Here is a 57671-nt window from a genome sequence, read left to right on the forward strand (position 1 = left end):
ATTTAGTTGATATTTGGCACTTTTCTTCTTCAATCCAGTTTCTATAATGAATCCAAACGAAACTTGTTTCGACTGGGATATACGCAATTCGATAGCGTGTTTTTGATTTGACTATCATTTTCATTTCTTATTAATTCAACATGCTAAAAAAGATTAACATCCAGCAATTGCGGCAGGGAATGTTTGTGCATGAATTTTGTGGTTCGTGGATTGATCACCCGTTTTGGAAAAAATCGTTCTTGATCGAAAATCAAGACACATTTAACTCAATCGTTTCCAGCAACATTGCTGAACTCATTATCAATACGGCCAAAGGATTGGATGTATTGGTTGACGAAGCAAAAGTACCTGAACCTGAGCCAGCGCCAGAACCCGTGGTTGTGGTCGCGCCCATCAAAGAAGAGCCTAAACCGGTTGTGGTGGCAGAAACACCGGTGTCGATGGATCAAGAGTTGGATCGCGCCAGTAAAGTAGTGGCCAACAGCAAGCGCGCCGTGATGTCGATGTTCAAAGAAGCGCGCATGGGCAATGCGGTCAAGCTCGAAAGTATGCAACCGTTGGTTGAGGAAATATCCGCTTCGATGGCGCGCAATGCGGGTGCTTTAATTGGATTGGCTCGCTTAAAAACCAAAGATGATTACACCTACATGCACTCGGTTGCGGTATGCGCCTTGATGATCGCACTCGCCAAACAGTTAAAGCTTAGCGAAGAAGAAGTCAAAGAAGCGGGTATGGCAGGACTGCTGCACGACATCGGCAAAATGATGATTCCGGTCGATGTGCTCAATAAGCCCGGCAAATTAACTGACGCAGAATTCGATACCGTTAAGCGGCATCCAATGGATGGCTACGAAATGCTAATCAAAACCGAATCAATGAGTCCCGTCGTGCTAGATGTTTGCCTGCACCATCACGAAAAAATTGACGGCAGCGGATATCCGAAGCGGCTCGATGGCGACAAGATTAGCTTGATGGCAAAAATGGGCGCGGTGTGCGATGTCTACGATGCCATCACGTCCAACCGCCCCTACAAACAAGGCTGGTGCCCGGCTGAATCGATCAAGAAAATGGCCGAGTGGAGCAACAAGCATTTCGACGACAAGGTATTTCAAGCATTTGTGCGCAGCATTGGTATTTATCCAGCTGGCTCGTTAGTTATGTTGAAATCGGGGCGCATGGGCGTCGTGGTCGAGCAAACGGAAAGTTCATTATTGCAGCCGATAGTTCGCGTGTTCTATTCCAGCAAATCCATGAGCCCGATTCCGCCGGTGCTAATTGATTTGTCCAAAGAAGGTGAGCAAGACAAAATTGTGTCCCGAGAAATGGCCAGCAAATGGGGCTTTAAAAATATTGATGTGTATTGGTTGGGTGACGCTGCTAAGCACGTCAATTAATCCGAACTGCCACGATTCATTTCTTCGCTTTAATAATATCGTGGCAATGCAATTGAAATGGTCTTGGCTTGTCGGCGTTGAGGTCCGCGAACAAAAATCTTAACGTGTGTGTGATTGTTGGGAAAGCAATGTCATCCCAAGGAATGCTGGCTTCATCAAACAATTCGACCGCCAAACTTTCAACTCCGGCAGCGTAATTCAAATTTTTCAGCGTGGCGCGATAAAAAAGGTGGACTTGATCGACATGCGCTACATTGAGCATACTAAAAAGCTCGTGCAACTCAACGCTTGCGCCAGCTTCTTCCTCCGTCTCGCGCAACGCTGCTTCGCTAGTAGTCTCGCCATTCTCCATAAAACCTGCTGGTAAGGTCCAATAGCCATAACGCGGTTCAATGGCGCGCTTGCATAACAGAACGCTGATTTTTCCATCCTTTTCCCAAACGGGAATGCTGCCAACCACTAATTTGGGATTTTCATAATGAATCGTATTGCAATGATCGCAAACGTAGCGCAGACGGTTATCGTCGGCGGGGATTTTCAGTGAAACTGGATGCGCGCATTCAGAGCAAAATTTCATCATGATCTATTCATAGTTGGAAAAAATGGCGAATAGCTATTTTAGGTGGATTTCGATTATCCGTGGCTAAAATAAATGTAGATCAGGCATGGATTTTGCTAATTTTTTCGAGAAATATGCGCTAAAAGGAAGAAATACCTTGCCTCTAAGGCGTCATTCGATTATAGTGTGACCTCTCAGACGCGGGGTGGAGCAGTCTGGCAGCTCGTCGGGCTCATAACCCGAAGGTCATAGGTTCAAATCCTGTCCCCGCAACCAAATTCGTAGTAAGTAGTAAACAAGATTTAAACGACGCCTAGCGTAGTTTCAATTACAGACGCGGGGTGGAGCAGTCTGGCAGCTCGTCGGGCTCATAACCCGAAGGTCATAGGTTCAAATCCTGTCCCCGCAACCAATCAAAAGGCCACGAGATTCGTGGCCTTTTTGTTAAAGTTTAATTTTTCATGCTTTTCGTCATTTGAATTCGCTTGTGATCTTAAAATAATCGTTTACAATTTCACCTGAAATGTACGAGCCAAACTAACGTTTTTAGGTTATCTGCGTACGTAATCTGTACAGTCCCCAACCTAGTTAATTCTTACTAGGTTTCGGGTGAAATTCGGTGAATCCGGATTTGGGTTGAGCAAAGTACACGCCCCCAATAAACACGCTTCCCTTCATTTAGCTGCTAAAGAGTTGCACATGAATACTGCTGAGGCCAAAATAGTCCTCGAAACTGCTCTGCTATGCGCGCATGAGCCGCTTACTTTGCATTCCATGAAAAAGCTTTTTGTGGATGAATCATCGTCCGATGATGTCATTGGAAACGATGCGCTCAAATTAATGTTGGGAATGCTGCGCACCGATTGGCAGGAGCGTGGAATTGAATTGGTGAGCCTGTCAACCGGTTGGCGTTTTCAAAGCAAGCCGTTAATGCGTAAATATTTGGATCGAATGAATCCAGAAAAGCCGCCTAAATATTCACGTGCTGCGCTAGAAACGCTGGCAATCATTATTTATAAGCAGCCAGTCACGCGCGGCGATATTGAAGAAATTCGCGGCGTCACAGTCAATGCGCAAACAATTCGTATGTTGGAAGACCGCGGTTGGATTGAAACTGTTGGGCATCGCGATGTTCCTGGGCGTCCAGCGTTGTTTGCCTCGACAAAACAGTTTCTCGATGATCTAGGCCTTGAATCATTAGAGCAATTGCCGCCATTGCAGGCCGTTTCGCAAGAAATGATGAAAGATAGCGATGCGGCGCATTTGGCAATCCTTGAAGAACATTTACAGGAAAATTTGTCTCAAGCCACGATGAATTTTACCGAAGAAGAAGTTGCTCCCGTCTCAGGGGATGCAATTCAAGAAAACGAAGCTGCGCCAATTAGCGCAGTAAATACGGAAGATGCTAGTTTGGTTGAAACGCAAGATGTTTCCCAAATTGCTGTCTTAATATCCGATGACCAAACGCCAGAACTTCATACTAAAGAAGATTCTAGCGAACCCAACCAAGAATGAAAACGATGTCAACTAAAACGACAGAAGACGCAATGCCGAACGATAATGTTGAGTCGGGAATAACGACAAAATCCGACAAGCCGCGCGAGAAAAAACACGGCGTGCGCGGGCCAAGAATGATGCGTCGGGCTCGTAGCGAGCGCACTGAAACTAGCGCGCCAAGTAACTCAACTCAATTTTCTGCCGCCGATTCCGCTTCGTTGGGCACAAGCTCGGACGCGCAACAAGGCGAAGCGAAAGCGCCACGCCGCCATCCGAATGCGGCGAGTAAAAATGGCCCACGTAATGCTAAACATGGTGATTCCCCGAGAGCAAAAGCCGGTTCTCGCCAACATGCAAAATCAGCTTCTGCAAAATCCTCGAATTCCCCTGATGATATTTTTTCTTTCGTCACTTCAGATGCCTACGACCAAGCACATGATGCCAAATCTAACGGTCGCTCTGGTCCGGCTAAATCAGCGCGCCGCGACTTAACTTCCGATGACGATGCACCTAAATTACATAAGGTTTTAGCCGAAGCCGGTTTGGGTTCACGGCGCGATATGGAAGAATTAATTGTCGCTGGTCGCGTGTCAGTCAATGGTGAGCCAGCGCACATCGGACAGCGCATTTTGCCTACCGACATGGTTCGTATTAACGGCAAAGTGATTCAACGCAAAATCAATAAAAAACCGCCGCGTGTTTTGGTGTATCACAAGCCTGCAGGGCAAATTGTGAGTACTAACGATCCAGAGGGACGCGAATCTGTTTTCTCTAGTTTGCCAACGATGAAAACCGGCAAATGGCTGGCTGTTGGCCGCTTGGATTTCAATACGGAAGGTTTGTTGTTATTCACGACTTCAGGCGATTTGGCGAATCGATTAATGCATCCTCGTTACGGTATTGAGCGCGAATACGCGGTTCGTACCTTGGGGACGCTTGAAGAGGGTATGCGTCAAAAATTATTAAGCGGCGTTGAGTTGGAAGACGGTTTAGCGCAATTCTCGAAAGTCAGCGATGGCGGCGGCGACGGGGTCAACAAATGGTATCGCGTTGTCATCGGTGAGGGGCGTAATCGCGAAGTACGCCGGATGTTTGAGGCCATCGGTTTAACCGTTTCTCGCCTGATTCGTACTCGTTACGGCGTGATGACGTTGCCACCAAATTTGAAGCGTGGCCGCTGGGAAGAATTAGAAGAAAATGCAGCGCGTGAATTGTTAAAACTGTGTGGACTGGAAAAAGAAGCGAAGGCAGGGCGCGAAGAGCGCACTGGTCCGGGTCGCGCGCCCAAAGCCAGTCCGAATGGCCGCTTTGGTGGACAAGGATATGGTTCTGCTAATGGCAATTCGGCAGGCAGCGAGCGGGCCCCACGCTTTGCAAAATCACAAGATTCGGTTGGTGGCGGCAAAGCCAAGCCTCAACGCAGTCGCCAGCCCGATCCGTTGCAAACTGCTTTGGGCTTCCCCGCGGCGCCGCAGCGCAGGTCGCGCAGCGCAGGTTCGGCGGCTCCTGCCAATAACTATCAAGGAATTCCGCGCAAGCGTGCGCGAGGCTGATGAAATTGTTGCACTATGATGAGTTATCCCTACTTTTGCATTGTCAGGTAATAAGTTTTCGTTTATAATCTGATAGTTACTGAGTTTTCTGGCTTGAATCTAAGTCGAAAACCACAAAAAAAGAAGATGGGCTCATGCCCATTTTTTTTTTGCAATTCACTATGTGGTTGCAATAAGTTGAAATTGTTATCGGAGAATTGTTTTGTATTTGCATGCCTTGATTGAAAAAACTGTCGCGGGACTTGGCTACGAACTCGTTGAGTTTGAGATGGCAGCCAAGGGTTTGCTGCGTGTGTACATTGATTTTTCTTTTGAGCAGGCAGATCGCGGCCAAATCACGGTGGAGGATTGTGCCACCGTTAGCCATCAATTGAGTCATGTATTAACGGTTGAAAATGCAAATTATGAGCGTCTTGAAGTGTCCTCTCCAGGGCTTGATAGACCGCTCAATAAATTGTCCGATTACATTCGATTTGCGGACCAAGAAGCAATTATAAAATTACGTGTGCCATTGGCTGGCACATCGAATCGTAAAACCTACGAAGGTGTGATTCGTATGCCAGTTGGGGAAACCTTGATGTTGGAATTTGAAAATAAAGATGGGGCGGCTATGCTTGAATTTGCGTTAGCCGATGTGGAAAAGGCGCGTTTGGTGCCACAAGTCGATTTTAGGAGTCGCAAAGCATGAGTCGCGAAGTTTTATTGTTGGTTGATGCCTTAGCGCGTGAAAAAAACGTAGATAAGGAAATTGTATTCGGCGCCCTGGAGCATGCGTTAGCGCAGGCAACCAAGAAACGTTACGAAGGTGATGTCGATATTCGCGTCACGATCGACCGTGAGGGTGGTCAGTTTGAATCTTTCCGACGTTGGCATGTGGTTCCTGATGACGCTGGTTTGCAATTGCCCGATCAAGAGATTTTGCATTTCGAAGCGCTGGAACAGTATCCAGATATCGAAGTGGATGAATACATCGAAGAAGCGATTGAATCGGTTGATTTTGGCCGCCGTTTCGCGCAAGACGCTAAGCAAGTTATGTTGCAACGCGTTCGTGATGCTGAGCGTGAGCAAATTTTGGCTGACTTCTTGGAACGCGGTGATTCATTAGTAACCGGCACGATCAAGCGCATGGAACGCGGTGAAGCCGTGGTGGAATCAGGCAAAATCGAAGCCCGTTTGCCACGCGACCAAATGATCCCAAAAGAAAACTTGCGTATCGGCGACCGAGTACGTGCTTACATTTTGCGTATTGATCGTAATGCTCGCGGCCCACAAGTTATTTTGTCCCGTACTGCACCAGAATTCATTATGAAATTGTTTGAACTCGAAGTGCCAGAGATCGAGCAGGGTTCATTAGAAGTGAAATCGGCCGCACGTGATCCAGGTGTGCGTGCAAAAATCGCGGTGTACACCAACGATCAACGTATTGACCCAATCGGTACTTGCGTAGGTATGCGCGGTTCACGTGTTCAGGCTGTGACTGGTGAATTGGGCGGCGAGCGTGTTGATATCGTATTGTGGTCCGAAGATCCAGCGCAATTTGTGATTGGCGCGTTAGCTCCCGCAAACGTTTCTTCCATCGTTGTTGATGAAGAAAAACATGCGATGGACGTGGTGGTTGATGATGAAAACTTGGCGATTGCGATTGGCCGCAGCGGTCAAAACGTGCGCTTGGCAGCAGAATTAACTGGCTGGCAAATCAATATCATGACGGCCGAGCAATCCGCGAGTAAATCCGAGCAAGAAACTGCCGGAATCCGCGCTTTGTTTATGCAAAAACTCGATGTTGATCAAGAAGTTGCTGACATTTTGGTGGACGAAGGTTTCTCCAGTTTAGAAGAAATCGCTTACGTGCCAATTAGCGAAATGTTAGAGATCGAAGCGTTGGACGAAGACACCGTCAATGAATTGCGCAATCGTGCTCGCGATGCCATCGTTTCTGAAGCAATCGCTTCGGAAGAAGGCGTTGACGGCGTTGAAGATGCATTGATCAATTTGCCTGGCATGGATCGTGTAACTGCCGGTAAATTAGGTTTGGCGGATGTCAAAACGTTGGCCGCATTTGCTGCGTTAGCTTATGACGAATTCGGCGCGATTTTAGCCTTATCGACAGAACGCGCACGCCAACTGATCAAGAACGAGTTTGAAGATGTAACCGATGATGAAATGAAACTCATCGACGCTAAGTATGATGACCACGCGAAAGCCATTTTGGCCAAAGCTTGGAGTATCACGGAAACTAAATAGGGACTTGTGTAGAATTGTTCATTCGGTGTTGGCTGGTACTTAGGCTAATTGAAACACCGATTGAACAATACTGATAAATCCTATGAGTAATGGTTGACTACCGTGAAAAACTTGAGTCATCCACCGCGCCACATAGAAAAAGAGGACTGAATGGCGAGTAATAATGTAGCCCAATTTGCCACCGAGCTTAAGATGTCAGCCGATGTGCTGCTAACCCAACTGCGTTCAGCAGGCGTAGTCAAGGGTTCAACCTCTGACGCTTTGTCGAAAGAAGACAAAGAACGTTTACTTGACCATTTGCGTCGTACCCACGGTGTTGAAGCCGATGGCGATACTAAAAAAATCACGTTGACTCGTAAAGAAACAACTGAAATCAAACAAGCTGATGCGACCGGTAAGTCTCGCACCATCCAAGTTGAAGTCCGTAAAAAACGCACGTTTGTCAAACGTGACGAAACTATTCCTGAAATTGAAAAGCCAGTCGCACCGGCCATCGATCCAGCTGAACTCGCAAAACAAGCTGAAGAAGATCGTTTGGCGGATGAGTTGCGCGCGAAGCAAGAAGCTGCGCTGATTGAAAAGCAGCAGCACTTGGCTCGTTTAGAAGCTGAAAAAGAAATCCAAACTAAAGCCATGCAAGAAGCTGAATTGGCTGCGGCCAAAGAGGCGGAGTTGGCTGCTCAATCGGCGGCTAAACGCGCTGCTGCGCAAGAAGATGCTGCCAAATTGCAAGCTGCCCAAGTTAAGCGCAAGCCAGCAGCTAAAGCCGCTAAGGCCGTCGATGCAGTAGACGCAGCCAAACCAGTTGATGCGGTTGCAGCTCCGGTGGTTGCTGATACTAAGATCGTTGCAGGCGAAGTGACTAAGCGTTTGGCCGAAGAAGCCGAAGCCGATGAAGCCAAGAAAGCCGCCGCTGGTGTAGTTGCCGCCAAAGAAGCGACCAAAATCGCGACCGAAAAAGCCGCAGCAACCGAGATGGCGCGTAAAGTGGTCGCGGACGAAGTGGCTCAGATCAAAGCCATGATGAGTACCCAGCGCAAGCCAGTCAAAGCACCAGCTCCAGCTCCGGTTGAAGCACCAAAACCTGCGAAGACATCCGAAGGTACATTACACAAACCAACTGATAAAAAACCAGTTGAGAAAAAAGAAGAGAAAAAAGTCGTCGTAGTCGATAAAAAATCGATTAAATCGGCCAACGTTTCTTCGACTTGGCAAGAAGATTCAGCCAAGAAAAAAGGCTTAAAAACACGCGGCAATACCACAGCAGCTCCAGGTGGTCGTGAAGGCTGGCGCGCCGGCGGTAAAAATTCTCGTCGCGGCTCGCACGTAGAAGAACGCGAGACAAACTTCCAAGCACCGGTTGAAGCGGTGGTCAAAGATGTCTACGTTCCAGAGACAATTACGGTCGCAGAGTTAGCGCACAAGATGTCGGTCAAAGCGTCTGAAGTCATTAAGCAATTAATGAAATTAGGCCAGATGGTCACCATTAACCAAGTATTGGATCAGGAAACTGCGCTGATTTTGGTTGAAGAAATGGGCCACAAAGCGTTTGCCGCCAAGCTTGATGATCCTGAAGCAATGTTGGTTGACGGCGGTGTGCAGACCGAATATCAAGTATTCCCACGCGCTCCTGTTGTGACCGTCATGGGTCACGTTGATCACGGTAAAACAAGTTTGCTTGATTACATTCGTCGCGCCAAAGTGGCTTCCGGCGAAGCGGGTGGAATTACTCAGCATATCGGCGCATACCACGTTGAAACACCGCGCGGCATGATCACTTTCTTAGATACACCGGGCCACGAAGCGTTTACCGCGATGCGTGCGCGTGGTGCTAAGGCAACCGATATCGTTATTTTGGTGGTGGCAGCTGACGATGGCGTGATGCCGCAAACCAAAGAAGCGATTGCTCACGCAAGAGCTGCTGGTGTTCCGTTAGTGGTTGCGATCAATAAGATTGATAAGCCGGGCGGAAACCTCGACCGCGTTAAGCAAGAATTGATTGCAGAAAACGTCTTGCCAGAAGAATACGGTGGCGATTCCCCATTCGTGTCTGTCTCTGCTAAAACAGGTCAAGGTATCGACGAATTGCTTGAAAACGTCTTGCTGCAAGCCGAAGTTTTAGAGTTAAAAGCTGCTAAAGATGCACCTGCACGTGGCTTGGTTGTTGAGGCTCGTTTGGATAAAGGTCGCGGTCCGGTTGCAACGATTTTGGTTCAATCTGGAACCTTGAAGCGCGGTGACGTTGTGTTGGCTGGTTCGTCCTATGGCCGTGTTCGTGCGATGTTGGATGAAAACGGTTTGTCGATTTCAGAAGCCGGTCCTTCGATCCCTGTTGAGATTCAAGGTTTGACTGAAGTGCCAAATGCTGGTGAAGAAGTCATGGTCATGGCCGACGAGCGTAAAGCTCGTGAAATTGGTCAGTTCCGTCAGGGTAAATACCGTGACGTTAAGCTGGCTAAACAGCAAGCGGCTAAGCTGGAAAATATGTTTGAAAACATGGGCGAAGGCGAAGTCAAAACCTTGGCGATGATTATCAAAACAGACGTTCAAGGTTCGCAAGAAGCGTTGGTGCATTCGTTGCAAAAATTATCGACTTCCGAAGTGCGCGTTCAAGTTGTGCACGCAGCTGTCGGTGGTATTTCCGAGTCCGACGTCAACTTGGCAGTAGCTTCCAAAGCGGTCTTGATTGGCTTTAATACTCGCGCTGATGCGTCCGCTCGTAAGTTGGCCGAAGCAAACGGCATCGATATTCGTTACTACAACATTATTTACGATGCCGTGGATGATGTGAAAGCAGCGATGTCGGGCATGTTAGCTCCAGAAAAACGCGAACAGGCATTGGGCTTGGTCGAGATTCGCCAAGTGATTACGATCAGCAAAGTCGGTGCGATTGCCGGTTGTTATGTACTCGAAGGCGTAGTAAAACGTGGTTCTTCTACTCGTCTGTTACGCAACAACGTGGTCATTTGGACTGGTGAGTTGGATTCGTTAAAACGCTTTAAAGATGACGTTAAAGAAGTCAAGTCCGGCTTTGAGTGCGGTTTATCGTTGAAGAATTTCAATGATATTCAAGTCGGCGATCAACTCGAAGTATTTGAAGTTCAAGAGGTTGCTCGTACCCTGTAATGATTCCGGCATTATTTCGGTCACGAAATAATGCCGCTTCAACACAGCGTTTAGTGCAAATAAAATGGCAAAAAATAGTAAATCAATACCCGGTCGCGGATTGCGTGTAGCCGATCAAATCCAACGTGATTTATCGCTTATCATCAGCGCCGAACTTAAAGACCCGCGCGTCGGCATGATTACGCTGACCGAAGTGCAAGTTACTCCCGATTATGCGCATGCAAAAGTGTATTTCACCTCCTTGCGCGACACACCCGAACAAATCAAAACGACGCTGACCTGTTTAAACAATGCGGCTGGTTTTTTGCGTATGCACTTAGGTAAGCGTTTGCACATTCATACCTTGCCGCAATTGCACTTTGTGCACGACATGTCGACGATGAACGGAATTGCGATGTCGAAATTGATCGATGAAGCAATTGCGACCAACGCCGATCACCCAAAATCCGAAGCAGACGATGTTAGTTCTGAATCGGACAGCAAAGAGTAAGTCGTTCACCAATCTCCCATGAATCAAGCCAAACCAACTAAGCGCATCCGCGATGCGCTCAATGGCGTGTTGTTGCTCGATAAGCCCGTTGGTTTGTCGAGTAACGACGCATTGATTCAGGCTAAGCGATTGTTGAATGCAAAAAAGGCCGGCCACACTGGAACGCTTGATCCGTTTGCGACCGGTTTGCTGCCGCTGTGTTTTGGCGAGGCAACCAAGTTTTCGCACGATTTACTGGATGCCGATAAGACTTACGAGACTGTTGTGCATTTAGGGATTACAACCGAGACTGGCGACACCGAGGGTGCAGTGGTTGAGGCGCTTCCAGTGTCAGTGACCGACGCACAAATTGAAGCGGTATTGGCACAATTCCGCGGCCCGATTGCCCAAGTGCCGCCGATGTATTCGGCATTAAAACGCGATGGTAAGCCGCTGTATGAATACGCGCGTGCTGGCATTACGCTGGAGCGCGAAGCGCGTAATGTGGTGATTCACGAATTGACTCTGCTGAGCTACGAAGCGCCATTTTTGCGCTTGCGAGTGAGTTGTTCGAAAGGCACCTATATTCGTGTTTTAGGCGAAGATATAGGCCGCGTTTTAGGCTGTGGGGCGCATTTGAATGCACTGCGACGCACGCAAGTGGGCAGTTTGCTGATCGACGGTTCGGTCACGTTAGAATCATTGCAATCAAAGTCGGTGGACGAGCGTTTAGGTTTGCTCAAGCCAATTGATACATTGCTATCGGATTTTGATGCCATTGACCTCTCCGACGAGCTAGCTGTGCGATTTTTGCACGGGCAGCGCATTTCGCTGCAAAAAGAAGGAATATCCCTATCCGCAAACTTAGGCCGACTGCGGGTGTATCGACGTAGCGATAATAAATTGCTAGGTTCAGGTCTGTTGCAAGAATATCAGGTGCTCGCGCCTGAACGTTTAATATCCACTTCTGGCTAAACCCATCCAATTGCCTATACTAAATAATTGAGTATGTCTAAAATTGTTGCAAAGTTTTTGCAATGCAACATGCTATAATGCCGAGTTACCAGAATTCACCATTCACCTCTATCGCTATCATGTCAAACACAAAACGCGCAATACGCAACATCGCGATCATCGCCCACGTTGATCACGGTAAAACAACTCTAGTTGATCAGTTACTCCGTCAATCAGGCACATTCCGAGACAACCAACAGGTTGACGCTCGTGTGATGGATTCCAATGATATTGAAAAAGAACGTGGTATCACGATTCTGTCCAAAAACTGCGCCGTTGAATACAAAGGCACGCACATCAATATCGTTGATACCCCAGGCCACGCCGACTTTGGTGGTGAAGTTGAGCGCGTATTGTCGATGGTAGACAGTGTTTTGTTATTGGTTGATGCGCAAGAAGGCCCGATGCCGCAAACGCGTTTTGTGACGCGCAAAGCCTTGGCACTAGGTTTGAAGCCTATCGTGGTGGTGAATAAAGTCGATCGTGAAAATGCCGATCCACAAAAAGCAGTTAACGCAACCTTTGAATTGTTCGACAAACTCGGCGCGACCGATGAGCAATTAGATTTCCCTATCGTGTATGCATCCGGCTTTAAAGGCTATGCAGGTTTGGAAGACACTGTGCGTGAAGGTACGATGGAGCCGCTGTTCGACGCGATCCTGAAACACGTTCCAGCACGTGAAGACGATCCAGACGGTCCTTTGCAATTACAAATCACTTCGCTCGAATATTCGTCTTACGTCGGTAAGATTGGCGTTGGCCGTATTCTGCGTGGTCGCGTAAAAGCGTTGCAAGACGTGGTGTGGATGAACGGTCCAGAAGACAAGCCAACAAAAGCGCGTATCAACCAAGTGTTAACCTTTAAAGGTTTGGATCGCGTATTGGCCGATGAAGCGTTAGCCGGTGACATCGTGTTGATTAACGGTATCGAAGAAATCAGTATCGGTTCGACCATTTGCGCGCCAGATACACCAGATGCCTTGCCAATGTTGAAGATCGATGAACCAACATTGACGATGAACTTCATGGTCAACAACTCACCCTTGGCTGGTCGTGAAGGTAAGTTTGTAACGACTCGTCAAATTCGTGATCGTTTAGATCGTGAATTGAAATCGAATATGGCGTTGCGCGTTGTGCAAGCTGAGAACGACGATTCGACTTATGAAGTTTCCGGTCGCGGCGAATTGCATTTGACGATCTTGATCGAAAACATGCGTCGTGAAGGTTTTGAATTGGCCGTTTCGCGTCCACGCGTTGTGTTCAAAATGGTCGATGGCGTGCGTCATGAGCCATATGAAATGTTGACCGTTGACGTAGAAGAAACTAACCAAGGCGGCGTGATGGAAGAACTCGGTCGTCGTCGCGGTGACCTGCAAAACATGGAACCAGACGGCAAAGGTCGCGTGCGTTTGGAATACCGCATCCCAGCTCGTGGCTTGATCGGTTTCCAAGGCGAATTCATGACATTAACCCGCGGTACTGGTTTGATGAGCCACGTGTTTGATGAATATGCGCCAGTGGATAATTCCAAAGGTGAAATGGCTGGTCGTCGCAACGGTGTATTGATTTCCCAAGACGATGGCGCAGCAGTGGCTTACGCGATCTGGAAACTACAAGATCGCGGCCGTATGTTCGTGGTGCATAACGACCCAGTGTACGAAGGCATGATCATCGGTATCCACTCACGCGATAACGATTTGGTTGTGAACCCAATTAAAGGTAAGCAATTAACGAACGTGCGTTCTTCCGGTACTGATGAAGCGGTGCGCTTGGTTCCGCCAATTCAAATGAGCTTGGAATACGCTGTTGAGTTTATTGAAGACGATGAATTGGTTGAAGTAACACCGAAGAGTATTCGTTTGCGTAAGCGTTATTTGAAAGAACATGAACGTAAAAAAGCTTCTCGCGAAGCGTAATTGCTAAAAATTAGTAATTAGCGCAATAAGCTTGCGCAATAAAAACCCGCCCGACTTGTTCTGGCGGGTTTTTTACTTTTGGCGTTTTAATACAACAAATTGTAAATTTGATTAATTTTTTGGCAATTTAAGTATTGCATCATTATAAAATCGCGACTCCGATCGTTGTGAATTTTATAAGGAAATGCTTATGGCAAAAAATAGTTTCAAGCTGGCACTGCGGCTCGCAGTGATCGTCGCTTGTTGGACGAATCAGGAAGGCAGAGCCCAATCGTCTATTCACCTGTATGGCACCGTTGATCTTGGAGTTCGCTACAGTACCAATCAGACGCTTAGTGGCTCGAACTTAGTCGAACTCACGCCCGGTGCTTCGGCAACCAGTAAATTGGGCATCAATGGCCGGGAAGATTTGGGTAAGGGGACGGCGGCAATCTTCACGCTTGAATCCGCACTAAATCCGGATACCGGTGAGCTCGAGGATGCAAGCGTTCTATTCTCAAAGCAATCCTGGCTGGGCATTGAAGGTCCTTTTGGGCAAGTAACAGTGGGGCGGCAATATACCCCGTTGTATAACGCGGAATGGGCAATTGAGCCATTTGGTTTGGTTAATCCTTACGAGTCTTCCTTCATCTACGGCAATTATGGTGGTGGCACAAACTGGGATAACTCGCTGATGTATTCGGCTACGGCGGGTGGTTTTACCGGGGTTTTGATGACGGCATTGGGCGAGAAAGCGGGTGATACTCAGGCCGGTCGCAGTTGGGGCGCGAGTCTGGCGTATGCCGATGAATTGCTGACGTTTAACACCGCGTATCAGCGCGCCCATAATGACCAGCGGTATGTTGCGAGCGAGGCGTGGAATATCGGCGGCAGCGTTTATCTGAAGCCAATCCGACTCTTTTTGGGTTATCTGCACCACCAAAGTGAATTAACGTCGCAAAAGAACGAGGTCTATCACACTGGATTTATTTACGATATTGAGCCGAATTTGGAATTAATTGGCGGCTATTACCACGATAAACAGCGCGCTGTGGACGGTAAAAAGCAAACGGTTTCGGCCATGTTGACTTACCGGTTTTCAGAACGCACAGCAGTTTATGTGCAGACCGATTACAGCAAAATCGACGCGGGTTATTCGCTTAATATTTTTGATTCGATGAAATTTCCCGCAAGTCAAAACAGTGATGGCGAAATATCCACCTTTGCACCGAGTCGCACCAGTTTTATGATGGGAATCCGACATAACTTTTAACCTTTACCGTTACTTTTATGGACTCTGATAGTTGTTGTAAAAACCGCCAAATTGCAGGCCAATTTGGCGGTTTCTTTATATGCGAAGCAATATTTATCAAAGTTCGGTTGTCTTTTAGTAACAAAAGTACTGTTTAACAATAAAAAAATAGTGAAAAGCATTTAGCATGACGACTAGTTGGCCGCTGTCAGCGCAACTCGACGCCAAGCGAGATTGTGAAATTGGCTGTGTTTGCGGCAATTGCAGCAATTGCGACAATGACCTATTCCAATCGATAGATAAATGAGACCCGCTTATGACAACTCTATACCAAGCAATCATTGAAAACGTTAGTAAGCAAGTCCGCTATGTTTTGCTGTTTGCGCTATTGCTGACGCTGTCCGTTACTGCCGAAGCACAAAGTAATCTGTCCTTTTACGGGCAACTCGATGCCGGTTTGCGTTACCGCTCGAATCAAAACATCGAAGGCGATAGCCTAACCACGATAGGCCAAGGAACAATGGGTTCAAGTCGTTGGGGAATTACCGGAAATGAAAATTTAGGCGACGGACTTGCAAGCAGTTTTAAATTGGAAAGCGGCTTTAATCCCACAACGGGCACGTTGGGGCAAGGCGGCACATTGTTTGGCCGCCAAGCTTGGATTGGTCTTTCTTCTGAATACGGATCGCTCACCATCGGACGCCAAAATAATCCGCTCTACAATTCAGAAGTCGCCGTGGAGCCATTTGGTGCGTATAACGTGGATCAACCTTCTTTTATCTACGACAACTATGGCGGCGGCGATAATCGTTGGTCGAATTCAGTGAATTACGCTAAGCGGGTAGGGGATTTCACCGGCGTATTAATGCTCGGTTTTGGTCAGCAGGCCGGCAATGCTAAAGCAGATCGTAATTTTGGTGCGAGTTTGGCTTATGCGGCTGGCGCTTTTACCGCAAACACTGCTTACCAACAATTGCGCGATTCGGATGGTGTGATCGATGAGCGGATATGGAATATTGGCGGCACAGTTAATTTGCGCCCAGTGAAATTATTCTTGGGCTATCTCAATCATCGCAGTGGGTTAAATGATCAAACTAATGCGGTAATTGATACCGGTTTTATTTACTCGATGACGCCCAATGTGGATTGGGTGGCGGCCTACTACCACGATCAACAACGCAATTTATCTGGCGTTAGAAATACCGTGTCACTGATGAGTGCTTATAAATTTTCAAAATTTACTAGTGTTTATATTCAAGCCGATTACAGCAAAATCGATCAGGGCTACCTCAGCAATATGTACGACACGCATGAATTCCCGAGAACTTACGACGCGCAAGGAAATGTGCTCGCGTATATTTCTAATGTAACGGGAGTTACGATTGGACTTCGACACGCGTTCTAATTGGCCTGATGGCGTTTGGCCCACAAAAAAGCCCTGACTTGCTTCAAGCAACAAGTCAGGGCTTTTTACTGCTGATGCGACTAGCACCGCTACCGCAACGACAACTAAGCTCTGATTAGGTGCGGATTAAATGATCAAACGCCGATAACGCCGCTTTTGCACCTTCACCAACCGCGATCACGATTTGTTTGAATGGAACCGTGGTCACATCGCCCGCTGCAAAAATACCTGGCAATGAAGTTTGTCCGCGTGCATCGACAATGATCTCGCCGTGACGTGATAACTCTAACGTACCTTTGAGCCATTCGGTATTGGGCACTAATCCGATTTGAACGAAGACGCCTTCCAACTCAACGTGTTTGGCTTCGCCAGAAGTTAAGTCTTTAAAGGCAATTCCATTGACACGTTTGCCGTCGCCAGTAATTTCAGTGGTTTGGGCGCTGGTATGCACCGTCACGTTGTTTAAGCTGCGTAACTTACGCTGCAACACCGCGTCAGCACGCAATTCAGCACCGAATTCCAACAAGGTTACGTGGGCCACGATTCCCGCCAAATCAATTGCTGCCTCGACGCCAGAATTACCGCCGCCTATCACGGCAACGCGCTTACCTTTAAATAACGGGCCATCGCAATGCGGGCAATACGCCACGCCTTGATTGCGGTATTTCTGTTCGCCCGGCACATTCACTTCGCGCCAGCGTGCGCCGGTTGCCAGGATGATTGTCTTTGCCTTCAACGTCGCGCCGCTCGCTAATTTGACTTCGGTCAACGGATTGTCGACGGTTGCTGGAATTAGCTTTTCAGCGCGTTGCAAATTGATGATGTCAACATCGTAGGTTTTGACGTGCTGCTCCAACGCTGCAGCAAATTTTGGTCCTTCGGTTTCTTTAACTGAGACGAAGTTTTCAATCGACATCGTATCCAACGTCTGGCCGCCAAAACGATCTGCTACCACACCGGTGCGTATTCCTTTGCGCGCAGAATAAATCGCTGCTGCTGCACCTGCTGGACCACCGCCAACAACCAATAAATCAAACGGTTCTTTGGCATCTAATTTTTCGGCTGTGCGTTTCTCTAAGCCGCTATCCAATTTAGCTAAAATTTCTTCAATGCTGATGCGACCTTGGTCAAATACTTTGCCGTTTAAAAAGATCGTTGGCACCGCCATGATTTCGCGCTCTTCCACTTCTTTTTGGAACAGTGCGCCGTCGATCACTACGGAACGTACCCGCGGATTTAAGACCGCCATCAGGTTCAGCGACTGAACCACTTCGGGGCAGTTTTGGCAGGTCAATGAAATATATGTTTCGAACAGAAAGTCGCCATCCAATTGTTGGATTTGCTCAATCACTGCGGCGTCAACTTTCGGCGGATGTCCACCTGTTTGCAAGAGTGCTAAAACAAGTGAGGTAAATTCGTGGCCCATCGGAATGCCGGCAAACTGGATGCCGACTTCGCCTTTGTCTTTGTTCTGGCGATTGATGCTAAAAGATGGCGTGCGCATGGCAGCATCGGTACTCATCTTTAAGCTGATTTGTGGCGACAAACTCACGATGTCGTCCAACAAGGAACGCATATCACGTGATACGTCGCTGTCGTCCAGGGATGCCACCAGTTCGATAGGCTGGGTTACTTTTTGCAAGTAAGCCTGTAATTGCGTTTTGAGGTTGCTATCTAACATAATGTGCTCCATTTGCTTCGGGGTTGAATGGGCATGCAACAATGCATGCCCACTGCGTTTTAAATGCTACAACGACTTTTAAAACGACTTATTGTTACTGCCTATTAGATCTTGCCGATCAAATCCAACGATGGTGTCAATGTGTGCGCACCTGGTGTCCATTTCGCTGGGCACACTTCATTTGGATGTGCTGCAACGTATTGAGCAGCTTGCACTTTGCGCAGCAATTCTTTGGCGTCACGACCGATGCCGTTGTCGTGTACTTCGATAACTTTGATTTTGCCTTCTGGATTGATTACGAAAGTACCGCGCAATGCCAGACCTTCTTCTTCGATCAATACTTCAAAGTTACGGGACAACGCTAATGTTGGATCTGCCAACATTGGGTAGGTGATTTTGCTGATGGTGTCGGATGTGTCGTGCCAAGCTTTGTGCGCGAAATGAGTATCTGTTGAAACGCTGTAGATTTCTACGCCCAATTTTTGGAATTCTGGGTATTGCTCAGCCAAATCGCCTAACTCAGTTGGGCAGACGAAAGTGAAGTCAGCTGGATAAAAAACAAATACAGACCATTTGCCTTTTAATGTTTCGTTGCTAACAGGAACAAATTTACCGTTGTGGTAAGCAGTTGCATTGAAAGGTTTAATTTCGGTATTGATTAATGACATGATGAATTCCTTAATAAGTTGTAGTGAGGAGACTGCATGGTAGGGCATTCCAGTACATTAGTAAAATTGATTAATTGAATTAACTTAATTAATTTTAACTATCGTAAAGTGAATTCTGAGATAAATTTGCAAAAAACATGAAAACTGTTAATTAGTTGTCGCGAAGAAAATCAAATGGCGTATCATGTGACGACATTTCATAATCTTTACTTAACTGAGCCTGTTGTTGCCCAGTTATACTTTGCCTGACGGCAAGCACGCTTGGAATCAAGTGGCTGCAAGATAATAAAACATTTTTTCATGTGACATTTACCCCGCTAATTTATATGGCGAGGTGGCAGTGAAAAACAAGAGGGAAGATCAATGTTCGCGAATCTAGACATGCGCACAATTTATTTGGTTTTTGCCGTGCTGAGTATTACTCAAGCCTTGTTGATGTTTTACGTCCGTCAAGTGCATTACAACTCCTCCTTCGTCGCAGCATGGGCGCGCGGCAATGGCTTGGTCGCTGCCGGGCTGTGTCTCGTTTTGCTGAGTAATTTCATTTCGCCCGGTTTGCTGTTAACGCTGTCTTACATGCTCATCGTTTGGGGCAATATGCACATCGCGTTTGGCGTGGCAATGATTAGTGGCAAGCAACCAAAACTGCGCTTGGGAACAGTGCTTTGCGCCGCTGTGATGATTATTTATGCCATTGGTTATTTATCTGGAATGGAAGAACGCGGTCGCATTGTTTTGTTCGTGCTTGCTTCGAGCATTTATTCCGGTTACTTGATTTACTGCTGCGTTGGTGCCAAGCGCGACGAGTTGCGCGGCGGCTTGTTGTTAGTCGCCCTCATGGGGTGCGCTTATTTGGCGAGCTTATTTATTCACCTAATAGGCGTGTATGTTTCTAATTTAAATAACCCGCTAGAAAATTCGATCTGGCATAGCGGCTCAATGATCGTCACGATGATTTTGAGCTTCGCCCAGTCGATCATGTTGATCGTCATTACAGGTCATCGTTTGCAGTTGGAATTACAGCGTCAAGCCACGCACGATCCGCTGACTAATTTATTAAATCGCAGAGCACTCGCCACCCTTGCTGAGCGCGATATTGCTCGTAGTAATCGACGTGGTAATTTAATTAGCGTCTTGATGATCGATGCGGATTTCTTTAAAAATATTAATGACTCTTTTGGTCATCCGACCGGCGACGCTGTATTAAAAGCGATTGCCAATAAGATTCAGTCTGGCTTGCGGATTGAAGACGTGTTAGCGCGCTATGGTGGCGAAGAATTTTTAGTCATGTTGCCTGATACTGGATTGAAACATGCGTGCGAAGTCGCTGAGCGGATTCGCAACGGGATTGCCAATATTGCACTGCCAGAATTGCCAGAAGGACGACGCTTTACCGTCAGCATCGGGGTTGCTGAGCGCGAAGGCGTGCATCAGAGCTTTGATGAGTTAGTCAACAAGGCGGATCAAGCACTCTACTTAGCTAAGAAAAATGGCCGCAATCGCGTCGTAGCGAATACGCCTTTTGAAGCAGATGCCATTACCGAACCTATGCACAACGTTCATCGCCCCAAAGCAGCGCTGGCCTAAATTTGGCCATGCTAACTATCCCTTTTAGCTAGTCGGTATTTCCTCTTAATTCAGACCAATAACTTGCCCATCCCGGCAAAGCTTCCCTTTCTTTGACTTGGCGTAACACAATGCATCTGCTAAAGTTCGCCCCATGAAAAAAATCTCCTCATTATCCTTAGATCGTATTTTGCAGTCGCAGGGCTTTGGCACGCGCAAATGGTGCCGCAGCTTGATCGAAGATGGCGAAGTGCGCATCAATGGTGTTGTGGTCACTGATTATCGCGCCACGTTTGCTACCGAAGGCTTAGAGTTCGAATTATTTGACGAAGTCTGGCCGTATCGCGAGCACGTCTACATTGCGTTAAATAAGCCCGCCAATTTCGAATGTTCGCGCAAGCCTAGCCACCATCCCGGCGTGCTAACGCTGTTGTCCGAACAATGCGAATGGCGCGATGTGCAACCGGTCGGGCGGCTAGATCACGACACCACTGGATTGCTATTAATGTCGGATGATGGCGCATTTATTCATGCCCAATCGTCGCCCAAGCGTCATGTGCCCAAAGTCTATTTAGCCACCACCCAAGATGCTGTGACCGACGAATTAATTGCCCAAATGTTGGCGGGCGTGCAATTGCACGATGAGCCAGCACCGCTAGCGGCGTTGGTTTGTAAAAAGATTAGCGACAATCAATGTGAAATCGTCTTGGAGCAGGGAAAATACCATCAAGTAAAACGCATGTTGGCGGCAGCAGGTAATCATTGTGCGGCGTTACAGCGAATCGCCGTTGGTCAGCTAACGCTAGCGCAGCTTGGGTTGGAAGAGGGCGAGTGGTGTTATTTAGAAGAACATCACTTAGCCTTGTTAGCACCCAGTTCAGAGTAAATTTACGTTGGCTGTCGCGGTGAAGCCAGCATTCCACAAAAAGACACTTAGACACGTAAACCAGCAAGTTGCCTACCAATAAAGTGAGCCATGACTACTGAGATTAAGCCGCGTTGGACGCGTCGCAAAGATTCTAGACCGCAAGAACTGCTCTCGGCGGCGCTAGATTTATTTGTTGAACACGGCTACGCGGCGACCAAATTAAGCGAAGTGGCTCAGGTAGCGGGAGTATCAAAGGGAACGCTGTATTTGTATTTTGAAAACAAAGAAGAGTTGTTTAAAGCGGTCGTGCGCGAAACGATCGTCCCTAATATCGCCGAGGCCGAGCAATTAATTGTCGAATTTGAAGGCCCGACCCGTGAATTGTTTAAGCGCTTAATCCGCACCTGGTTTGAAAATATCAACACCAACAAGTTGTCAGGCATCGCCAAGCTGATGTTCGCCGAATCGAGTAATTTCCCCGAACTTGCCGAGTTTTATCGGGTTGAAGTGATCGATCGAAACGAACTGATGCTGATTCAATTGTTAAATCGAGGCATGTTAAGTGGTGAATTTAAACAGCTTGATTTGGCCGTTGTCCCCAAAATTATCACCGCACCCATCATTATGATGATGCTATGGAACACCTCGTTTAAATCCTGCGCGATTGAGCCGATCTTGACCGAAAACTACATCGAATCCTATGTCGACATCATGTTGGCCGGTTTGCTCAAGAGTAATTAGTTGACGAATTAAGCCAATCCACCTGCCACCAACCGACGGCGTTTGCTAAAATACCGTTTTTGCCTTCTTGCGAGACTTTCAATGAACATAGAACAAGCCCGTTTTAATATGATTGAGCAACAAATTCGCCCTTGGAATGTATTAGACACGGGCGTGTTAGAGCTGCTAACCATCGTAAAACGCGAAAAATTCCTGCCTGCTAATCAACAATCGCTTGCATTTATGGACACCCAGTTGCCCTTGGCCGATGGCAGTTTGATGCTCAGCCCCAAGTTAGAAGCGCGCATTGTGCAGGATGTTGCTGTTAAAAAGCATGAAAATATTTTGCAAATCGGTGTTGGCACAGGCTACTTGTCTGCCTTGTTAGCATTTCACGCACGCAGTGTTATTTGTGTTGAAAGTTCCAAGCCAGTATTTGATGCCGCTGAACAAACACTGCATCGTGAAGGCGTTACCAATGTCACCGTGGCTTTGGGCGATGCCACCAAAGGTTGGTGCGCTGAAGATAAATACGATGTGATCGTTGTGGCAGGCTCCTTACAAGTTTTGTCGGAAGAATTGAAGCAGCAATTAAAAGTCGGTGGTCGCTTATTCGTCATTTTGGGTTCTGCGCCAATCATGACCGCATTTTTGTACACTCGCACTAGCGAAGCTAATTTTGAAGTCAAAGCATTGTTTGATACAAGTGTCGCTTCTGTTCCTAACTCCGAGCAACTTCCAGTTTTCTCCTTCTAATTATTGCGATATATCACAATGGAACAAATTACCGCTCCCGAATTAGCGCAATGGTTAAACGATAAGAATCGCCCTCAGCCTTTTTTATTAGATGTTCGGGAACTTTCCGAAGTCCAACTTTGTCAGATCCCCGAAAGTTTCCATATGGCAATGCAAACGGTGCCGATGCGATTGAATGAATTAGATCAACAGGCACAAATCGTTTGTATTTGCCACCACGGTGGACGCAGCATGCAGGTAGCCCGATTTTTAGAACAACATGATTTTGACCATGTGATTAATCTCGCTGGTGGCGTTCATGCGTGGGCCTTGCAAGTTGATCCAACCATGGCGACGTACTAAGGGCCTGTCCAACGACTCGATTTATTCTTGGTCACGTGCTTGGTATCGCACGTGGTATTGAGTTGGTTTGTTCTGTATTTTTAGCATTTCACCCCCCAAATAATGCAATTGGTCGCATTTTGATAGCGGCTCGAAGCGAATTTCAATACAGTTGCACCAACGAAAAAAGCTCCTTGGAGCTTTTTTTATACCGTTTTACATCTTGTTTTAAACCTGTGTGCTGTAGAAGCAAACCAAGCTAACTAAGAATAATTTATGCGGAGCCTTGTAATGACGAAGCCATCAACAAAAAAGATCAAACTGCCCTCAGTTGCACTGTCCTCAGTCGTATTTGCAGCGCTAGTTTCAAGCGGTTTATTGTCGACCTCCGCGTGGGCAACGGACTTGCTCCAGACTTACCAAGACGCATTGCAAAATGATCCGCAGTTTGCCAGCGCGCGGGCTTCACTTACCGCCGGACAAGAAAAATCTGTTCAAGGCCGCGCAGGTTTGCTACCAAGACTGAATTTGACTGGCAATAACACCATGAACCGAACCAAAGATACGGTAGGTGACACGGAATTGAACTTAGGGCGCGGCTATAGCAGCAATTACGCGCTGCAATTGACCCAGCCCTTAGTTCACTGGGAAAACTGGCAGCAATATGAGCAAAGTAAATTGGTGGTATTAACCAGCGAAGCGCAGTTTAGCCAAGCCAAACTTGATTTAATGGTGCGCGTATCGCAAGCCTATTTTGACGTGTTGTACGCTCAAGATACCTTGGATGCGCAGCGCGCCAATAAGACCGCAATCTCCGAGCAACTGGCCATTGCCAAGCGTAACTTTGAAGTCGGAACCACTACTATCACCGATCAACACGAAGCACAATCGCGTTTTGATTTGGCCGTCGCGCAAGAAATCGCCGCCGAAAATGATCTCGAAATTAAACGCACCGCCTTGCAACAAATCATTGGGCATGTGCCAAACAGCTTAACGCCGTTAAACAAAAAAGTGCAATTGTCCGCACCGCAGCCGTCGAGCATGACGGACTGGGTTAGCGCGGCAGAGATCAATAACTACAGTGTGGTTGAAGCACAAGTAAATCAAGAAATTGCTAAACGCACGATTTCAATTAATCGCGCTGGGCACTTGCCTACGGTAGATTTAGTCGCCAATGTGAATCGCTCCAGCAGCTCAGCCTCGCCGGTATTTAATCAGCCTGCGTTTTTGCAGAATCAAAATTCGATCGGGATTCAGATAAATGTGCCGCTTTTTTCCGGCTTTTCGGTCACTAGCAAAGTACGCGAAGCGATTGCTTTGGAAGATAAGGCTGGTAACGATTATGAAGCCGCCAAACGCAGCGCCGCCTTTTCAGCGCGTCAGGCTTTTGTTGGCGTCAACAGTGGCTTAGCGCAAGTGAAAGCCTATGAAGCGGCAGAGATTTCTTCCCAATCTGCCTTGGATTCCAATGTGCTCGGATATCAAGTTGGTGTGCGGATTAACATCGACGTACTCAATGCGCAGCAACAGCTCTACACCACGCAACAAAATCTGGCCAAAGCGCGTTACGACACCATCATGAACGGCTTGCGTTTAAAGGCAGCGGCGGCCTCGTTATCGGAAGAAGATTTGGCGAAAGTTAATGCGTTGCTGTACTAATTACGGCGCTTGTGAAATCGCTTCAGGGCATCCCAGGAGGATGCCCTGCGCTGATGAATTAAAGATGCCCGCGAAGGGTGGTTCGACACAATCTCGGTTTTAATTCAATTAAAACCCGCACTCACTCAATCCCGGATGATCGTCTGGGCGTCGGCCTAGTGGCCAAAAATATTTGCGCTCTTGTTCTGAAATCGCTACATCATTGATGCTCGCAATCCGCAATTGCATCAATCCATGGGCATCAAATTCCCAATTCTCGTTACCATAACTGCGGAACCAATTACCCGCTGCATCGTGCCATTCGTAGGCAAAGCGCACGGCGATATGGTTGTCGGTATAGGCCCAGAGTTCTTTGATGAGGCGGTAATCCAATTCCTTTTCCCATTTGCGGGTTAGGAAGGCCGCGATTTGTTCGCGCCCTTGAAGGAATTCGGAGCGATTGCGCCAGCGGCTGTCCGGCGTGTAGGCTAAGGCAACCTTGGCTGGATCGCGGCCATTCCAGCCGTCTTCGGCCATGCGAACTTTTTGTTTGGCGGTTTCTAACGTGAATGGCGGGAAGGGCGGGCGTTGTTCGGGTGCGGCGGTCATGATCACTTTCCTCTCAATGAGATGTAAAAGGCGAATCAACAAAACGAAGCTTACTTAATCCAATCAGCCAGCAGCGCCATGGTTCGAGCGGTAGCGCCGCGATGTTGTTCTGCAAAAGCGAGCGCTGCTTTGCCAATCGCTAATCGACGTTCCTGATCCTCGATTAATTGTGCGCTAACCGCCATCAACTCATGCGCATCAGCGATACGCAAGGCACCACCGGCGTCGATGGCATCGGTGCTGACCGCATCAAAATTAAAAGTGTGTGGTCCGATCAACACGGGCTTTTCTAACGCGCAGGCTTCAATCAGATTTTGACCACCTAGCGGCATCAAACTACCGCCAATAAATGCAACATCGCAGCTCGCATAATAGCGCGGCATTTCACCCATACTATCGCCGAGAAAGACATTGATTTCAGGTCCCACTGTGCTGCTTGAATCGAGTGTGCTGCGGCGTTGCACTAATAAGCCATGTTGCTTAATGAGTTGTTCGACCGCATCGAAACGCTGGGGATGGCGTGGGACGATGACGAGCAAGACTTTGGGTAATTTCGCTTGGATAAACGCATCCAAAATCAATTCTTCCTCGCCCTCGCGCGTCGATGCGCAAAGTAAGACTGGACGAGTTCCTAGTTGCGTGCGCAATGCCAATCCAGCAGCAATTTGTTCTGGTTGAGGATTGACGTCAAATTTGTTATTTCCGGTGACCACCACATTCGGTGTGCCGAGTTGACCGATACGCTCGGCATCCGCTTTGGTTTGAGCCGCCACACAACTAATGGCGGCGCTGGCAGGAAGAATTAAACGTGACAAGCGCAGCGCTTTTTTCAGTGATTTAGGTGACAAGCGCGCGTTGACTAAGGCAACGGGCAGGGCGTTTTTTTTGCAGGTGTAGATTAAGTTGGGCCAGACTTCGGTTTCCATCAAAATACAAATCTTGGGTTGGAAATGATGGACCAAGCGTTGCACTAAAAAAGGAATGTCATACGGCAGAAAACATTGCTCGACTTCGCCATGTGGGAACAACAGCGCGCCGGTTGCACGACCGGTTGGCGTCATATGGCTGAGCAGAATACGGTGCTTGGGATAGGCTACATTTAATTGCCGAATTAATGGCTCAGCCGCCCGAGTTTCGCCAACTGAGACCGCGTGCACCCAAATCACTGGTCGTGCATCGTGCGCAATCGAAGGCGAGCTAAATAGTCCAAAACGTTCCGCAATATGCGCGCGGTAACCCGGCTCTTTGCGCCCGCGCCAAAACAATCTGGCGACAACAAGCGGCAAGGCTAAGATCCAGATAACGGTGTACAAAATGCGCATGGGGAATAGGTGGTCTGCAGAGAAGCCGCATTATCACCGATTTTTGTTTTTGGTAGGAGCGGGAAAGGGGTAATTCGGTCTAAAAAGTTGTTTTTGGGAATGTGTAATTGTTATTATGTTACTGACTTAGATTGCATTGCCCTTGGCACGGAACAGTTGATGTGAGCGTTGCCATATCTTGTGGTTCGACAAAAAAGGCACACCGCGGTGTGCCTTCTTGCTGACCTTATTTCAAGCTACAGAATTCGATCACTTCACATTCAACTCTTTCAATAAGTTGTCAGCGTGATCGACATTCGCCATTTCCCACAAGATGTAGCGCAGATCGACTTGGATTGAGCGGGAATTTTTTACGTTGTAATCCCAGTCAGAAATGATGGAATCCAATGTGCCGTCAAACGCCAAGCCAACTAATTCACCTTTGGCATTTAACGCAGCGGAACCAGAATTGCCGCCGGTAATATCGAGTGTGGCCAAGAAATTGACTGGTACGGATTTCAATTTAGCGTCGCCGTATTTACCATAAGAACCCGTTTTTAGCGCGTTTTGGTTGAACTCATTGATGGCTGCAATCTGCGCTGCGGGAGCATTGAATTCACCGCTGCCAGTATTTTTGGCCGACACCCCACGCAGGGTGGTAAATGCTGTCCAACTTGTTCCGTCTGCGCCCATTTCACGACCAGCAACTTTACCGAACGTCACGCGCAAGGTGCTGTTGGCGTCAGGATAAACGGCTTGTCCTAGGCTGTTCATGTAGGCGATTTTGGCCTTCATGTAATTGGCATAGGATTGCTGAATTTTGCCGGCGAGTTCGTTATCGCGCTCTTCGCGTTTGATGTTCTCGTCGTACATGGCTACCGCAGCTTTGATGAAGCCATCGGTGCTGGCGTTGAAGTCAGCAGGCTTCTTCCCGATCCAAGCGCTGCGTTCTTCTTTGCTGCCCAGTTTGCTGCTGGCATACAAAGCGTCGATCGTGCTGCTAAGATCGGCTTCGCTCATGCCGTCGCGCAGATGTAAGGCTGCATCGAAGTTGGCATTGCGTTGATCTTTTGGATGAGCCAAATATTGTTTTAAGAAATTCAATACGAGCGCTTTATCTACTTTTTCATCGTAGCTGCGATCTAGGCCTTCAACTCCCGATTTGAAGCGGGCTAAGTCGTGTTCTTGGTAGCCCATTTTGCGATCAATGTCGGCCTTTTCGAATTCATGCGAGAAACGCAGCAAGCGGCTGGCGACACCTAATAAACGCGGAGTGGAATAGTTGACCAAGAAATCGTTTTTGGCTTGAGCATCCCGCTCAGCCATTTGCTGCTCTACTAAAACGATATCGTTGGCATATTCTGCTTTGCGTTTTGGATCAGCGTTCACCCACGCTTTGAGTTCCGCTAATTGCTTATCCTTGCGCGGCAAAATATCGCTACCAGCATAGCTATCCAACATGCCTTGGCGATTTTTGTAGTAGTTGTTGATGCCGGCGACTTGGCTGGCGTATTTCAATTTTAAGTCTTCGTTACCGCTAGTTTCTTTGGCGATAATCGCTAACTGTTCGCCAGACGCTTTAACGAAAGCAGGATAAGCCCAATCAAATGTCGCCGAAATTTCAGATGGCAAACGGTGGCGGTTAGTGCGGCCTGGGTAGCCAGTCACCATCACAAAATCGCCTTCTTTCAGTGCTTGGGACGCTAGGCGCAAATAATGTTTTGGCACGTAGGGAACGTTGTCTTTACTGAAGTCCGCTGGCTTGCCGTCTTTGCCAACATAGGCGCGCAAAAAGCTGTAATCGCCGGTGTGACGTGGCCACATCCAGTTGTCGGTGTCGCCACCAAATTTACCAACGCCTTCAGCAGGTGCATGCACCAAGCGCACGTCGCGGATTTCTAATTGTTTGATCAGGTAAAACTCTAGGCCGCCGTAATAGCTTGACACTGTGCAGCGCGTGCCGGCGTCTTTTTCACAGGCAGCGACTAAATCTTTTTGATTTTTTTCGATGGCATCAACGCGCGCTTTGCCGGTTAATTTGGCGACGCTTTTTGAGATAACTTTTTGACTGACGTTGCTCACATCGGTGGTCACAAACACGCGCGAGCCCGGCGCTGCGGGTAATTCATCGGCGGTTGTTTTCGCCAAAAAGCCATTGGCTAAATAATTGTGCTCAGGTGTTGAGTTGTGCGAGATGCTGCCATACGCGCAGTGGTGGTTAGTAATGACTAATCCTTGGGGTGACACGAACGAAGCGGAGCACCCGCCTAGACTCACAATCGCGCCCATCGGGAATTCGGTTAATTTGGTCAGCGTGCTTGGATCAAGTTGCAAGCCATCGGCTTTGAGTTGCTTTGCCACTTGCGGCAATTGTTGAGGCATCCACATGCCTTCGTCGGCGAACGCGGCTGTGCTAAAGGCCGCGGCAATGCTTGCTAGCAGGAGTGATTTTTTCATTGGGACTCTCTTTTCGGTGATGTAAATTGGCCGGGATGCGGCAAACCAAGCTGTCTCGGACAACAGAAAATAAAGAATTCGCCAAGTAGTGTCAAATAGATTTGATAAGTCTGTGACTAATATTGGGATTGATGAGTTTGGCGAAATGTTGTGTTGCAAATCAAAAAAAATCCCGCGCAATATTTGGTATTGAACGGGATATTCCTTGCAAAAATAACTTAACTAAAAATTATTTTTTCATGCTGCATGTCGATAAGCCAAACGGCAAATAAGCTGGGCAGAATCGGAAGGTGCCAGTGGCTAACGGAATTAATCCGAGCCAACCCCAAACACCGATATAACCTAAGACAGTGGCGATAATTAAACTAGCGCCGAAGGCAATGCGAATAGTGCGATCGATAGTACCTACGTTGGGACTCATATGCTTCTCCTTGGGTGATCAAAACAGACTGCGAAATTTGCTGCTAAATCTTTATTGGCTACATCAACCATTGTTGAGCTATCCAACTGCATTAAGCGGAATCTTTAAATAGCTTACGCCGTTATTTTCTGGTGCCGGGAAATGTCCTGCACGAATATTGATCTGGATCGAAGGTAGGATTAGATTTGGCATGCTCAAAGTCGCGTCACGCGCTTGTCGGCGGCTAACAAAGGTTTGCTCGTCAATGCTGTCGTTGACGTGAATATTATGCTGGCGTTGTGCTGCCACCGTGGTTTCCCACAATGCAGTACGCGAATCGGGCGGGTAGTCGTGGCACATAAATAGCCTCGTACTATCGTGGAAGGCCAGAATTTTTTGTATCGATTGATACAGCATATGCGCGTCACCACCTGGAAAATCACAACGTGCCGTTCCAACATCAGGCATAAACAAGGTATCGCCCACAAAAATCGCGTCGCCAATTTGATACGCCATGTCGGCGGGAGTATGACCGGGTACGAATAGCGCGTGCGCTTTAAGCTCACCAATCTTAAAAATGTCGCCATCGCTGAAAAGGTGATCGAATTGTGAGCCATCGACTGCAAAGTCTGGTTCCAGATTAAAGATGCCTTTAAAGACCTTTTGAACCTGATTTATGTGCGCGCCGATGGCGATTTTTCCGCCGATTTTTTCTTTTAAATAATGTGCTGCCGAAACGTGATCGGCGTGTGCGTGGGTCTCTAAAATCCAGTCAACGGTGAGTTTGTTGTCCGCGATAAAACGCAGTACCAAATCGGCTGATGTGGTTTTGGTGGTGGCTGAGTTTGGGGAGTAATCCAACACGGGATCAATAATGGCGGCGTGCCCATTGGGCGCATCGAACACCACGTAAGTAATCGTCGAAGTAGCTTCGTCAAAGAAGGGATGGATATGAGCTTGCATAGGGTGATCTCAAAATTATATTGAATTACATAATATCATAGTATATAATATTAAAAAATGAAATGTAAATCTGCATTAAGCAAAAATTTAAACAGGATGAAGTAGTGATGACGCAATCAGCAAAGAATGCAATGACCCAGCAACCTGACATGGCGGCAATGACAAACGCGGCTGAGGAAGTGGCCGCCGTTCTGCGCGCATTGTCGAATCCGGACCGACTGCTGTTATTGTGCCAGCTAACATTGGGCGAAAAGTCGGTGAGTGAATTGGAAGAAATGGTGTCATTGCGCCAACCGAGCTTATCCCAGCAATTAGGCGTGTTGCGAACCGAAGGTTTGGTGACAACGCGGCGCGACGGTAAGCGGATTTTTTATTCAGTCGATGATCCAAAAGTGCTACGTATATTGACGACCTTACATGAATTGTATTGCGCGAATTAGGCTGATCGAAACAGTTAGTCAATCAGGCAGAGAATCGGGCTGTGAATTCGATTGTGAATCAAATTGATTTAGATAATTTCGGGAGAGTAGGGATGACGATAGATTGGGCAAACTTTACGCCCTACGCCAGTTTGATCGGCGGTGCATTAATTGGTGTGGCCTCACTCATTTTGTTGTTGTGGGATGGTCGCATTGCCGGAATTAGCGGCATAGTTGGCGGCCTCATTCAAAGTGGAAAACATGATTTTATGTGGCGCTTAATGTTTGTTGTCGGCTTGTTGGTAGCGCCTTGGATTTATACATTGTATGCGCCCTTGCCGGTGATTCAAATTGATGCCTCGCCGATCGTTTTAATTGTTGCCGGTGTGTTGGTGGGCTTGGGCACGCGTCTGGGTTCTGGCTGCACTAGCGGTCACGGAATTTGTGGTTTGGCGCGCTTTTCTAAGCGCTCGTTGGTTGCCGTTGGGTGCTTTATGGCGACGGCATTTATCACCGTTTTTGTCATGCGCCATTTGATCGGATAACTACTATGTTGAAATTTATTGTCGCTTTATTGTCCGGCGTGATTTTCGGTCTGGGTTTGATCGTCGCCGGCATGTCCAACCCTGCCAAGGTCTTGGCATTTTTGGATTTGGCTGGGCAGTGGAATCCCAGTTTGGCTCTCGTAATGGTGTCCGGCATTGCGGTCATGATAGGCGGATTTAAATGGGCGGCCAAAATGCCATCGTCATTGTTGGGGTTGCCGTTTCATCTGCCAAACGCGAAAGACATCGATCTTAAATTAGTTTTCGGTAGCGCAATCTTTGGCCTTGGTTGGGGCCTAGCGGGAATTTGCCCTGGGCCTGCGGTGGTTTTGGTGGGAGCTGGGCTGCAATCGGGCATCGTGTTTTTTGTTGCGATGTTGGCGGGGATGGCGTTGTTTCAAATCGGGACGCATTATTTGGTCGGACGCAAGAAAATTTAACTAGTGGTAAGCTGCTCGACACTAAAAATTAAATTGTTTTCCCCTCCCACATTTAGAAGGAAACACCATGTCGAGTTTAAGAAAAATCCAATCACTCCTGCTGTGTCTAGCCTTGATATCGTCTGTCGGCACCTTGACTAATGCCGCTGCACAAACCGCTACTGCACCGCATCAAGTCATTCCTGTGGCCGCGCCACCTGCTGTAACTGCCGCTGCCCCGCAAGCTTGTCCCGCTATTTTGCATTACAACTTCAATCGCTTGCAGGACGATGCGAAGCAGGATCTGTGTCAGTACGCTGGTAAAGTTGTGTTAGTAGTTAATACCGCAAGTTTTTGTGGTTTCACTAAACAATACGAAGGCTTAGAAGCGTTGTATGCCAAGTACAAAGACAAAGGCTTGGTGGTGTTAGGTTTTCCATCCAATGATTTCGGCCAGCAAGAACCTGGCTCATCCAAAGAAATCGCTGATTTTTGCTTCAATACGTATGGCGTGAAATTCCCGATGTTTGCCAAGTCATCCGTCCAAGGCGATAAAGCGAATCCTTTGTATGTCGCACTAATTAAAGCCACCGGCACAACGCCAAAATGGAATTTTTATAAATACCTGATCGATCGTAAAGGCAATATTGTGGATAGTTATTCCAGTATTACTACGCCGGAGAGTTCGACTTTGGTCGGGCCGATTGAGAAAGCCTTGGCGGTTAATTAATTATTGAGCGATGAAAACGAGCAGGAGTTGGCGTTCTTGCTCGTTTTTTCCTCTTCTTCGATTTGGTCTGCGTTAAAAGTTTTTCTTATAGTTTCACCATCTCTAGCCATAACATCAACGGTACGATTGTTTGCTATGCGCTGTCTAAATTACACCGTTCCCACCTTAGTTACCTTCAGCGCTTCTGCCAAAGTTGAAATTTAACTTTGACATTCAAATAACTGCTTCCTAAACTCAATTCGTAATCTTGCGGGTTCTGAGCAATTGCAGTCTTTTAATTGGCTTTGCGTTGATGAAAAGTCATTAATCGTAGTTAAAAAATAAAAAAGCTTGCAGGTGAGATAAAACTACATAGGGTAAAAAAAATCATGAGCATAGCAAAACGAATGTATTTGTTGATTTTGATAGTGGTGGTTGGATTGGTGGGCTTGGGTGGCATTAGTCTTTATCAAATTAACCGCGTCTTTACTGCTGCAAACTATTCAACAATCAATGTCGTACCAAGTTTGATCGTCTTGGACGACGCGTCGACCGCCTTCATGCGAGTTCGCACCACGTTGTGGCAATTTATTGACCAGACCGATAATCAAAAACGCAATGACGCCGCCGAAAAAATAAAAGGATTGCGCCAAGTGACGCTGGATAAATTGGCGCATTATGAGAAAGAAGAAGTGTCAGATGAGACCGACCGAAATCTGTTGCTCGAAGACCGAAAAGCCGTTCTCGCTTTCTTTGATGCAGTCGACAAAATCAGCGCGATGATCGCCGAGGGTAAAGTCGAGGAGTCGCGCCAATTTCTGTTTAATCAAAAAGACGTAATTGCTAAGTCTGTTGAAGTATTCAAAGCGCACAATGCCTATAACTTAGTCATCGCAAAAAAGGCCGAGAGCGACGCCAATAGCATTGTTGCTAGCGCCAGATGGCAGGCGGTTTTGCTTGCGGTGCTCGTTGCCGCCGCGGTTGCGGCAATAGGTTTGCTCGTGACTCGCAGACTCATTAAATCGCTTGACTACGCAATCTATATTTCTGAAAAAGTCGCGTCGGGTGATCTGACAGAAAAAATCGATGAATCGTCAAAAGACGAATTTGGACTTTTGTTGCATGCATTAAAAACCATGAACGATAGTCTGCTCAATATTGTAGGCCAAGTTCGCAGCGGCACCGACACCATCACTGCTGCTTCATCCGAAATCGCACACGGCAATATGGAGCTGTCATCACGCACTGAAACCCAGGCCAGTTCGCTGGAAGAAACAGCGGCATCGATGGAAGAATTAACCTCCACCGTTAAACAAAACGCTGACAACGCGCGCCAAGCGAACCAGCTAGCCGCGACAGCTTCTGAAGTGGCGGCTAAAGGCGGCGCGGTTGTCTCTGAGGTGGTTGAAACGATGGGCGCAATTAACGAGTCCTCGAAAAAAATTGTGGACATTATTAGCGTCATTGATGGCATCGCCTTTCAAACGAATATTCTCGCGTTGAATGCCGCAGTCGAAGCTGCGCGTGCAGGTGAGCAGGGACGCGGCTTTGCCGTGGTGGCATCCGAAGTGCGTAACCTCGCGCAACGTTCAGCGGCGGCTGCGAAAGAAATCAAAGAGTTGATTGGTAATTCAGTCGAAAAAGTCGAAATGGGCAGCAAGTTAGTTGACCAAGCTGGTTCGACCATGAGCGAGGTCGTGGGCAGTATTCGGCGCGTCAATGACATCATGGCCGAGATCACTGCCGCTAGTCAGGAACAATCGCTTGGCATCGCGCAAGTCAATGATGCGATTATTCAAATGGATAGTGTCACTCAGCAAAATGCGGCGTTGGTTGAAGAAGCTGCCGCAGCGGCAGGCGCAATGCAAGAGCAAGCCGCAATGCTAACTCAGGTCGTTAGTATTTTTAAAATGAATGAGGCGCAATCCGGAAATGCTGGCTATGCCGCGCGCGCACAGCCTTTAAAAACTCCGCAGGTCGAAAAGAAATCGCCACCAAGAATTGCGACCCAATCGACGACAAGTACCCGCAAAATTAGCAGTGCAGCGACTAGTTCAACGTCAGCATCAAGTTCTAAATCAAGCAGCGCATCGAGTACGGCTCACGACGGTTGGGAAGAGTTTTAATACTGGAGCAGGCTGACACTGGTGATTTTCGCGCAGGGTGCGCGCAAGCGCTAAGGCAACAAAGCGATGGCCGCAGTGGGTGATCTATTGAGGATCATCGCTGCGGCCGTTTTAATATTTAAATGGAATCCCGGGAGAGTATTTTTCCCAAATTCGTTGAGCTTGTCCGGACTTAATGATGTCATTGAGCGCCGCATTGATCTCAACCAGCAGGTGTGAATTTTTACCGTTTTTGACAGTGATTAAATATTTTGACGGGGCTACCGCTCCTAGAACACTTTTGTGCGATACCAAGCTGTCATCGATGTAATTTCGCCCAATTAATTTAAATCCGCTGATGACTTCCAGTTCCTCTAAAAAATAGTCGCAGCGCCGAGCGTGGATTTTTCGGTACAGCGAATCATAGCCAGAGCCAAGATCTAAATCTTTGTCTGTTAAACCGTAATGCATGTAGCTTGAGCCCAAAATTCCACAGCCATGATATTTTTTTAAATCCCCAACGCTGTTAATGATGAGCGGGTTAGCAGTTAAATAAAACAGTTGCGGCGTTAGCGTGCTGTAGTGAATGGAGTAGTCGAATACCGCTGCACGGGCTGTATCAAAGTAGGCGTCCATCGCAAAATCAATTTGACCATTTTCCACCTCGTATAGGCAACGCTTCCAGGGCAGATCACCGATAAATTTCACTTCTCTGTGTAATTGGCTAAATACAGCACGAACGATATCGACGGATGAGCCGATAAACTCGCCCGTTTTTTTGCCATGCGCGTCCAATTTCCAATAAGTCCAAGGCGGTGGATCTGGGTCCGCGCAGATCGTAATCGGCGGCGCGTCGCTGCCCCGCGCTGACGGCGGCGCCAAGCAAAGCACAGAGATTACCAAGGCAAGGCAAAGTCGGAACATGGCGCTTTAGACGGTGAATTATTCGGTGAACGATAAGGTGCTCGTATATATTTACTAATTTTTTTACTAATTTTTGTGAAGCGGTTCTGCCCAAGTCGAGCGGCAGACCACTAATTTAGTCTAGTAAAACGACACTCATTAGCAAGAGACATTCGCCAAAGCGCGCTAAATCAAGGTGTTTTGTTGGCTAAGCCAAAGCAAAGTTAGCGAAATGGTAGTAAATGGATAATAAATTACCCTTTGTAAGGACTTATGCCGATTTATCTTCCGCGCAGGTAAATCGGGGCACAAAAATACCTTAAAATACTGCCCATGCAAAACAGTACAGAACTCCCAGACAGCTTAGAACCAGAAGATCAAAGCAGCTCACTGCAAGCCTACTTTAAGCCCGAAGTCGCTTACGACGATATCGAACAGGTTTATCAGTTAAAGCGCGCACAACCCATTTTGCAATCGTTTACCGCCTTATTTCATGGTGGTTTTGATAGCGTTTTGGTGCGCTTGCTGGTGTTGCGTGAATTGGCCGGTGACACGCAATCTTCTAGTTTTAGCCGCTCCGACATTAACGCCAAATTGGCCTACCTTCAGCCAGACAGTTTAGAAACTGTGCTGGCGCGTTTGCGCTCACACCAATTACTGATCTGGGAAGCCGCAACGTCGGTCTATCGCGTCGCACCGATGGCGCGAAATGTGCTGTCTGCCCTCGATAGTTTGATGGGTTCGCAACAAGCACCCGAGCAAGTCGAAGATGCCGACATGGGATTCTTACTCACCCAAGTCGCCGGCGCACAAGCCTTGGGTGGCGTCACGGTCGAGCAATTGCAGCATTTGCTGGGACGCTTGGTTGATTTGACCGAAGAATTTCGCGATGCGATTGCCTCTGGTTCAGAACACCGTTTACGCGCCTCACAAGGCAAGTGGAATAACGCGTGCGATTGGGTAGAAAAAGGCACCAAGATTATTTACTCGATTACCCAAGACGGTAACGCCGATCCGGCCACGCAACGCGCCGCGCAAGCAATTGGTCGGGCGCAAAGTGCGCTGCTCAATATGCAAGGGATGTTTTCGCGCGCGCTCAATCAGATCGAACGCCAGCGTGTGCACTTAGGCCAATCGGGTTTGTCCACTTCCGATATTAAGAGCTGGCTCATGGCGCACGACGATTTGGCCTCATTGGCGGACGAAGTCATCGATCATCCGGTTATGCCATTATTTGCTACGCCGGGCGAAATGATCGACGTAGCGGAAGCCGAATTATTCGCAGTCCGTGCGCACCAGAATACCGATCTACCGAATGGCTTGGAAACCCAATTCCAAATGCAAGATAAAGCCGCTTTGTATACCCAGTTAGACGAATGGTTGTCGGGCTTGAACAAAATCAGTAACGAACGCAGCAGCGAAGCTGGCTTGCCGGTCGGCGTGGATGTGCAACAAGTGTTGTTGCCAAGCAGTTTTGCGGTTGCGTCATATCGCGCTTCGTTATTGCCGCTAATCGGCGATGCCGATCAAGCCAGTCTGCAAGGCGCAGCGGCGCGCTTGGCTGGGCTTGATATGCAATTTATGTTGAACGATAAATTGGTCGCGATTGATGATCCAGAAGTCTCGGGCATCTCCGATTCGCGCCTGATGTTTTTGCACAGCGACTCCACCGATAACGATCAACAAGAATAGAGACAAGCACATGAATCAAGAATCTCAAATATTGATTGCGCGTTTAATCACGCACCAAACCTTAAAGCGCGAAGATAAATTGGTCAAACGCGCCTTAACGGATGAACTATTCCGCGCCGATGTTGATGCGCGTTTGCTGGCGTGTGGCATGAAGTTTGTCGATAACGTGTATGCCGATCACGTAACGCTGGCGTTAATTCGCAATGTCGAATCTAAAGTGTTTGGCGCACGCGACACCTGGCAGAACAATAATTTCGGTTTGGCGCGCGATGGTGTGGCCTTGTTAGTCGTGTTGTGGGCATTGATTATTTTGCCTAAGCGCGAAAGACAGTCTGCCCATTTGTCGTTTGAAGACGATCAAAACGATATGTTCGGTAAAGAAAAAGCCATGCCGCGCGCAGCGGATACCTCGGTAGGGATTTCGTACAAAGCTTTGCTGAGCGACTTTGGCGATAAGCTCGGTAAAAAAACCAAAATGGATATGAACCTTGGCAGCTTAAACCGCCTCGGTTTTATTGAGCGCAAAGGCGATCAAATTTGCGAAGGTCCCTTGCTCGATTTAATGATGGACACCGACGTACTCAAAGAGCGCATCATCAACGGCGCGTTAGCCGATATTTTTAAATTAAACCCAATCGAATAATAAAAATGTTCCATATTAAATCACTCGAACTCGTGCATTGGGATTATTGGCAGCGCATTAAAAATATCCCGCTGGATGCCAAGATTATTACCATCGCCGGCCAAAATGGCTCAGGCAAAACAACGCTGCTCGATGCGCTACGCACGTTGTTTGGTCTCGATTGCTCAATGGGGCGGACCTACAAACATTACGCTCGTCACTCTGGTCAGCCGATCGCGTGGTTGCGCGCGGTGGTCGATAACAAACCAGTCGGTCGTCAATTGTCGAATCGTCCGTTTCGCTCGTCCGGTTTTTTTAGCGAAGACGAAGTTACGCTGTTTTGCCAAATTCAAAAAAATGGCGGCGATTGGAAACGCCAATATTTAATGCGCCCCGGTTGCGTAGAAATCGAAGAAGTCATCAGCGCCAACACCACCGATTGGCTGGGCGTTGAGACGTATCGCAAACGCTTGGCCAACGCCGGCTTGTCGCCTGCGATGGCTAAAGTCTTGGCCTTAGAGCAGGGCGAAACCGATAAGCTGTGCGAATACGCGCCGCGCCAATTGTTGGATTTGGTGTTTCAAGTGTTTGGCGATAAAGAAGTCTTGGACGCCTACGACGAAGCCAAACGCCATCAGCACGACACCGAACAAGAGCTGCAACAATTTGAAGCAGAATTAGAAGTCGCCAAAGCCAATTTGGAAGGCTTGCGTCTGCGTGTGGCGAACTATCATCAATGGGATCACAAGAATCAAGAGAAGCGTGATTTGCAAGAGCAAATCCTGCCGAGTCTGCAATTCTTAGAAACCAAAAAACAATACGCTAGCGTTAGCCAAACTTTGCGCGCAGCGAAGAAAAACGCCCAACTGCAAGATCAACAATTGAGCCAGCAACGCGCTGAATTGGCTGAAAAGAGTCACCAGTTTTCGACTTATTTGCAGCAAGAGGGCGAACTGGAAAAAGAAGAAAAAGCGCTGCAAAAACGCTTGGCTGAAATTAATACCCAATTAAAGCCGCAAGAAAATTTACTCGAACAAAAACAGCGCCTAGAAAAATTAGCCGCTGAATCCGGTACCGATATTGCTGAAACCACGCAGTTGTTGGAGCAGCAGGAAACCCAGCTCGCTCAGCTAAAGCAGCAGCGTTCACAACTAAGCGAAAAAATCGCTGAGCAGCAAGCCACCATCTCAGGCTTGCAAAGCAAAACTGGTTTGCCCGACCCTGAAAATGTACGCAGCATGCGCCGCGCAATGACCGACGCCAATATCGCGCACGTGATGTTGGCCGATGTGGTCGAAGTGACCGATGCACGCTGGCAGGGCGCAGTAGAAGGCGTGTTAAAAAGTTTTTCTTACGTGATGTTGTTGGAACAAAGCGGCGATGCTTCAGCCGCATTTCGTTTAGCCGAGCAAGTGCGCTATCCCCATTTCATCGTGCCCGAGCGCGTTGCTGCGCCCAAAGTCGATAGCAAAAACGATCAAAGTTTGATGTCTGTTGTGCAATTTAGTGCGCCAGTACCAAGCTGGTTGATCGATCAACTCAAGCGTATTCGTCGCGTCGATAACGTTGCCGAAGGGATGCAATTGTCGGGCGTGGACGAATGGATTACGCCTGACGCGTTCCATCGTGAACGTCGCGGTGGCCGTTCTTTGTTTGTCGATGTTGCACGCTATCGCTTCGGTCAAGCCGGTCGCGCACAACGGTTGGATGCCTTACAAAAAAGTCTGCCTCGCTTAGAGCAGCAAGAAGACCAATTGACGCTAGAAATTAGCAAGCTAGCTAGCAGCGTATCGAACTTAAAAACCCGTTTAGCTGGTGTCGATGCGGCCAAAGAATTACATTCCCGTTTGGATGAATTTGCCGAAGCCGCACGAAACGTCGCGCCGTTGAAAAAATCGCGCGTCGAAGTTGGAACGCGCTTGGGTGAGTTGGGCGATTTATTAAAACAAGCAACCATTGCTAAAACCCGTTCCGAAATGGCGTGGCAAGACGCGCAAAAGCATTTGGCGATCGCTGAGCAACACAGCCGCGATAATGAGCAACGTTTAGCGCAAGAACGCAGCGCGCAGGCGCAAGTGTTGAAAGATGCGCGCCACAGCTGGAGCAAATTGCCTAGCGGTTGGCGGCAAGGAAGTTACTTATCCGATTTGGTCGAGAAATACGACAATGCTCGCCAGGTGGAATTACGGATTAAAAATCTTGAACTCGATATCGCGAGCGAAGATTGGGAAACCGATTCTAATGTCGTTGATCAACATCACCGCTTGCATCATCAATTGGCTGGTCAGCAGGCGGAAACCGAAGAACGCCGCTACCAAAACAATCGTGCGATTGAAGCGACTTCTAATGCGCGTGGCGCGTACATCGAACGTTTGCGCTACACGATTAAAATTTACGCCAAAAATATTAAACAGTTAGGCGAATTGGCCGGCATCGAAGTGCACGCCGATCCGGTGCGCTTAGAAAACGACGACGTGCAATTAGCGCAGGCTGGTTTGCATGTGAAGTTTAAGTTTGACGGCAAAGGTGTGATCGGGATGAACGATGGTGAAGCATCCGGTGGTCAGCAGGTGATGAAGTCCTTGATTTTGCTGATCGGTTTGCTCAAGTCAGAAGAAGGCAGCGGCGGCTTTGTGTTTATTGATGAGCCGTTTGCGCACTTGGATATTCGTAATATTCAATTGGTTGGTGAGTTCTTAAAAAATACCGACGCACAGTATTTGATGACGACACCGTTGACCCACAATACCGATGTCTACGATCCGTCTGAACTGACTTTAATTACCAGCAAGAAGAAAAAAGAGGCAGAATGGGCGCAGCCGATTTTTGTATTGCAACGGCGTGCCTAAGCTGACTTTTGATTTATTCGATTCGCCAACATTAACTGAAACCCTAGATGGAACAAGAACAACCTTCCCAAGTTAAGCCGTTCGACACGCGCCATTTTAAAAGCGCGTTGTCGCAATTTGCCACGGGCGTGACCGTGATTACGACGCGCTTGGATAACGGTAGCTTTTTGGGAATTACGGCTAGTTCATTTAATTCGGTTTCACTCGATCCACCGCTGGTGTTGTGGAGTTTATCGGACAAGGCCAGCAGTTTGCCGGTATTTTCGGTCAATAGTCATTATGTGATTAATGTATTGTCGGCTGAGCAAAGCCATTTAGCGATGCAATTTTCCAAGCCAGCGGTTGACCGTTTTGCTGGCGTTGAATACACACTGTCCTCAACTGGATTGCCGATTTTAAAAGGTGCTATCGCTTGGTTTGAATGTCATAACCGCAGCCGTTATCCTGAGGGCGATCACGTGATTTTTGTGGGTGAAGTGGAACAATGTGCGGTCGATCCTCAAGCACCGTTGATTTTTCACGGCGGTCAACTATTGGCTTCTGGTAGATGATGCAGTATGTGGATAGCGTCGGCTATTTGGCGGCGTTCTTAACCACCATCGCTTTTGTTCCACAAGCTTGGATGACGTGGAAGAATAAACATGCCCGAGGTGTCTCTTTGGGCATGTACATTATTTTTACCGTAGGAATTGCGCTCTGGTTGGCCTATGGAATATTGATCCAAGTCTGGCCGATGATTATCGCCAATACGATCACTTTGCTGTTGGCGAGTTTTATCTTAGTGATGAAGATTATTTACAAATAAACCCGCTGAACGGTAAAAAGAAAAAGCCAACTTGATGTTGGCTTTTTTATTCTGGATCCAAGGACCTATATCTTATCTTTCGTCGTGGCGATCATCGCGGCGATCTTCACGTCGCTCGTCGCGGTGTTCATCCCGACGTTCACCGCGATACTCATCACGACGCTCTTCGCCGCGGTAACCATCGTGATCACGATGCTCGTTGCGGTATTGTGGCGCATAGGTATTTTGATACCAATGATCTTCCACGAAATACACCGGACGACCGCACGCATTGTAGAGCGAGCAATAACGAAGCCAATCGTGGTGATGCTCGTAAGGCACGCGCAAATACAGCGGTTGATATACCACGCCAACTGGTGCTGCTTGAACAATCATCGGTTGCGCGTACATCACTGGTGGCGGCGCGACATTGCCGATTTCAATTTGTCCGTAATAATTCGGATGACCAATTCCGATGGAGATTCCAACGCTGGTTTGGGCGAATGAAACTAGTGGGGATGCAACAAGTGCAATTAAAATTATTAGGCGTGTCATACGGACTTTCATTATTTGTCGATGATACTTAAACGTTTTCGAATAGGATTGTTTGACCGGCTTGTTGCTCGGCTGAATTTAATTCATGTGAACTGTGTACCATTATTCACCCCATGCATTTGTTTGTTTTCGTACACTTTCGCTCAATTTGTAATTACTATGCTCGGCAAGGTTGGCTGCTTCAGCCAGACAGAGCAGCCGAAGCTAACCGCCAGAGTTGTGATGGCACCCCATTTAAAACCAAAAACTACGGAGACATAACGATGAGCGACACTCGAGCTGGGCAATCGACCAGCAGCGCCTTTGAAGCAGCGACTTACGCCAAAATCACTTGGCGCTTAATGCCATTACTTTTTGTCTGCTACGTTGCGTCCTATTTGGATAGGGTCAACGTCGGCTTTGCCAAGTTACAAATGCTCGCAGATTTAAATTTTAGCGAGACCGTTTACGGACTCGGTGCGGGCGTTTTTTTCATCGGCTATTTTTTGTTTGAGATTCCCAGTAACGTCATCTTGCATAAGGTCGGAGCGCGACTGTGGATTGCGCGCATTATGCTCACATGGGGAATAATTTCTGGAGCGATGATTTTCGTTAGCTCCCCGACTATTTTTTATGTGATGCGCTTCTTGCTTGGTGCAGCCGAAGCGGGTTTCTTTCCTGGCGTGATTTTGTATATTACCTATTGGTATCCTTCCGCGCGACGCGGAAAAATCACCGCCATATTTATGACCGCTATCAGCATTTCTGGCGTAGTGGGTGGTCCGTTATCAGGCTGGATTATGCATGCGCTGCCGGGCGTATACGGTTTAGCTGGCTGGCAATGGATGTTTATTATTGAAGCGGTTCCGTCGATAGTTTTGGGTATCGTTGTGGTGTTTTATCTGCAGGATAGAATTATCGATGCGAAATGGTTGAGTAGCGAAGAAAAAGAATTATTGGCTAAAAATATCGCCAATGAAGAAGCGACCAAAGTAGATATGAGTTTTCTCCAAGTGATGACACATCCAAAAATCTGGCTCATGGCGTTCAATTATTTTTGCTACATCATGGGGTTATATGGCATCAGTTTTTGGTTGCCAACGATTATTAAATCAACCGGCGTAACCGATCCGCTCGACATCGGCTTACTCACCGCAATCCCTTACGCCGCCGCAGCCGTCGCCATGATCTTAATTGGTCGCAGCGCCGACAAACATCGCGAGCGTCGCTGGCATGTAGCGATTCCCGCCGTGCTGGGCAGTGTCGGTCTATTACTGAGCACTTTATATGGTCACAACACCGTTTTGGCGATGGCTGCATTGACTCTTGCAACGATCGGCATCCTAACCACCTTGCCGCTGTTTTGGAGCTTGCCAACGGCATTCTTAGGCGGCGCTGCTGCCGCTGCCGGAATCGCGCTAATTAATTCACTGGGAAACCTGGCGGGCTTTGTCAGTCCCTACTTAGTAGGCTGGTTAAAAGACCTAACGCACAGCACCGATACCGGCATGTATATGCTGTCCGGTTCGTTAATCGTCGGAGCGCTGTTGACTTTGGCTGTGCCGAAAGAGATGGTGAATAAATAGTTGAGTAGTGATTTTTAAAAATGCTCGGGAGAGTGGCTGTTCTAACGACTCTTCCGAGCATTTTTGAGCCGGCATTCTCCAATCAATTTTTTCTTTAATTTGCCTAATCTAAACCGCACTGCCGTTTTTTCTCGTTTGAATTAGGTTTGGAGATATTTACCCAGAGTTTTCAAACGATGCATTGGATATTCGCGCCATCCTACTTCTAACATATCCCTCCCAGTAAGTATCTATTCTGATTCTGCACTAGTTGTGAAGCGGCTCAGGCAACGCATCGATTAAGCTCGTCATTCGTAAAATTGTTCGGAAAAAATCCTAGCTTCATTCACATATAGAGAAATGAATTAACTCTCACCTTAAATTTATATCCGAAAAACTGGCATCCGTTTCTTTTAAACCCAGGACACTAATTGGGAAATTGAATTTTGCAAATTATTGTTAATTCATAGTCGCATATTGATCTGCGGATTGAAAACCCAGAAAAAAAACACTAAGCTTTTTCTAGGGAAAAATAACAAGGCTTGTTCTGCCGCAGCAATTTTCAGTACGAAATTTAAGTTCGTGTTCAATAAATTGACATTGTGCGGGCTTATGCAGCGCGCACTATTTAGTCCATGGCCGTATTGCAAATCATTAGGGCACAACAAACTAAATCGGCTGCCGATAAAAAATATATCGAAGCTGTAAGTACAGCAATTTGCGGTTTCTTTTCAAGCCAATCTGGCTGACGAATGCGGCAATCCGCCACAAAAAATACTCACTTTTATCGCATCAAAATTAATGGAATTCCGTTGAGCGATTTCGTTTGTATCAGTCACTTTTCGGAGCAATTTGTCTCGGATTGAATACGTTCTAAATCATGTCAAGGAGCAGCAATCATGCGCAACAACACACCTGTGACAAATGTTGAATATATTTTGATGGATACGCAGACGGTTGTTTCTAAAACCGACTTAAAGGGAAATATTACCTACATCAATCAGGACTTCATTGATATTAGCGGCTTCACCGCTGAAGAGTTGATCGGTGCTCCGCAAAATATTGTGCGGCACCCTGATATGCCAGTAGAAGCATTCGCCGATTTTTGGCAGACCATTAAATCCGGTAAGGCCTGGACTGGTTTGGTGAAAAATCGCTGCAAAAACGGTGATCATTACTGGGTCGAAGCCAATGCGGCGCCCATGCTTGAAAATGGTCAAATGGTTGGATACACCTCGATCCGAGTCAAGCCCAGCCGCGAACAAGTCGCCGTTGCCGAAAAAATTTACCGCGACATTAAGAACGGCAATTCCGATTTTGAAATTAAAGAAGGTGCGGTCATTAAGCGCTCTGCTTTTAGGCGTTTTGATTTGCTCAATATCTTATCAATTCGCACAAAAATTATCGCTTCATTTGGTTTTTTAATGGTTCTGTTTATCGCTAACTTTTTGATGCAATTTTCTAGCGATAGCAAAGGTGGAACTGCTTGGTCGATCATTGTCGCGGCGTTGGGGATTATAACGAGCGTGTTATTTGGCTTCCTGATATTTCGCGCGGCGGTGCATCCCTTGGCGCGTATTCAACGCGATATTGAAAGAATGAGCGCGGGCGATCTGTCTGGCCCCATCAAAGCCACCGGCAACGATGAGTTAACCAAATTAGTCCAGTCCCTGCGCGTACTGCAAATCAACGTCAAATTACTGGTAGGACAAATAAAGGAAGCGGCGGAAGCCGTGAGCAATGATTCTGCCGCGATTGCATCTGGTAATTTGGATTTATCCTCCCGCACAGAAACCCAAGCAAGTTCGTTAGAAGAAACTGCCTCTTCAATGGAAGAATTAACCAGCACAGTCAAACAAAATGCCGATAACGCACGCGAAGCAAATAAGTTGGTTTCGTCGGCGTCTGACACGGCAATTTTGGGTGGTGACGCTGTAGGTCAAGTGGTCGAAACGATGGGCTCAATTCGAGAAAGCTCGCGCAAGATCGTGGACATCATCGGCGTTATCGACGGAATCGCATTTCAAACCAATATTTTGGCGCTGAACGCTGCAGTCGAAGCGGCGAGGGCAGGTGAGCAGGGTCGAGGCTTTGCCGTGGTCGCCACCGAGGTTCGCAACCTTGCCCAACGATCAGCGGCTGCCGCCAAGGAAATTAAGGAGTTAATCGGCGACTCAGTGACGAAAGTCGAGACCGGCGCCAAGTTGGTGGACCAAGCCGGCCACACCATGAGTGACATCGTGAACCAAGTGAAAAAAGTGGCAGGTTATATGGCCGACATAACGTTGGCGAGTCAAGAACAGAGCGATGGAATCGAGCAAGTCAATCTAGCGATAACCGAGATGGAAGAATCGACCACTCAGAACGCCGCATTAGTCGAACAAGCCGCCGCTGCCGCCGAAAATATGCAACAGCAATCCATTAAGCTGACGGACTTGGTGAATTCATTCAAGCTTGTGGCGCAAACGGGGAATGCGGCGCAGCAAGGTCGCCGGAGCAATTCTCGTCGACAGATACAGTAGGCTAGCTTTCAGACTAACGTAACGCAGGTTTGGCTACTATCAATCGAATTAAGGGAAACTGGGGCTAACTCGGAGCCAAAATCATACCCTGACACACTGAGATATTTTCTTTTCGATATGGTGGCGAAGGTTTCTGGTGGTGTGCGCTGGCCGGAGACGGCGAGAATCGAGCATCCTCCCCAGCGATTGTTCATGCATGGGTATTAGAGTTTTCGTTCTCGTCACAGTGTGTCTCAACTTCCTCGCTCAACGCGTGTCCGTGCCGGACGCGGATTCAATTCCCACCTAATTGCGAACAAAATTAAAAAGGCCACTCTTTCGAGTGACCTTTGTAATTTTGGTGGAGACGGCGGGAATCGGCCATCCTCGCCAGCCAATGCCCCTGCATGGGCATTGTCGTTCGCCGGCTCGCAGCAGTGCTGCTCGAAACCCCGGCTCACCCCGCGTCCGTGCCGGACGCGGATTCAATTCTCACCCAACTGCGAACAAAATTAAAAAGGCCACTCTTTCGAGTGACCTTTGTAATTTTGGTGGAGACGGCGGGAATCGAACCCGCGTCCGCAAATACTCTACAGACAGTTCTACATACTTAGTGCTGCCATTTAATTTAATCTTTACGACGCGGACGCACACGCTGCGGAAAGACGAGTTACCTATTATTTAGTCTTTAGCCAAGTAACCCGACTTTAGACGATTCCCTATGAATGACTCTACTGCTATTGCTAGCCCGCCCTAGGGAAGAGACGGTGTAGAGTTAGCAAGCAATTAAGCTGCTAATGCGTACGAGTTATCGTTTGCAGTTATAAATTTCTGGATGTATTTACGAGGTGACCAGCCCTCGGTATGCCCTGCGCTGCTTTGTAACCCACGTCGAAGCCAGGTCGTCCCCAAAACAGAATACGATTATAACGTATTTTGCCCCGCACTGAGCGACTTACCATTGGGCTGCGATACTAACTTGCGCAAACAGCTCGATTGGTTGGTCGATTAGTAGATCCGCATTCCATTGTGAGGGGGCCGTTTGACCCGAATAGCCCCAAGCTACAGCGATGCTGAACATTCCCGCGGCCTTAGCTGCTTGAATGTCGCGTAAGTCGTCGCCTAAAAAACAGCATTTTTCCGGGCTGATACCTACTTTTCTTGCAGCCTCGAATAGCGGTTCAGGGTGCGGTTTGGAATGCGGTGTAGTGTCACCCGAAATGATGCAGGCTGCTGTCGTTAATCCCAGCATTGGAATTAATGGATGTGTGAATCTGGCTGCTTTGTTGGTGACGATGCCCCAAGGAATCTGGGATTGGTCCAGTTGGGTAATCAGGTCTGAAATTCCATTAAATAACCCGCTATGAACGCAAATGGCATTTTCGTAATTGGCGAGGAATTCTAGGCGCATCGATTCAAATTCTGTGTCTTCTGGCGAAACACCAAAGCCAGCTGCTAACAGTCCACGTGCGCCAGCGGAAGCGTGGGGGCGTAAATGTTCGTAAGGCGTTGGTTGCAAGCCACGTGTGGTGCGCATCTTATTTAATGCGGCGGCCAGATCGGGGGCGGTGTCGGCCAGTGTTCCGTCGAGGTCGAATAATACGGCGTGTGCTGTGAATAAAGGGCTTGATGCGTTGCTCATAGCGGTCGTTGGCAAGCGACTAAATAATTGACGCTGGTATCCGAGTTAAGTGAATATATTTTGCTGATTGGGTTATAGCTCATTCCGCGCAGCGTTTCAATTTGTAGCCCTGCATTACGAATGAATTGCGCTAGCTCTGCAGGGGTAATGAATTTGGCGTAGTCGTGGGTTCCCTTGGGCAGCATTTGGAGCAAATATTCGGCACCGAGGATTGCGTGTATATAAGCTTTTGGATTGCGGTTAAGCGTGGAGAAGAACACTAAACCACCGGGTTTTACTATTGTTGCGCAGGCTTGAATAATGGAACTTGGATCGGGCACGTGTTCTAGCATTTCCATGCAAGTAACGACGTCAAATTGACCTGGCTCTTGAGTTGCCATTTCTTCGGCGGCGCAATGTTGATAACGTATCTCTAGCCCTGATTCGAGGCTGTGCAAGTCGGCTACTTTTAATGCTTTTTCAGATAAGTCGATGCCAGTTACTATTGCGCCTTTTTTTGCCATGGATTCGGCTAAAATTCCACCGCCACATCCAACGTCAATGACTTTTTTTCCCGATAAGGAGGCGCGTGCATGAATCCATTCGAGTCGTAATGGATTGATTTCATGCAATGGGCGGAATTCGGAATTGGTGTCCCACCAGTGGTGGGCGACGTCACTAAATTTTTGGATTTCAAGAGGATCAGCGTTCATATTGATAAGTCGTGAGCGTGGTGAGTTTTGGAAAACGTAAGCCACTAATTATGCAATAAAAAACCCCGCCGAAGCGGGGTTTTTTACGAAGCGAGTTCAAATTACTTGTTGATAGTACGAGTACCAACAACTTCGATTTCTACGCGACGGTTTTTAGCGCGGCCTTCTGCTGTTTTGTTGTCAGCAACTGGTTGTGTTTCGCCTTTGCCTGATGTGTACACGCGGTCAGCTGCAACACCGTTTGAAACCAAGAATGCTTTAACAGCTTCTGCACGACGTACAGATAGTTTTTGGTTGTATTCAGCTTTACCAACTGAGTCAGTGTGACCAGTTGAAACGATAGCTTCCAAGTTGATGTCTTTTAACTTAGTAACTAATTCAGTGATTTTAGCTTTGCCTTCTGGTTTCAATACTGCTTTGTCGAAATCGAACAGAGCATCAGCAGCGAAGCTGACTTTTTCAGAAGTTGGAGCTGGTTTAACGGCAACTGGAGCTGGTGCTGGAGCAACAACTGGGGCTGGCGCTGGCGCAGGAGCAACAACTGGAGCTGGTTTTGGTGGTTCAACGCCATCGCAGCCTACAACGATTGCATCGGCCGGTGTCCAGTAACCAGTGTGGATGCACAGACCGTATGCATCACGCACGATGTTACCTTGCGCATCTTGCACGTAAGCACTGTATGGTTTTGGTGCTGGGATGTCTTTGATTTCGGAAGTTTGTGCTGATGCAGAGATTGCCAACAATGCTGCAGACGCTGCGAAAACCAATTTTGCTAATGTGTTCATGTTTCTCCTCTCGGGTGAGATCTTTCGCAGAAAACTCTGCGCGATTGATACAAAAAAATAAATTTTACCATACTTGCCAAACACCACGGAACATTGCTGCTAGGTAGTTTCCACGGCAATGTGCTTGAGCGCAATTCTGCCATAAGCCCTTGTCGATGATTGAGTTTAGCAATTTGAAATAACGATATATTTGTGTTGCGTTGCTGTTTTACAACAAAATTTACGTATTTCTACGTAAATTTACATATCGCGTTGGAGGTTGCTTGAATGCAAGAGATTGGCATAATCGGTGGTCATGAAATTGTCATATTTTGTTAAATTATCGGGGCTTTTTGTCAGTCTTTGGAAAATTTTTTCTTGCATTTTCAAAATTTTTCAGATTTTTTTCAATTTATTTCTGGCGCTAAATTTTGCGTTTGAAATCAATTATTGTTGACCGATCGGTGGCTAAAACAGCCGATTTTCGGGCTATCGCATGGTAGAATTGGCGGTTTGGCACGCTGGACTGAGTTGCTCCAGTGTAAATATGTTGTCAAATTTGCTGATGAGGCGCCGAGGCGCTCGTCGATATGGGTTGCAGTTTGTTAGTGGAATGCACGGCAAGCGCGATTTTGTACCGATGGGATCTGGCGTTTTACCCTTAATGTCAAGTTAAAAAGACTGCCCGCATGACTATGGATCAATTCGCTAAAGAAACACTCCCGATTTCCCTTGAGGAAGAGATGCGCAAGAGTTACCTCGATTACGCCATGAGCGTTATCGTTGGCCGTGCCTTGCCCGATGTTCGAGATGGTTTAAAACCAGTGCATAGACGTGTGTTGTTCGCCATGCATGAAATGAATAACGTCTATAACCGACCATTCGTGAAATGTGCGCGTGTGGTGGGTGAGGTCATGGGTAAATATCATCCGCACGGGGATGCGTCTATTTATGACACCTTGGTCCGGATGGCGCAGCATTTCTCTTTGCGCTACACCTTGGTGGATGGTCAGGGCAACTTTGGTTCGGTCGATGGCGATAACGCTGCGGCGATGCGTTATACCGAGTGCCGCTTATCGAAAATTGCCAATGAGATTTTGGCTGACATTGATAAAGAAACAGTCGATTTTGTCCCCAACTACGACGGTAAAGAAAAAGAACCGTCGGTATTGCCAACCCGCATTCCAAATCTGCTCATCAATGGCGCGTCTGGTATTGCCGTTGGGATGGCGACCAATATTCCGCCGCACAATATTACTGAAGTCATCACTGGTGCGTTGCATCTGTTGAATAATCCAGATTGCAGTATTGATGAGTTGATTGAAATTATTCCTGCACCAGATTTCCCGACCGCTGGAATTATCTACGGTGTTTCTGGGGTGCGCGACGGTTATCGCACCGGTCGTGGTCGCGTTGTGATGCGTGCTAAAACCCACTACGAAGAATATGGCAAAGACGGTCGTACCGCGTTAATCGTGGATGAGTTGCCGTACCAAGTAAACAAAAAATCGTTGTTAGAGCGCATTGCTGAATTGGTGCGCGATAAAAAGTTAGACGGTATTTCAGATATTCGCGATGAATCCGATAAATCCGGTATGCGCGTTGTGATTGAATTAAAGCGCAACGAAGTGCCAGACGTGATTCTGAACAATCTGTATAAGCAGACGCAACTTCAAGACACCTTCGGTATGAATATGGTGGCCTTGGTCAATGGTCAGCCTAAGTTGCTGAACTTGAAGCAGATGTTGGATTGCTTCTTGTCGCACCGCCGCGAAGTAGTCACACGCCGCACGGTATTCGAGCTGAAGAAAGCACGCGAACGCGGTCATATGCTTGAAGGTTTAGCCGTTGCTTTAGCGAATATCGATGATTTCATCGCCATCATCAAAGCCGCTCCAACGCCGCCAATGGCGAAGTCGGAATTGATGAGTCGCTCATGGGATTCGTCGATGGTGCGCGAAATGTTGGCGCGTACAAGTGCCGATAACGAAGCGGGTATTGATGCTTTCCGCCCAGCGAATTTGCCTAAGCATTACGGCATTCAAGCCGACGGGATGTACAAATTGTCGGACGACCAAGCGCAAGAAATTTTGCAAATGCGCTTGCAACGTTTGACCGGTTTAGAGCAAGACAAGATCGTCAATGAATACAAAGACATGATGATTCAAATTGCTGACTTGTTGGATATTTTGGCCAAGCCTTCGCGCGTTACGGCGATCATTACCGATGAATTGACGTCGGCAATGAATGAATACGGCATCGGTTCAAAAGACGAGCGTCGTTCTGAAATCGTCCACAACGCCACTGAATTAGAAACAGAAGATTTGATCACGCCGCAAGACATGGTTGTGACCCTGTCGCATACCGGTTACATGAAGTCTCAACCAGTGTCCGAATACCGCGCGCAAAAACGCGGTGGTCGCGGCAAGCAAGCCATGGCGACCAAGGACGATGATTGGATTGAACAATTATTTACCGCTAATACCCACGATTACATTTTGTGCTTCAGTAATCGCGGACGTCTGTATTGGTTGAAAGTCTGGGAAGTGCCACAAGGCTCGCGTAATTCACGTGGTAAGCCAATCGTGAATATGTTCCCATTGCATGATGGCGAAAAAATTACCGTGATCTTGCCGATCTCGGGCGATAACCGTAGCTTCCCAGAAGATCGTTATATATTCATGTCAACCAGCCTTGGCGTGGTGAAAAAGTCGGCCTTAAGCGATTTCAGCAATCCACGTAAAGCCGGAATTATTGCGGTTGATCTGGATGAAGGCGATTTCTTAATTGGCGCTGCCTTGACTGATGGTAAACACGACGTGATGTTGTTCTCCGATTCGGGCAAAGCCGTTCGCTTCGATGAAAACGATGTGCGTCCAATGGGTCGAACAGCGCGCGGTGTGCGCGGTATGAATTTGGAAGATGGTCAGCAAGTTATCGCTTTACTGGTCGCCGAAAACGAACAGCAGTCAGTTTTGACTGCAACAGAAAATGGCTTCGGTAAGCGCACTCCGATTACTGAATACACGCGTCACGGTCGCGGCACCAAAGGAATGATCGCGATCCAAACTTCAGAGCGCAACGGTAAAGTCGTCGCGGCAACCTTGGTTGATTCAACTGATGAGATTTTGTTGATTACTACCGGCGGCGTTTTGATTCGCACACGTGTTGCCGAAATCCGCGAAATGGGCCGCGCTACGCAAGGCGTTACCTTGATCGCCGTTGAAGATGGCACGAAGCTGAGTGGCTTGCAGCGTATTGTTGAAACCGACATCGAAGAAGTTGTGTATGAAAACGGCGATAACGGTTCTGGCGCGCAAGACGACTCAACCGAACAGAAGGGTGCAGAAGGTGATGATGCGGCGGAGGATGCGGCAGAATGATTTATAACTTTTCCGCAGGCCCGGCTGTATTGCCTAAAGAAGTTTTGCAGCAAGCAGCATCAGAAATGTTGGATTGGCACGGAAGTGGCATGTCGGTGATGGAAATGAGTCATCGCGGTGCTGAATTTATGTCGATTTTGGCGGATGCGCAGCAGAACTTGCGGGAATTGTTAGCTGTTCCTAGTAACTACAAAATCCTGTTTTTGCAGGGCGGTGCAATCGCTGAAAACGCGATTGTGCCGATGAATCTGGCTAGGTTAAATGGTTCAAGCGAATCGGCTGTGCTTGATTATGTTTGCACCGGTTCTTGGTCGGTAAAGTCCATCAAAGAAGCCGCAAAATACGCCAATGTGCATGTGGCTGCGGATGCGCGCTCGCTCAATCCAGCGGGTAAATTCAACGCTATTCCCGATGAATCGACTTGGAAATTGTCCGCTAACGCGGCCTATTTGCATCTGTGCACCAACGAAACCATCGACGGCGTTGAATACAACTTTGTTCCAAAATCTAGCGCGCCAATTGTGGCCGATATGTCTTCGCATATCTTGTCACGCGTCATTAACGTGGCCGATTACGGTGTCATTTATGGCGGTGCGCAAAAAAATATTGGCCCGGCGGGATTAACAATAGTGATCGTGCGCGACGATTTATTGGGCCATGCTTTGCCCTCTTGTCCTTCTGCGTTCAATTGGAAAACAGTTGCCGACAACGACTCCATGTATAACACGCCGCCGACCTACGCGATCTATATCGCCGGCCTGGTGTTTCAATGGATTAAACGTCAAGGCGGCGTGGCTGCATTAGAAAAAAACAATATCGCCAAAGCGGCTTTGCTGTACGACTTTATCGATCACAGCAAGTTGTATGAAAACCGTATCGCTAAGGAATGCCGCTCACGTATGAACGTGCCATTCTTTTTGCGTGATGAATCGTTGAATGCGCAATTCCTGAGTGCAGCCAAAGAGCGCGGTTTGTTGCAATTAAAAGGACATAGCTCAGTTGGCGGAATGCGCGCCTCAATTTATAACGCGATGCCATACGAAGGCGTGCAAGCGTTAGTCAATTTTATGCAAGAGTTCGAGCAACGTCATCACCCGTAATTGTGCAAGGAATGCCATGAGTATTGATCAGCAATTAAAACCGCTCCGCGAAAAAATTGATGCCGTTGACGCGCAAATTTTGGCATTGCTCAATTCCCGCGCTGAGTTAGCGCAGCAAGTTGGTCATCTCAAAGCGAATACTAACGCGCCCGTGTTTCGCCCTGAGCGTGAAGCGCAAGTATTACGCGGTGTGGCGGAACGCAATCCTGGCCCGCTACCTAGTCTCGATATTCAGTTAATTTTCCGCGAAATTATGTCGGCCTGCCGCGCACTAGAACGTCGCGTCACCGTTGCTTATTTAGGTCCAGCAGGAACCTTCAGCGAGCAAGCCGTATTTCAACAATTTGGTCACGCAATTGTTTTGCTGCCTTGCATTTCGATCGATGAAGTGTTTCGCACAACCGAGGCTGGCACTGCCGATTTTGGTGTTGTGCCGGTTGAAAATTCGAGCGAAGGCGCGGTCAATCGGACGCTCGATTTGTTGTTGCAAACCAGTTTGTCGATCAGTGGCGAACTATCGATCCCAGTGCAACACAGCTTGATGACAAACTCGGGCGACTTCGCTGGCGTGACAAAGATCTGCGCGCATTCGCAAGCGTTAGCGCAATGTCAGGCGTGGCTCAATCAGCACTACCCAACGATAGAACGGATTGCTGTGGCATCGAACGGAGAGGCAGCACGTATGGCAAGCCTTGACCCGACTGTGGCTGCGATAGCTGGAGAAACGGCTGGCGCGCAATATGAATTGCAAGTCGTGCATGCCCACATTCAAGACGATCCGCACAACCGCACGCGCTTCGCCGTGATTGGAAATACGCAATGCACACCAAGCGGCAAGGATCAAACCTCGATCGTGTTAGCGGTGCCGAACAAAGCGGGCGCTGTGTATTCTTTATTGGCGCCGTTTAGTCAATTTGGCGTTTCAATGACGCGCTTTGAATCGCGTCCTGCCCGCACTGGTACATGGGAATATTATTTCTACGTGGACGTTGAAGGCCATCAACAGGATGATTCCGTAGCTCGTTCATTGAATGAATTAAAAAATAGTGCCGCGTTCTTCAAAATTTTGGGTTCCTATCCGCTAAGTAATTAACCCGTGCGAAGGTGATTTCACCTTATTTTAGTACTGCATAGTGAGGTGATTTTGGTCGCAACTTCCGCAAATGAGCAATTAAAAAAAGTCGTCATCATCGGCGTTGGTCTGATCGGTGGCTCGTTTGCATTGGCGCTTAAAAAAAATTCTGCTGCTATTCATTTGGTTGGTCTAGAACGTAGCGCGGCGTCCCTTGAGCGCGCATTGGTATTAGGAATAATTGACGAAGCCAGCACCGATATTGCGTCAGCATTACAGGGCGCCGATCTGGTTGTGATTTCTGCGCCTGTCGCGCAAACAGAAGTGATATTGAGCGCGATTTATCCACATCTCGAAGCACACACTATCGTGACCGATACAGGTAGCACCAAGGCCGATGTTGAGGTGTCGGCCCGCAAAGCCTTACAGGATAAAATCGGTCAATTCGTTCCGGCTCATCCCATTGCGGGGCGCGAATCCAACGGCCCAGATGCGGCTATCGCCAGCTTGTACCAAGCTAAAAAATTAGTGATTACCGCTTTGCCAGAAAATGCTCAAAGCGCGATCGACCTAGTTGCCACCACCTGGCAACGTTGCGGCGCAGTGCCGCATTATTTGACACCATCCCAGCACGATCACGTGTTTGCTGCGGTCAGCCATTTGCCACATTTATTGGCCTATGCGTTGGTGGATCAAATTACCGAACAGCCACAAGCTGAATTACGTTTTCAATATGCCGCCAGTGGTTTTCGCGATTTCACGCGGATTGCCGGTTCATCGCCTGAAATGTGGCGCGATATTAGCTTGGCTAATCGCGCCGCTTTGTTGGATGAATTGACGCACTACCAAGCACAATTGCAGCGCGTCGCGAATGCGCTTAAGCAAAGTGATGGTGCTGAACTACTGGCGATTTTTAGTAACGCGCAAGCCGCACGCCGCCGTTGGATTCAAGCGATTGAGTCTGCCGAACAGCCACCCAAAGAGGGTGGCGATTAGCGTTATTTGTGCTATGCGTTGCAATCCAATTCCCATTATTAATTATGAAAACTCCCCACTTCCCGCCTTACATTGACCTTAATCCCGTGACCCGCGCTCAAGGCGTGATCCAGTTACCAGGTTCAAAAAGCATTTCTAATCGCACCTTGTTATTGGCCGCTTTGTCTGAGGGCGACACGCAAATCAGTGAATTGCTAGCATCGGACGATACCTTAGTCATGCTCAACGCTTTGCATAGCCTTGGCGTGAAATGGGAGCAAGAAGGCGTTAGTCAAAATTATCTAGTACGTGGCGTGAGCGGCAAATTTCCAGTTAAGCACGCTGATTTATTTATGGGCAACGCCGGAACGGCAATTCGCCCCTTGGTCGCTGCGTTAGGTGTGCTGGGCGGCGACTACACTCTGCACGGTGTTGAACGCATGCATGAACGCCCGATCGGTGATTTGGTCGATGCGTTGCAGCGAGTAGGTTCCCAAATTACTTATACTGGTGTGCCTGGTTTCCCTCCGCTGCACATCCAAAGTGGTCAAATTCGTCCAAATGGCTGGCAGGTGCGCGGTAATGTTTCTAGCCAATTCTTAACGGCGTTATTAATGGCCGCGCCACTAATTGCGGCTGAGCAGGATATCGAGATTGAGGTGATTGGCGAGCTGATTTCTAAGCCTTACATTGAAATCACGTTGAATCTAATGGCGCGTTTTGGCGTTCTGGTCAAACGTGAAGGCTGGCAGAAATTCATTATCGAAGCCGGGCAGTTCTATAAGAGTCCCGGCACAATTCACGTCGAAGGCGACGCTTCCTCGGCGTCCTACTTTTTGGCGGCTGGCGCGATTTGCGGTGGTCCGGTGCGAGTAACTGGAGTCGGTCGCAACAGTATTCAAGGTGATGTGCGGTTTGTTGAAGCCTTAGAAAAAATGGGCGCAAGTATTGCGCTGGGCGAGAACTGGATTGAGGCGCGCAGCAATGGAGTGTTGAAAGCCATTGATGCCGATTTCAACGCCATCCCTGATGCGGCGATGACGATTGCGATTGCTGCTTTGTACGCCAATGGCACCAGCGTATTGCGTAATATCGGTAGCTGGCGGGTAAAAGAAACCGATCGGATTGACGCGATGGCCGCCGAGTTGACAAAGCTCGGCGCACAAGTTGAAGCGGGCGCGGATTATTTGGCGATCACGCCGCCAGCGCAATTGCAACCAGCCAGCATTGAAACGTACGACGATCACCGCATGGCGATGTGTTTCTCGTTGGCGACCTTAAACGGCGTGGCGCGGGCAGGTACAAAGATTCGGATTCTTGATCCAAAATGCGTGGCGAAAACTTTCCCGGATTATTTTTCGGCGTTTGCTACGATTAAACAGTATTAATTTAACAGGCGCGATAGCGGACATACTATGACGAATCCAACTATTACTATTGACGGTCCCACCGCGTCCGGCAAAGGCACTGTCGCCCAATTGGTCGCTAAGGCGCTGGGCTTTCATTACTTGGATTCGGGCGCACTCTATCGCTTAACGGCTTTGTCGGCGTTGCGTCACCAATTAGCGTTGGACGATGAGGCAGCGATTGCTCAGTTAGCGTTAAATTTGCCGTGCCGATTTGTGGGCGAGCAAATTTTTCTTGAGCAAGAAGAAGTGGGCAACATAATTCGCGCTGAAGAAATCGGGAATGCCGCCTCAAAAATCGCCGTGTTGCCAGCCGTAAGAGCGGCTCTACTGCAATTACAAAAGAATTTTTCTGCGCCGCCGGGCTTGGTTGCCGATGGTCGTGACATGGGAACAGTGATATTTCCCGATGCCGAAGTAAAAATATATTTAACTGCCAGTGTGGCAGCGCGCGCAGAAAGAAGATTTAAGCAATTGATTAGCAAGGGATTTTCTGCTAATATACAAGACCTTTTGCAGGATCTGACCGAGCGAGACGCGCGCGACTTAAATCGCAGCACCGCTCCCTTAAAGCCCGCCGAAGGTGCATTTATGTTGGATACATCCGATTTGACGATACAGCAGGCTGTTGAGT

At 47.9% G+C, this 57671-nt stretch carries 48 protein-coding genes, 2 tRNA genes and 1 other RNA gene (1 of these 51 cut by a window edge); 37 read left to right on the forward strand and 14 right to left on the reverse strand.

Features of this window, described 5'->3' with window-relative positions; genetic code table 11:
• Positions 1 to 140 precede the first annotated feature (140 nt).
• Positions 141 to 1394 carry an HD-GYP domain-containing protein gene (locus E2I14_RS00560; protein ID WP_133324399.1) on the forward strand — a complete coding sequence of 418 codons (1254 nt, stop codon included), beginning with the start codon at positions 141 to 143 and terminating at the stop codon, positions 1392 to 1394.
• A 16-nt stretch (positions 1395 to 1410) separates the two neighbouring features.
• Here E2I14_RS00560 and E2I14_RS00565 read toward each other — a convergent pair whose 3' ends face one another.
• Positions 1411 to 1971 carry an NUDIX hydrolase gene (locus E2I14_RS00565; RefSeq protein ID WP_133325672.1) on the reverse strand — a complete coding sequence of 187 codons (561 nt, stop codon included), beginning with the start codon at positions 1969 to 1971 and terminating at the stop codon, positions 1411 to 1413.
• Positions 1972 to 2152: 181 nt separating this feature from the next.
• Here E2I14_RS00565 and E2I14_RS00570 point away from each other — a divergent pair.
• The 12 genes from E2I14_RS00570 to E2I14_RS00625 all read left to right on the forward strand — a co-directional run bounded on the left by E2I14_RS00570 (position 2153) and on the right by E2I14_RS00625 (position 16408).
• A tRNA-Met gene (locus E2I14_RS00570) sits at positions 2153 to 2229 on the forward strand.
• A gap of 59 nt (positions 2230 to 2288) precedes the next feature.
• Positions 2289 to 2365: transfer RNA gene (locus E2I14_RS00575), tRNA-Met, on the forward strand.
• Between the two features lie 287 nt (positions 2366 to 2652).
• Positions 2653 to 3468 carry an SMC-Scp complex subunit ScpB gene (gene scpB / locus E2I14_RS00580; protein WP_133324401.1) on the forward strand — a complete coding sequence of 272 codons (816 nt, stop codon included), beginning with the start codon at positions 2653 to 2655 and terminating at the stop codon, positions 3466 to 3468.
• Between the two features lie 5 nt (positions 3469 to 3473).
• Entirely contained in the window at positions 3474 to 5003 is a 1530-nt protein-coding gene (locus E2I14_RS00585) for a pseudouridine synthase (RefSeq protein ID WP_406675689.1), read from the forward strand.
• Between the two features lie 202 nt (positions 5004 to 5205).
• Positions 5206 to 5691: a ribosome maturation factor RimP gene (gene rimP / locus E2I14_RS00590; RefSeq protein ID WP_133324405.1), complete on the forward strand. Its 486-nt coding sequence runs from the start codon at positions 5206 to 5208 to the stop codon at positions 5689 to 5691.
• A complete protein-coding gene (nusA, locus tag E2I14_RS00595; protein WP_133324407.1) occupies positions 5688 to 7247 on the forward strand; it encodes a transcription termination factor NusA in 1560 nt (519 codons plus the stop codon). The genes rimP and nusA overlap by 4 nt, the downstream gene beginning before the upstream one ends.
• Positions 7248 to 7397: 150 nt before the next feature.
• A complete protein-coding gene (gene infB, locus E2I14_RS00600) occupies positions 7398 to 10373 on the forward strand; it encodes a translation initiation factor IF-2 (RefSeq protein ID WP_133324409.1) in 2976 nt (991 codons plus the stop codon).
• A gap of 64 nt (positions 10374 to 10437) precedes the next feature.
• Positions 10438 to 10863 (forward strand): 30S ribosome-binding factor RbfA, encoded by a 426-nt coding sequence (gene rbfA, locus E2I14_RS00605; protein WP_133324411.1) that lies wholly within the window; start codon positions 10438 to 10440, stop codon positions 10861 to 10863.
• Between the two features lie 18 nt (positions 10864 to 10881).
• Positions 10882 to 11817 carry a tRNA pseudouridine(55) synthase TruB gene (gene truB, locus E2I14_RS00610; RefSeq protein WP_133324413.1) on the forward strand — a complete coding sequence of 312 codons (936 nt, stop codon included), beginning with the start codon at positions 10882 to 10884 and terminating at the stop codon, positions 11815 to 11817.
• 119 nt (positions 11818 to 11936) lie between these two features.
• Positions 11937 to 13772, forward strand: coding sequence for a translational GTPase TypA (typA, locus tag E2I14_RS00615; RefSeq protein ID WP_133324415.1), 1836 nt, complete (start codon positions 11937 to 11939; stop codon positions 13770 to 13772).
• Between the two features lie 190 nt (positions 13773 to 13962).
• Positions 13963 to 15024, forward strand: a complete 1062-nt coding sequence (locus E2I14_RS00620) for a porin (RefSeq protein WP_165967711.1) — start codon at positions 13963 to 13965, stop codon at positions 15022 to 15024.
• Between the two features lie 295 nt (positions 15025 to 15319).
• Positions 15320 to 16408 carry a porin gene (locus tag E2I14_RS00625; protein ID WP_133324419.1) on the forward strand — a complete coding sequence of 363 codons (1089 nt, stop codon included), beginning with the start codon at positions 15320 to 15322 and terminating at the stop codon, positions 16406 to 16408.
• A 115-nt stretch (positions 16409 to 16523) separates the two neighbouring features.
• On the opposite strand, the gene ahpF is transcribed toward E2I14_RS00625, so the two are convergent.
• Positions 16524 to 18089 carry an alkyl hydroperoxide reductase subunit F gene (gene ahpF / locus E2I14_RS00630; protein ID WP_133324420.1) on the reverse strand — a complete coding sequence of 522 codons (1566 nt, stop codon included), beginning with the start codon at positions 18087 to 18089 and terminating at the stop codon, positions 16524 to 16526.
• Positions 18090 to 18193: 104 nt separating this feature from the next.
• Complete coding sequence (ahpC, locus tag E2I14_RS00635) at positions 18194 to 18757, reverse strand: alkyl hydroperoxide reductase subunit C (RefSeq protein WP_133324422.1); 564 nt, start codon at positions 18755 to 18757, stop codon at positions 18194 to 18196.
• A gap of 363 nt (positions 18758 to 19120) precedes the next feature.
• Here ahpC and E2I14_RS00640 point away from each other — a divergent pair, with 363 nt between their 5' ends.
• The 6 genes from E2I14_RS00640 to E2I14_RS00665 all read left to right on the forward strand — a co-directional run bounded on the left by E2I14_RS00640 (position 19121) and on the right by E2I14_RS00665 (position 24647).
• Positions 19121 to 20344: a GGDEF domain-containing protein gene (locus E2I14_RS00640; protein ID WP_133324424.1), complete on the forward strand. Its 1224-nt coding sequence runs from the start codon at positions 19121 to 19123 to the stop codon at positions 20342 to 20344.
• A gap of 142 nt (positions 20345 to 20486) precedes the next feature.
• Positions 20487 to 21209, forward strand: a complete 723-nt coding sequence (locus E2I14_RS00645; RefSeq protein WP_133325674.1) for a pseudouridine synthase — start codon at positions 20487 to 20489, stop codon at positions 21207 to 21209.
• A gap of 90 nt (positions 21210 to 21299) precedes the next feature.
• Positions 21300 to 21932, forward strand: coding sequence for a TetR/AcrR family transcriptional regulator (locus tag E2I14_RS00650; RefSeq protein WP_133324426.1), 633 nt, complete (start codon positions 21300 to 21302; stop codon positions 21930 to 21932).
• Between the two features lie 81 nt (positions 21933 to 22013).
• Positions 22014 to 22667, forward strand: a complete 654-nt coding sequence (locus E2I14_RS00655; RefSeq protein ID WP_133324428.1) for a protein-L-isoaspartate O-methyltransferase family protein — start codon at positions 22014 to 22016, stop codon at positions 22665 to 22667.
• 18 nt (positions 22668 to 22685) lie between these two features.
• Complete coding sequence (locus E2I14_RS00660) at positions 22686 to 23009, forward strand: rhodanese-like domain-containing protein (RefSeq protein WP_133324430.1); 324 nt, start codon at positions 22686 to 22688, stop codon at positions 23007 to 23009.
• Between the two features lie 270 nt (positions 23010 to 23279).
• Positions 23280 to 24647 (forward strand): TolC family outer membrane protein, encoded by a 1368-nt coding sequence (locus tag E2I14_RS00665; RefSeq protein ID WP_133324432.1) that lies wholly within the window; start codon positions 23280 to 23282, stop codon positions 24645 to 24647.
• 108 nt (positions 24648 to 24755) lie between these two features.
• On the opposite strand, the gene E2I14_RS00670 is transcribed toward E2I14_RS00665, so the two are convergent.
• The 5 genes from E2I14_RS00670 to E2I14_RS00690 all read right to left on the reverse strand — a co-directional run bounded on the left by E2I14_RS00670 (position 24756) and on the right by E2I14_RS00690 (position 30356).
• Positions 24756 to 25235 carry a nuclear transport factor 2 family protein gene (locus tag E2I14_RS00670; protein WP_133324434.1) on the reverse strand — a complete coding sequence of 160 codons (480 nt, stop codon included), beginning with the start codon at positions 25233 to 25235 and terminating at the stop codon, positions 24756 to 24758.
• Positions 25236 to 25285: 50 nt separating this feature from the next.
• Positions 25286 to 26557 (reverse strand): lipid IV(A) 3-deoxy-D-manno-octulosonic acid transferase, encoded by a 1272-nt coding sequence (gene waaA / locus E2I14_RS00675; RefSeq protein ID WP_133324436.1) that lies wholly within the window; start codon positions 26555 to 26557, stop codon positions 25286 to 25288.
• A gap of 249 nt (positions 26558 to 26806) precedes the next feature.
• Positions 26807 to 28993: a S46 family peptidase gene (locus E2I14_RS00680; RefSeq protein ID WP_133324438.1), complete on the reverse strand. Its 2187-nt coding sequence runs from the start codon at positions 28991 to 28993 to the stop codon at positions 26807 to 26809.
• Positions 28994 to 29222: 229 nt separating this feature from the next.
• Positions 29223 to 29414 (reverse strand): YgaP family membrane protein, encoded by a 192-nt coding sequence (locus tag E2I14_RS00685; protein ID WP_133324440.1) that lies wholly within the window; start codon positions 29412 to 29414, stop codon positions 29223 to 29225.
• Between the two features lie 78 nt (positions 29415 to 29492).
• Positions 29493 to 30356 (reverse strand): MBL fold metallo-hydrolase, encoded by an 864-nt coding sequence (locus E2I14_RS00690; RefSeq protein ID WP_133324442.1) that lies wholly within the window; start codon positions 30354 to 30356, stop codon positions 29493 to 29495.
• Between the two features lie 107 nt (positions 30357 to 30463).
• On the opposite strand from E2I14_RS00690, the gene E2I14_RS00695 reads away from it, so the two are divergent.
• The 5 genes from E2I14_RS00695 (at position 30464) to E2I14_RS00715 (ending at position 34574) form a co-directional block, all read left to right on the forward strand.
• Positions 30464 to 30796: an ArsR/SmtB family transcription factor gene (locus E2I14_RS00695; RefSeq protein ID WP_227544543.1), complete on the forward strand. Its 333-nt coding sequence runs from the start codon at positions 30464 to 30466 to the stop codon at positions 30794 to 30796.
• A gap of 92 nt (positions 30797 to 30888) precedes the next feature.
• A complete protein-coding gene (locus E2I14_RS00700; RefSeq protein WP_133324444.1) occupies positions 30889 to 31320 on the forward strand; it encodes a YeeE/YedE family protein in 432 nt (143 codons plus the stop codon).
• 5 nt (positions 31321 to 31325) lie between these two features.
• Positions 31326 to 31760 carry a DUF6691 family protein gene (locus E2I14_RS00705; protein WP_406675690.1) on the forward strand — a complete coding sequence of 145 codons (435 nt, stop codon included), beginning with the start codon at positions 31326 to 31328 and terminating at the stop codon, positions 31758 to 31760.
• 67 nt (positions 31761 to 31827) lie between these two features.
• Positions 31828 to 32469, forward strand: a complete 642-nt coding sequence (locus E2I14_RS00710; protein WP_133324446.1) for a glutathione peroxidase — start codon at positions 31828 to 31830, stop codon at positions 32467 to 32469.
• A 368-nt stretch (positions 32470 to 32837) separates the two neighbouring features.
• Positions 32838 to 34574 (forward strand): methyl-accepting chemotaxis protein, encoded by a 1737-nt coding sequence (locus E2I14_RS00715; protein ID WP_133324448.1) that lies wholly within the window; start codon positions 32838 to 32840, stop codon positions 34572 to 34574.
• A gap of 111 nt (positions 34575 to 34685) precedes the next feature.
• Here E2I14_RS00715 and E2I14_RS00720 read toward each other — a convergent pair whose 3' ends face one another.
• On the reverse strand, positions 34686 to 35477 hold the full coding sequence (locus E2I14_RS00720; RefSeq protein WP_133324450.1) for a substrate-binding periplasmic protein: 792 nt from the start codon (positions 35475 to 35477) through the stop codon (positions 34686 to 34688).
• A gap of 312 nt (positions 35478 to 35789) precedes the next feature.
• On the opposite strand from E2I14_RS00720, the gene E2I14_RS00725 reads away from it, so the two are divergent.
• Genes E2I14_RS00725 through E2I14_RS00745 form a run of 5 tightly spaced genes read left to right on the forward strand, consistent with a single transcriptional unit; the run spans position 35790 to position 41424 of the window.
• Entirely contained in the window at positions 35790 to 37148 is a 1359-nt protein-coding gene (locus E2I14_RS00725; protein ID WP_133324452.1) for a hypothetical protein, read from the forward strand.
• A gap of 10 nt (positions 37149 to 37158) precedes the next feature.
• Positions 37159 to 37791: a hypothetical protein gene (locus E2I14_RS00730; protein WP_227544544.1), complete on the forward strand. Its 633-nt coding sequence runs from the start codon at positions 37159 to 37161 to the stop codon at positions 37789 to 37791.
• Positions 37792 to 37796: 5 nt separating this feature from the next.
• Positions 37797 to 40619 (forward strand): ATP-binding protein, encoded by a 2823-nt coding sequence (locus tag E2I14_RS00735; RefSeq protein WP_133324454.1) that lies wholly within the window; start codon positions 37797 to 37799, stop codon positions 40617 to 40619.
• A 47-nt stretch (positions 40620 to 40666) separates the two neighbouring features.
• Positions 40667 to 41170 carry a flavin reductase family protein gene (locus tag E2I14_RS00740; RefSeq protein ID WP_133324456.1) on the forward strand — a complete coding sequence of 168 codons (504 nt, stop codon included), beginning with the start codon at positions 40667 to 40669 and terminating at the stop codon, positions 41168 to 41170.
• Entirely contained in the window at positions 41167 to 41424 is a 258-nt protein-coding gene (locus tag E2I14_RS00745; protein ID WP_319945916.1) for a SemiSWEET transporter, read from the forward strand. The genes E2I14_RS00740 and E2I14_RS00745 overlap by 4 nt, the downstream gene beginning before the upstream one ends.
• A 72-nt stretch (positions 41425 to 41496) precedes the next feature.
• On the opposite strand, the gene E2I14_RS19230 is transcribed toward E2I14_RS00745, so the two are convergent.
• Complete coding sequence (locus tag E2I14_RS19230; protein WP_165967712.1) at positions 41497 to 41958, reverse strand: hypothetical protein; 462 nt, start codon at positions 41956 to 41958, stop codon at positions 41497 to 41499.
• A gap of 263 nt (positions 41959 to 42221) precedes the next feature.
• Between E2I14_RS19230 and E2I14_RS00750 the strand changes: the two genes are divergently transcribed.
• Entirely contained in the window at positions 42222 to 43523 is a 1302-nt protein-coding gene (locus E2I14_RS00750) for an MFS transporter (protein ID WP_133324458.1), read from the forward strand.
• Positions 43524 to 44401: 878 nt separating this feature from the next.
• A complete protein-coding gene (locus E2I14_RS00755; protein WP_133324460.1) occupies positions 44402 to 46024 on the forward strand; it encodes a methyl-accepting chemotaxis protein in 1623 nt (540 codons plus the stop codon).
• A gap of 528 nt (positions 46025 to 46552) precedes the next feature.
• On the opposite strand, the gene ssrA is transcribed toward E2I14_RS00755, so the two are convergent.
• The 4 genes from ssrA to ompA form a co-directional block, all read right to left on the reverse strand.
• Positions 46553 to 46913: a transfer-messenger RNA gene (ssrA, locus tag E2I14_RS00760) on the reverse strand.
• Between the two features lie 45 nt (positions 46914 to 46958).
• Positions 46959 to 47645, reverse strand: a complete 687-nt coding sequence (locus tag E2I14_RS00765; RefSeq protein ID WP_133324462.1) for an HAD-IA family hydrolase — start codon at positions 47643 to 47645, stop codon at positions 46959 to 46961.
• Positions 47642 to 48337: a bifunctional 2-polyprenyl-6-hydroxyphenol methylase/3-demethylubiquinol 3-O-methyltransferase UbiG gene (gene ubiG, locus E2I14_RS00770; RefSeq protein WP_133324464.1), complete on the reverse strand. Its 696-nt coding sequence runs from the start codon at positions 48335 to 48337 to the stop codon at positions 47642 to 47644. Before ubiG ends, E2I14_RS00765 begins: the two co-directional genes overlap by 4 nt.
• 101 nt (positions 48338 to 48438) lie before the next feature.
• Positions 48439 to 49122 carry an outer membrane protein OmpA gene (ompA, locus tag E2I14_RS00775; RefSeq protein WP_133324466.1) on the reverse strand — a complete coding sequence of 228 codons (684 nt, stop codon included), beginning with the start codon at positions 49120 to 49122 and terminating at the stop codon, positions 48439 to 48441.
• Positions 49123 to 49796: 674 nt separating this feature from the next.
• On the opposite strand from ompA, the gene gyrA reads away from it, so the two are divergent.
• The 6 genes in view from gyrA to cmk are tightly spaced (at most 45 nt apart) and all read left to right on the forward strand, a layout consistent with a single transcriptional unit that may run on beyond the window.
• The gene (gene gyrA / locus E2I14_RS00780) at positions 49797 to 52484 is read left to right on the forward strand and encodes a DNA gyrase subunit A (RefSeq protein WP_227544577.1); all 2688 of its coding nucleotides are present in this window, start codon (positions 49797 to 49799) and stop codon (positions 52482 to 52484) included.
• Positions 52481 to 53584: a 3-phosphoserine/phosphohydroxythreonine transaminase gene (gene serC / locus E2I14_RS00785; protein WP_133324468.1), complete on the forward strand. Its 1104-nt coding sequence runs from the start codon at positions 52481 to 52483 to the stop codon at positions 53582 to 53584. Before gyrA ends, serC begins: the two co-directional genes overlap by 4 nt.
• 16 nt (positions 53585 to 53600) lie before the next feature.
• Positions 53601 to 54677: a prephenate dehydratase gene (pheA, locus tag E2I14_RS00790; RefSeq protein ID WP_133324470.1), complete on the forward strand. Its 1077-nt coding sequence runs from the start codon at positions 53601 to 53603 to the stop codon at positions 54675 to 54677.
• Positions 54678 to 54722: 45 nt separating this feature from the next.
• Entirely contained in the window at positions 54723 to 55652 is a 930-nt protein-coding gene (locus tag E2I14_RS00795) for a prephenate dehydrogenase (protein WP_227544545.1), read from the forward strand.
• Between the two features lie 44 nt (positions 55653 to 55696).
• Positions 55697 to 57019, forward strand: a complete 1323-nt coding sequence (gene aroA / locus E2I14_RS00800) for a 3-phosphoshikimate 1-carboxyvinyltransferase (RefSeq protein WP_133324474.1) — start codon at positions 55697 to 55699, stop codon at positions 57017 to 57019.
• 27 nt (positions 57020 to 57046) lie between these two features.
• On the forward strand, positions 57047 to 57671 hold the 5' portion of the coding sequence (gene cmk / locus E2I14_RS00805) for a (d)CMP kinase (protein WP_133324476.1). The gene runs 47 nt beyond the window's last position; the window shows 625 of its 672 coding nt (coding positions 1-625); it begins with the start codon at positions 57047 to 57049; its stop codon lies off the right edge, out of view.

The sequence above is a fragment of the Sapientia aquatica genome (assembly GCF_004358105.1).
In the GTDB taxonomy this organism is placed as follows: domain Bacteria; phylum Pseudomonadota; class Gammaproteobacteria; order Burkholderiales; family Burkholderiaceae_D; genus Solimicrobium; species Solimicrobium aquaticum.

Excerpts from the sequence above, each read along its gene's own strand:
- E2I14_RS00560 (WP_133324399.1), top strand. The coding sequence starts at position 141 with ATGCTAAAAAAGATTAACATCCAGCAATTGCGGCAGGGAATGTTTGTG.
- E2I14_RS00565 (WP_133325672.1), bottom strand. The coding sequence starts at position 1,971 with ATGAAATTTTGCTCTGAATGCGCGCATCCAGTTTCACTGAAAATCCCC.
- scpB (WP_133324401.1), top strand. The coding sequence starts at position 2,653 with ATGAATACTGCTGAGGCCAAAATAGTCCTCGAAACTGCTCTGCTATGC.
- E2I14_RS00585 (WP_406675689.1), top strand. The coding sequence starts at position 3,474 with ATGTCAACTAAAACGACAGAAGACGCAATGCCGAACGATAATGTTGAG.
- nusA (WP_133324407.1), top strand. The coding sequence starts at position 5,688 with ATGAGTCGCGAAGTTTTATTGTTGGTTGATGCCTTAGCGCGTGAAAAA.
- infB (WP_133324409.1), top strand. The coding sequence starts at position 7,398 with ATGGCGAGTAATAATGTAGCCCAATTTGCCACCGAGCTTAAGATGTCA.
- rbfA (WP_133324411.1), top strand. The coding sequence starts at position 10,438 with ATGGCAAAAAATAGTAAATCAATACCCGGTCGCGGATTGCGTGTAGCC.
- truB (WP_133324413.1), top strand. The coding sequence starts at position 10,882 with ATGAATCAAGCCAAACCAACTAAGCGCATCCGCGATGCGCTCAATGGC.
- typA (WP_133324415.1), top strand. The coding sequence starts at position 11,937 with ATGTCAAACACAAAACGCGCAATACGCAACATCGCGATCATCGCCCAC.
- E2I14_RS00620 (WP_165967711.1), top strand. The coding sequence starts at position 13,963 with ATGGCAAAAAATAGTTTCAAGCTGGCACTGCGGCTCGCAGTGATCGTC.
- E2I14_RS00625 (WP_133324419.1), top strand. The coding sequence starts at position 15,320 with ATGACAACTCTATACCAAGCAATCATTGAAAACGTTAGTAAGCAAGTC.
- ahpF (WP_133324420.1), bottom strand. The coding sequence starts at position 18,089 with ATGTTAGATAGCAACCTCAAAACGCAATTACAGGCTTACTTGCAAAAA.
- ahpC (WP_133324422.1), bottom strand. The coding sequence starts at position 18,757 with ATGTCATTAATCAATACCGAAATTAAACCTTTCAATGCAACTGCTTAC.
- E2I14_RS00640 (WP_133324424.1), top strand. The coding sequence starts at position 19,121 with ATGTTCGCGAATCTAGACATGCGCACAATTTATTTGGTTTTTGCCGTG.
- E2I14_RS00650 (WP_133324426.1), top strand. The coding sequence starts at position 21,300 with ATGACTACTGAGATTAAGCCGCGTTGGACGCGTCGCAAAGATTCTAGA.
- E2I14_RS00655 (WP_133324428.1), top strand. The coding sequence starts at position 22,014 with ATGAACATAGAACAAGCCCGTTTTAATATGATTGAGCAACAAATTCGC.
- E2I14_RS00660 (WP_133324430.1), top strand. The coding sequence starts at position 22,686 with ATGGAACAAATTACCGCTCCCGAATTAGCGCAATGGTTAAACGATAAG.
- E2I14_RS00665 (WP_133324432.1), top strand. The coding sequence starts at position 23,280 with ATGACGAAGCCATCAACAAAAAAGATCAAACTGCCCTCAGTTGCACTG.
- E2I14_RS00670 (WP_133324434.1), bottom strand. The coding sequence starts at position 25,235 with ATGACCGCCGCACCCGAACAACGCCCGCCCTTCCCGCCATTCACGTTA.
- waaA (WP_133324436.1), bottom strand. The coding sequence starts at position 26,557 with ATGCGCATTTTGTACACCGTTATCTGGATCTTAGCCTTGCCGCTTGTT.
- E2I14_RS00680 (WP_133324438.1), bottom strand. The coding sequence starts at position 28,993 with ATGAAAAAATCACTCCTGCTAGCAAGCATTGCCGCGGCCTTTAGCACA.
- E2I14_RS00685 (WP_133324440.1), bottom strand. The coding sequence starts at position 29,414 with ATGAGTCCCAACGTAGGTACTATCGATCGCACTATTCGCATTGCCTTC.
- E2I14_RS00690 (WP_133324442.1), bottom strand. The coding sequence starts at position 30,356 with ATGCAAGCTCATATCCATCCCTTCTTTGACGAAGCTACTTCGACGATT.
- E2I14_RS00695 (WP_227544543.1), top strand. The coding sequence starts at position 30,464 with ATGACGCAATCAGCAAAGAATGCAATGACCCAGCAACCTGACATGGCG.
- E2I14_RS00700 (WP_133324444.1), top strand. The coding sequence starts at position 30,889 with ATGACGATAGATTGGGCAAACTTTACGCCCTACGCCAGTTTGATCGGC.
- E2I14_RS00705 (WP_406675690.1), top strand. The coding sequence starts at position 31,326 with ATGTTGAAATTTATTGTCGCTTTATTGTCCGGCGTGATTTTCGGTCTG.
- E2I14_RS00710 (WP_133324446.1), top strand. The coding sequence starts at position 31,828 with ATGTCGAGTTTAAGAAAAATCCAATCACTCCTGCTGTGTCTAGCCTTG.
- E2I14_RS00715 (WP_133324448.1), top strand. The coding sequence starts at position 32,838 with ATGAGCATAGCAAAACGAATGTATTTGTTGATTTTGATAGTGGTGGTT.
- E2I14_RS00720 (WP_133324450.1), bottom strand. The coding sequence starts at position 35,477 with ATGTTCCGACTTTGCCTTGCCTTGGTAATCTCTGTGCTTTGCTTGGCG.
- E2I14_RS00725 (WP_133324452.1), top strand. The coding sequence starts at position 35,790 with ATGCAAAACAGTACAGAACTCCCAGACAGCTTAGAACCAGAAGATCAA.
- E2I14_RS00730 (WP_227544544.1), top strand. The coding sequence starts at position 37,159 with ATGAATCAAGAATCTCAAATATTGATTGCGCGTTTAATCACGCACCAA.
- E2I14_RS00735 (WP_133324454.1), top strand. The coding sequence starts at position 37,797 with ATGTTCCATATTAAATCACTCGAACTCGTGCATTGGGATTATTGGCAG.
- E2I14_RS00740 (WP_133324456.1), top strand. The coding sequence starts at position 40,667 with ATGGAACAAGAACAACCTTCCCAAGTTAAGCCGTTCGACACGCGCCAT.
- E2I14_RS00745 (WP_319945916.1), top strand. The coding sequence starts at position 41,167 with ATGATGCAGTATGTGGATAGCGTCGGCTATTTGGCGGCGTTCTTAACC.
- E2I14_RS19230 (WP_165967712.1), bottom strand. The coding sequence starts at position 41,958 with ATGACACGCCTAATAATTTTAATTGCACTTGTTGCATCCCCACTAGTT.
- E2I14_RS00750 (WP_133324458.1), top strand. The coding sequence starts at position 42,222 with ATGAGCGACACTCGAGCTGGGCAATCGACCAGCAGCGCCTTTGAAGCA.
- E2I14_RS00755 (WP_133324460.1), top strand. The coding sequence starts at position 44,402 with ATGCGCAACAACACACCTGTGACAAATGTTGAATATATTTTGATGGAT.
- E2I14_RS00765 (WP_133324462.1), bottom strand. The coding sequence starts at position 47,645 with ATGAGCAACGCATCAAGCCCTTTATTCACAGCACACGCCGTATTATTC.
- ubiG (WP_133324464.1), bottom strand. The coding sequence starts at position 48,337 with ATGAACGCTGATCCTCTTGAAATCCAAAAATTTAGTGACGTCGCCCAC.
- ompA (WP_133324466.1), bottom strand. The coding sequence starts at position 49,122 with ATGAACACATTAGCAAAATTGGTTTTCGCAGCGTCTGCAGCATTGTTG.
- gyrA (WP_227544577.1), top strand. The coding sequence starts at position 49,797 with ATGGATCAATTCGCTAAAGAAACACTCCCGATTTCCCTTGAGGAAGAG.
- serC (WP_133324468.1), top strand. The coding sequence starts at position 52,481 with ATGATTTATAACTTTTCCGCAGGCCCGGCTGTATTGCCTAAAGAAGTT.
- pheA (WP_133324470.1), top strand. The coding sequence starts at position 53,601 with ATGAGTATTGATCAGCAATTAAAACCGCTCCGCGAAAAAATTGATGCC.
- aroA (WP_133324474.1), top strand. The coding sequence starts at position 55,697 with ATGAAAACTCCCCACTTCCCGCCTTACATTGACCTTAATCCCGTGACC.